Consider the following 57,671-nt stretch of genomic DNA (forward strand, 5'->3'; position numbering starts at 1 on the left):
CAGCTTCGTCTCTGCTTTCTCTAAAGTCGCATCACTTTCGCGGATTAATTTAGCGATTTCTGTTGCTGTTTTCAAGCTGCCTAGAAGTGAGCCAATTGCTGCAAGATCCATATTTTTCCTTTCGGTATCTTTAAATTAATATCTTGGTGGAGCGCGTATAGACCGCTCATGTGCAATTCATAAAGTCAAGTTGTGCCTCGAACCTCTCAGGCCATGGAATTGGTGTAAAAGTAAAATTCAATTTTCCATTTGTTTTGTTATATTTTTCTAAATAATTATAATAATCTTTCGGGCTACCAACCCAGGGAAGAAATATGCCAAAATTTTGCAATTGGCAAAATATAGCAGTAAAAGGCGATGTGACGATTCCCATTGTGAAATTTGGCTCAATTTTCGGATCTAATGAAAGAAAAAAATAATCTATGATTCTTGCGTCATAATTTTGGATTTGATTTCTGACTGTCTCCAGCGCAGGATCAAAGGCGAAATTATAACCAAACTTTGCGAAACAAACCAAGAAGGCAGACCTCAGATCTCCGACTTTTGCATGCCAAGGATTATAGCGTTTTCTCGTTGATATATTCCAAGCACTTCGGTCTTCCTTTGGCGTACTATTTGTTTGTTCGATTAATTCTTTCATATTGGAAGCATAATCAGGTCGGTTTGCATTTTTGACTGGGTAGAACCTGACAGCCCCATCTTTTACTGAAAGCTCATAGTTTACTGCTCCTAGATTCTCTTGGCCAAAATCAACTCTAACTCTAGTATTAAAACGACCTTCTTGAGAGAACAGCGAACTTAGCCCTTGTAAATGGTTTCGTGTTGTTGCTGCAATATCAACTGTGCGACCAGCCGTTGTGTTGCACACAACACAAGTAAGAGCAATACCTTTACCTCCTTGTGCCTCTGGTGGTATGTGTTCTAGCGTGAGATTCTTGTTTTCTAAGTCGTTGTCCGAAAATCCCTTTCCACAAATGGGGCAATAAAAGTCTTCAATCGTTTTTCCTGTGGCAGAAGAGAGTGCTTCAGTCCCACATTTGAAAAGGAATTTTTTAATGTTATTTTTATTACTACCCATAGGTTTCAGTGGTTTCTATGCACACAACTTTCAGGTAACCGGCGAACATCAGCGAGTTCGAGCGGAACGTAGTTGAGCGGTGTTGATCCGCTGGTTAAATTGAATATTTTATGTAGTTAATATTTTAAATGCCTTGTTTGATACAACTCGATAGCTTTGGAAAGCAAGGCGTGATTTTGTAATTTTCACTCCAGGTATTCTGTTACCAATTATATTTTTGATATCTTTAGGTTTAGTGCTGTTTCTTGGACCTATTACTACTTCTTTAAGTTTGATCTTTGCAGAAAAAGCTAGAAAATATAAGTTAGTTTTGGGATCTTTATCATCAAGGCTTGCCCAACCTCGGTATTCAGCCTCATAACTCCAATCCTTATATTTTTGACATAAGAGTTGAAGCATTGAGTCTTTATCCAGACTGGTTTTTCCTTTGAATGGATAAAATTTAACAAGTTTCCTTGCTGAAACATACTCAACCTCTTTGATTTCCTCTTCGGGAACCTCAAAACCCAGGCAAAGACCATAGTGTTTATCGCCGTAATGCCCCCATAAGACGGGGTTATGCCAATCGATTGTAAAGCAGAGAATGCCGTGTTTCTTTGCAATCTTTTTACGCATACTCAGGAAGCTAGCTCTAAGCTTTTTGTCTCCTAATTGCGCGCCTAGCAATTCAAAAGGATCGTTTAGCTCTTCAATAGTAGAAATCTTTATTCTTCTATTTTCTATATTGCTAATGGCATTTTCATGTGAGGTCAGTTGATATACAATCATGCTATCCTTTGGGATTTAACAAGTTATTATCTGGTTTCTCAGTATCTCAAAAAGTCAATAACTATAGGAGTTATATGAATTATTTAAAATAACTTCGCCCTCTTTTTGTCTCGTAAAGGAATGACTTGTGCACTCCAGCATAGTCCCTTACATATAGTTATTCCCACCTGTCGGATAGTGGTCTGAAGTAAGAAAAATCCATGATTCACAGATAAAAACTAATCACCAGACTTCTTATGGATGGCATATTTTCCTTTACAAACTGATGCATATAGCTGGCTTATAAGTTTTTCTACACTAGGGGTTGTCGTAATTGGGGCTGGAGTTCCATAAACCATCGTTTTGGCGTGCACACCTAAGGCATAGAGGGAGCCTATAGAGCAGAATGTCAAGAGCAGGGCAGAGAAATAAAATCCATTTAGGAATAAATTTCGAGCACTAAAATCAAGAATTCGATCTGGATAAATCCATGAAATTCCTATTATTAATGAGATTGCTGCAAGCAATGGCACCAGTACTAAAGGTACAGAGAGCATAGGTATCATTAGGCCCGCGATTTTTCCACTTGAAGCACTACGAGTTCTGTACTGCGTCCAAGACATTACGCTATAGAACGGATCTATATGTAAACGAATAAAGGTGTCAATCCTATTCATCAACATGTAATAGAGTGACAAAATTATTATATACAGACTAATCACGAAAACATATGCCGTCAGATAATATGGTGCACCAGCATAGGCTTTCTTTTGCTCAATTGCTTTTTGTGAGAAACTGCTCAAGTCCTCAGGAGATAGTAGGTTTTGACTCCAGAAGGCTGTGAGTACTTCGGGCAAAGTAAAAGCCAGCAGGGCACCAAATAATGAAAAAAATCCAATTATAATTTTAAATAAAATTCCGGACCAATGTCTACTTTCTTCGTTAACAGTATTGTGGATGGCAGCGAACACTACAGGATCTATCACCTCATCACTATGTTGTCCTTTAATGTGGGCTAAAGCAAGATCTCTCAAAATATAAGGACAGACATCAAACTGGATGAAATGGTTCAGCCCGTGCATCGGTATAAGTCTTGTTCCAGGTCTCGCTGAATTTTGAATACGTTTGGCAGTTGCAGAAAATGAAGCCACCTTATCTCCGAAAGAATGTACCACTAGAACGGGACATTTTGTTTGCTTGAGCTTTTTACCCAACAATGGTGATCCTCTCAAGATCTCCAATGCTGGCAAAATTGGTAATGTTCCAATCTCATGAGAAAGAAATTTCCGAGCTTCAGGAGTTGAAGTTTGAAATTTTCGCTTCAAACGGAACCGTGGTAGACCAGAGACCGCCTTAAGGAAAAAACGAGACATTTGAGGATTTGGGGGCTGGAAAAAAGGGCTAATTGCGAGGACTCCAGAAACGGGGACTTCTCCAGCTATATCTATTGCTAATGATGCCCCTAGAGAAAAACCAATTAAGAAAATATCGAATTCATTTCTATCTATTTCGTTTAGAGCAGCTAAAATTGGTGTTTTTATTTCATCTACCGTTATAACACCGGAACTGTTATTCATTGGGTGTCCCAGTAGAGTTGGACAATGTATTTCAAAGCCTGCTTCAGCAAATGCTTCAGCAAGCATATTTAAATCAGTTGGAGAAGTGGCGAAACCGTGTAGAAAAAAGGCCAAAAGTTTTTTATTACTTTGTTTTGTGTAAAATGTTGGCTGTATTGCACTGTAACTGAAATCTTGACTCACTATTTTGATATCGTCCATTTTCAAATTACCTACTATTACAATTTAGCTTAAGACAAGTAAGCAGGGACAGACCACGGTTTCCTTAAAAGTCCACATATTCCACTATATCCTAACTAGTGAATAAGGTCTAACGTTAAAAGATAATTCCAAAAAACCACCTCAAACAACTGCACATTTCTAAGCACTTTCTTGATTTATCCTTTCTTGCCGTTTTATGCCGGATAAGGATTTTTTTTATAAGGAGTCGGACATCTCTCTAATATCTACCAAGTTACTACGCCAGAAGCGTATATCTATAAACGACCTTCAAGCATTGAACGTGCGCATCTTCAGAAAAGAAATGACCTTACACCTACCCCCCCTCGCCTACTTTTGAAGTACGGCAGACCTTGCCGGTATCACATTTTTACTCAGTGCAAGAACATCCAACTACCTTTGCAGAATAGATTTTTTCTAAATCCCAATTGATTCCCCTTTCCGTAAGTTGTAGATATATCTGTTGGATGGTGCAGCAGGTATATTTTCAAACGTCCCACAGCTGATAACTGAGGAATGTACACCGCTGATTCACAACACGATATTTTACGATTCTCCAAAGGAATATTTTAGATAATGACACAAGCAACAAACAACCTTGCAGCTTACATCTGGTCCTTGGCTGACCTCTTACGTGGTGATTTTAGACAAAGTCAGTATGGGCGGGTGATATTACCCTTTACCCTGCTACGCCGTCTTGAAGGTGTCCTGGAGGAAACCAAGGATGCAGTGCTGGCTGAGCATGACAAAATCTCAAATATGAATCTGCCAGAAGAAGCTCAGGAAAAGCTGTTGCTGCGAGCTACCGGCGGGCTGTCATTTTTCAATATCTCAAAGATGAACCTTTCTACCCTTGGTGAGACCGATATCAAGGATAACCTGGAATCATATATTCAGGGCTTTTCTAGTGACGCCAGGCAGATCTTTGAATACTTCAATTTTAGTGAGTTTATTGGTCACCTCAGTGATGCTAACCTGCTCTATAAAATTGTCCAGAAGGTTCGGACAATGGATCTTTCGCCGAAGAAGGTGACAAACCATGAAATGGGACTGGTCTTTGAGGAACTGATCCGGCGCTTTGCAGAAAGTTCCAATGATACAGCAGGTGAGCACTTTACACCTCGCGATATCGTCCGCCTTACCACCTCCCTGGTGTTTATGGAAGATGATGATGCTCTCACTAAACCGGGTATCATTCGCACCATTTATGATCCTACAGCGGGTACAGGCGGTTTTCTTTCTTCCGGCATGGAATACGTACATGAACTGAACCCCCAAGCTGTCATGCGGGCCTATGGTCAGGAGCTGAACCCTGAGAGTTACGCCATCTGCAAGGCCGATATGCTGATTAAAGGGCAAGAAGTGAGCAATATCAAGTACGGCAACACCCTGTCAGCCGATCAGCTGTACGGTGACAGATTTGATTATATGCTCTCCAATCCTCCTTTTGGTGTGGACTGGAAAAAGATCGAAAAAGATATCAAGGATGAGCATACCCTCAAAGGTTATGAAGGCCGTTTTGGTCCTGGTCTGCCAAGGGTGTCTGATGGCTCGTTGTTATTTCTCCTGCACCTTCTCAGTAAGCTCCGAGATAAGATCGGTAGTGATGTACAGGGAGCAAGTGGTGGTCGTATCGGTATAATTCTGAATGGCTCACCCCTCTTTACCGGTGGTGCTGGTTCTGGCGAGTCTGAAATCCGACGATATATACTTGAAGCTGATCTGCTGGAAGCAATTGTGGCCTTGCCTACTGATATGTTTTACAACACCGGTATTTCCACCTATGTATGGATACTCTCCAATAAAAAGAGGGCAGAGCGAAAAGGTAAGGTTCAGTTGATAAACGGGGTAAACCTCTGTGGTAAGATGCGTAAATCCCTTGGCTCCAAGCGTAACGTAATGGATGAGGATGATATCGCCACCATCACCCGCGCTTTCGGTAACTTTGAGGTGATTGATGCCCAGGAGCTGGATAAACCTGCAGAGCAGAAAAGTAACCGTGGTCGTCAGTCCGAAAATGGAAAAACTGCAACACCCAAGACCTTTAGCAGCAAGATTTTCTACTCCCATGAATTTGGCTACAGGCGGATTACTATTGAGCGTCCTTTACGAATGTCATACCAGTTCAGTGACGAGCGGATTGAAGAACTGCGCTTTGCTCCTAAGCCCCTGGATATACCGATGCAGTGGATTTATGCAGAGTACGGTCAAGGGTGGTCCGAAGATAACTATGGTGATCTGAGTGAGCATGTAAGCGATATTCGACTGTATATCAAAAAGAACTTCAGCACGTTGAAAGAAAAGCAGGTGAAAGACCTTCTGGACCGCAAGACCTGGTTGTGTCAATTGCAGATCCTCAAAACAGCAAAACGTCTGCAACAGGCCATAGGGATTGCTCAGCATGACGATATGAACAGCTATGATGCTGTCATAAAAAAGAGTGGGGTAAAACTTGAGACCAAAGAAAAGAAGCAGATTACAGCGGCGGTAAGTTGGAAGAACCCGGAAGCAGAAAAAGTAATCCAAAAGGTCCATAAAAAAGGTTCAGCCGATCCTGTGTATGGGCTTTTTGAGGTAAACGGCAAGGTGTTGCAGTATCAGCCGGATGGTGACCTGCGTGACCATGAGAACGTTGCCCTGGATCCATCCCGACCTGTAAACGAGGTGAATGTGGCATATTTCGCAAAAGAGGTACTGCCCCATGTGCCAGAAGCATGGATCGATAGCAGTAAACGAGACGCCATAGACGATGAGATTGGTATCGTCGGCTATGAGATACCTTTTAACCGGCATTTTTATGTGTACCAACCGCCTCGGGACTTGGCGGAGATAGATGCGGATCTTGATAAGGTGAGTGGGGAGATTATGCAGCTTCTGCGGGAGGTGCATTCATGATGGTTGGGAAGTATCAGAGGTATGCTGAGTATAAGGAGTCTGGGGTTGAGTGGGTTGGTAACATTCCCGGCGTATGGGAGGTAAAACCTCTTTTAGGCACGGTGACCACAGAAAGTATCAAAAATGTCGATGGAAATGAAAACAACGTTTTGTCTTTAAGTTACGGTAATATTATTCGGAGGGATGTAGAAAAAAACTTTGGTCTTCTTCCAGAGTCTTTCAATACTTACCAAATGGTAGATCCTGGAAATTTAATACTTAGACTAACAGATTTACAAAATGACAAACGCAGTCTGAGGGTGGGACGGGCTATTGAAAAAGGGATTATAACATCTGCTTATTTAAAGCTTGTAGCAAAACCACATACTATCGATGACAGATTTCTTTACCGTCTCCTACATTCATATGACACCACTAAGGTCTTTTATGGAATGGGGGGTGGCCTCAGGCAATCGATGAAATTTGAGGAAATGAGAAGGTTACCTATTTTAGTACCTCCCATTGACGAACAGTCCCAAATCGCTAACTTCCTCGACCACGAAACAGCCAAGATCGACACCCTTATCGAAAAGCAGCAACAGCTCATTGCGCTGCTCAAAGAAAAACGCCAGGCAGTAATCAGCCATGCCGTTACCAAAGGGCTAAACCCCGATGCGCCGATGCGCGACTCAGGAGTTGAATGGTTGGGGGAGGTTCCTGAACATTGGGAAATGGCCAAAGTAAAATTTTACTGTTTAGTAAAAGGTCGGATAGGGTTTAGAGGGTACACAACCGATGATCTAGTTGAAGAAACCGAAGGCGCAGTGGTTATCGGAGCAACAGAAATGAATAGTACTGGGGAAATCCAACTTGACAATCCGCAGTATATATCTTGGAAAAAGTATTATGAGTCACCAGAGATCATGCTTGGTGATGGTATGGTTTTGGTTGTTCAGAGAGGAAGTACTGTTGGAAAAATAGCAGTGGTAAAGGCCGGGTTTGGAAAAGCAACCATTAACCCGAGCTTAATTGTGCTAAGGGACCTGAATATAGATTCTGACTATCTTAAATATAGCTTGATGGCAACGTTCACTCAATCAATAGTGAAAATGCAGACTTCGTCAACGGCTATCCCTATGATATCACAGGAGCAGGTTGGTAACTACACCTTGTTAGTGCCCGGAAATAAGGAACAAATAGAAATCGCAAGATACATCACGACTCAAAACGAAATTATAGATAAAGCAATGGCGACGGCACAGAAGTCAATTTCTCTTCTCCAAGAACGCCGTACATCCCTCATCTCAGCAGCAGTAACCGGCAAAATTGACGTCCGCAACTGGCAACCACCAACAGCCCACCAGAACATCCTGGATACCCCATGAAACCCACCGGCGATAAAGCAAACGAGTTGACCTTCCAGAACGACCTTATCCGGCAGCTCCTTGATAGTGGCTGGATACTCGGCAAACCTGAGAACTACAACCGTGACCTTGCCCTCTACCCAGAGGATCTGCTAGGTTTTGTCAAAGAGACCCAGGACAGCCAGTGGCAAAAGTATAAAAAGATCTATCCCCATGATTCCGAGCAAAAGCTGCTTGAACGTGTTGCCGACCAACTGAACAAAGCGGATCCTAATGCTGCTGATAAAGAAATGCGCACCTTTGGCACCCTTGGGGTCTTGCGGCATGAAGTGCGTGATCGTGGTGCGCGGTTTTCTCTGTGTCAGTTTAAGCCGGAACATGATCTAAACCCTGATACCCTCGCGCGGTATGCAAAGAACCGCTTGCGGATAGTCCCGGAACTGGTTTACAGCCCCTGGGCAACAGAAGAGCATCTGGCAGATACTGGCACCAAGGCAAAGGCCTGGAGAATAGACTTGGTACTGTTTGTTAATGGTATCCCAATTGTTACCATGGAGCTGAAGTCAGAATTCAAGCAGGTGGTTAATAATGCCATCAAGCAGTACAAAACAACCCGGCCACCGGTTGATCCGGTGACGAAAAAGCGTGAGCCATTACTGACATTTAAACGTGGAGCCCTGGTCCATTTTGCTGTGAGTCAGTACGAAGTATATATGACGACTCGCCTTGCAGGGCCAGACACCTTCTTTCTCCCCTTTAATAAAGGCACCAGAGATGGTGGGGCAGGAAATGATATTCCTGGAAATGTGGACCAGTATGCAACCGACTACCTGTGGAACGAGGTGCTGCAGCCCGATAATCTGCTGAACATCTTAGGCCGTTATGTACATCTACAGATAGAGGAAAAAGAAGATTGGGAAGGAAAGAAATACCGTCAAGAAACAATGATCTTTCCCCGTTATCATCAGTGGGATGTGGTTAATAAGTTGATCGATGCGACTCGCAGTGATGGGCCAGGAAATAAATATCTTATCCAACATAGTGCCGGTTCTGGAAAATCGAACTCCATCGCCTGGACTGCACACCAGTTGTCATCACTCCATAACGATACCGGCCATAAGCTCTTTGATTCCGTGATCATCGTTACAGACCGGAATGTACTGGATGCACAGTTGCAGGACACTATCTATCAATTTGAGCATGTGGACGGTGTGGTGGGCCGGATCAATAAAGAGGAAGGTGATGGTTCAAAGTCTGAAAAACTGGCCGAGGCGCTCACCAATTCACAGCCGATCATTATCGTTACCATCCAAACCTTTCCTCATGTACTGAAAGCCATTGAAGCTGATGTGAGCCTTAAACAGCGTCATTATGCAGTTATCGCAGATGAAGCGCATTCCTCCCAGTCTGGCTCAACGGCTCGACAGTTAAAAGAAGTGTTGATGCTTGATGCCAAGGCAAGTGGTGAAGAGGAATTGACCTCAGAAGATCTGTTGGATGCAGCTGTTGCTTCACGCCGGTCGTCAAAGAATCTTAGTTATTTTGCCTTTACTGCAACACCGAAAACCAAGACCCTGGAGCTGTTTGGTAAATTACCAAAACCGGATGAAGTCCCCTCCCGCACGAATAAGCCCGAGGCGTTTCATGTGTATTCCATGCGTCAGGCCATTGAGGAAGGGTTTATCCTGGACGTCCTGCAGAACTATACAAATTACAAGGTGGCGTATAACCTGGCCATGAAGATCCAGGCTTCAGACCGGGAGGTGGAGAGTAAGAAAGCAAAGGTGAAGCTGAACCAGTGGGTCCGGCTGCATGACTATAACATCGCCCAGAAGGTGCAGGTGATCATTGAGCACTTCAAGGATAATGTTATGGGGCTTTTGGGTGGACAGGCAAAAGCAATGGTGGTGACCAGTTCACGGAAAGAGGCCGTACGCTATAAGTTGGGATTTGAAAAGTACATTGCAGAAAAAGGATATAAGAATATTCACGCCATGGTGGCGTTCTCGGGTGAGGTTGAATTCAGTGATAATGACCCGCATGTTGAAGGGCTGCTCGGAGAGAAATTCACAGAGACCGGTAAAAACATGAATCCTGGGCTCAAAGGCCGGGATATGCGCAAGGCTTTTGACTCTGATGATTACCAGGTGATGATCGTAGCCAATAAGTTTCAGACCGGTTTTGACCAACCGAAGCTCTGTGCCATGTATGTTGATAAGAAACTCGGCGGTGTGGAATGTGTGCAAACCCTTTCAAGATTAAACCGGACCTTTCCCGGGAAGAAAGACAGCGGAACCTTTGTGTTGGACTTCTTTAATGAACCACAAGATATTCTTGATGCTTTTTACCCTTATTACAAGACGGCGGAGCTTGCTGATGTGTCGGATCCTGATTTAATTCATGATCTTTTCGACAAGCTACGCAGTGCCGGGATATTTCTGTGGCAAGAGGTGGAGCAGTTCTGTGTAGCATACCTGCAAAAGAGTAAGAGCAATGCCGCTATCGCCAATATCTGCAAGCCTGCGGTAGATAGGTGGAAGGTCCGTTACAAGGGGGCCATTGAAGCCTATAAGGAAGCGCTGGAGATGTTTAAGCGAACCAAGAAGACTGGTGATCCGGTGCTGATTGCCAATTCCGAAAACAGCTTCAAGGAATGTAAAAAAGAGAAAGATGCACTGGAAATCTTTAAAAAGGATCTTGGCTCCTTTGTCCGCTTCTATGAATTCATGTCACAGATTGTTGATTACGACAGTACTGACCTGGAAAAACTCAGCATGTATGCCCGTAACCTGCGGCCGATGTTGCAGATTGCTGTAGACGAAGAGGATATTGACCTGCAGGGCGTTGTTTTAAGCCATTACAGGTTGTCGAAAATCAAACAGCAATCTTTGAAACTTGAGGCAAACAGTGATGAACACAAACTTGAACCAGGTGATGGACTCGGGACAGCAAAAGCAAAGGACAGAAAAGAAGAGCTGATATCGCAGATCATCACCCGGCTTAATGAGCTTTTTATCACTGATGAACTGACAGACAAAGACCTCGTTAATTACGCGTATACCATCCGTGACAAGGTTTTGGAGAATGCGACTGTAATGCTACAGATTGCCAATAACTCACCAGAACAGGCCATGCTTGGCGATTTTCCGAAGGCTGTAGATGATGCAGTGATGGGCAGCCATGAAGCACACCAAAATCAAATGATGCAGCTTTTGTCTGATCCAAGGAGGGCTGCGGGGTTTGCAAGGGTAGTTTTTGATTTGTTACAGGGTGGCAATTAATACCTGAATCAAAAGATTAGGTTGACTCGTTTTTCATTGAAAAAGATCATTGAGAGTAGGTATTCATGCTTTAGAACACTTAATTACAACAGAAAAGGAATTCCATATGCAATACCCAAGCGCTACAGGACAGCCGTTAGAACAACCAGAGGTGGTATTAAATCTTTGGGCATACACTACTGAGTATGGGCATGTTATGAGAATTTCTGGAAAAACATACACCCTTCAGGGTAGTGATCAGGAAAAACTAAAGTTGCTACGCTGCTTATCTGCATCCGATTTTGTTTCGGTTCCTTGGCGTAAAGTTCCTGCTAATTTCAAGCAAATTAGCCCAGACGGACAAGAAATAAGAGGTGTTGCTTCGGCGTCTTTACTTTCAGACCCAATCAGCCATAGTCATATATTTGGTCCTTTGATAGAAGAACTTGCAGCGTCACTTCCTGAACAGATTTGCAGTTATGGCGGTGAATACAGGAAGTTCAAAATGGAACTACCCGCTGATCCTCTTGCAGTTACTACGATTGTGATAGAGCAGGAGGATGGGCAACTCGTTCCAATGGTGTCTGGAGGGAGTGTTCTGTGAAAGAATACATATAGTTATTGTTTTGCAATGCTAATTAATTTCCGGTGGGTTGTATCAAAAAATCCCCAAAAAGGCACCCACCTGTAATTCAAGCTTTGGCCTGAGGTATCAATCACAAATCCATAGGTAGTGATACCATCTGCTTTGGTTAAGTATCTTTCTGACTTTTAGGCCCTTATGATCACCTTCCAGATAAATACACAATGGCAAGTATTATAATAAAGACAATACCCCCAATTATCCCTTTTAGAGACTCATTTTCATTGTGTAATTTTTTGTAATTATAATTTGCCCAATCCTTTGTGAACTTGTCGAAGTCCGGCTCTCTTTTAATATAGGTTATAGATCCAGTGTTTGACCCTTTGTTATGTTCAGTATCTTGAGTCTTTACATCACGCATAGGGTAGTTGGCCATATCCTCATCCTGTTGTAAAGTTTTTCATGCTGTTTTTATCAGCGCATGGGAACCGAGAAATAAGCGCGATTAGAATTACGCTTTCTATGAAGTTAGAGGGGGCACGAGTTAAGGTTATTGCTCTTCGTCAACGGCTGTTAAAATCAATACCTGATCAATCTAAAAACCTGATAGAATAGACTGATACTCGAACATTTTGAAAGTACACAGGTAGACAAAGCATTGCAATGATTAATCCATGTAATTGATAGAGTGTTGCCAGTGCCAAGCAGTCAGGGGCTAAATTGTTCGCAAGCCCGATAACCAACTCTCAAAGCATCACTCTTGCTGGTGCCATTCCACCACTTCATCTCAAGGAGCACCATTTAAATTGCAACAATATCTTTCTAACAGAACATGAAATAGGCTATACTCTACCCTGAATTTTGAATTATACGATACTGGAGGCTTTTCTTAATTCTTACCATGCCTGAAAACATGAACATCAAGCGGATCATAATACTTTCAATATTTTTCAGTTCAATTGGTTGCTTTCCTTTATTTGATTATCACCGGGTAAATAGCGATTTTGCTGAACTCAAAAACTTTCTAAATGAGGTCAGATTTTCAGCAATCCAAGACGGCAAAAGCTATATTGTACGATTCGAGGACAGACAGACCGACTTATATACTTTTAACAATGAATTTATCCGATCTTTACCAATTTCAACTTTAAGCCAAGTCAATTACAACACCACACTTGGTGATAACATGATCGTTTTCAGGCCTGGCGGAACAAACGAACACAATACTCGGGTTCACGGTGGCGATATCCGTCTGAAATCCTGGTTTGGATTCTCAAAAAGCATTGCCGTAAACTGCACAGGTTTCGTAAGTGAAGGTGTTTATCCAGAAGATAACTAGCACTAATCTGAATATTTACGTCTAAATTCCAAGCACTCTTTCTTGTACTTTACGGGTAGGTAATCTACATTGAAGTTGCTGCTGTGTAATTTAATGAATTGAAGCATAGTTCCTTGTGACACGGAGGTTCTTAGTGCTTTGATTTCCTGAGAAGTAATGACATCATCCATACCACTCGTAATCTCCTGCACAACCCCATGCTTAAGACTGGAAAGGCTCCTCTTAGTGTCGTTTGGAGTAAGGGAATAACATCGACCTAGTTCTGGATGCTTTTTCAGGATATCATTTTCAAGGTTACTGCTCTTTATCTTTGCCTTAATATAACTGGTAGGCAATTCCCCATTTTCCTCCTCACTACTTAGACTAACAACTTTATTAGGTGGAGTAGCCCCATTATAAGGCGCTAAAGAAAAGGAGTCATCTGCTCTTTTGCTAAATTGATGAATCTCTTCCTGGTCCTTTTGAGTTAGAAAGTCAGGGTTTTTCTCAAGCCATGTATCAGAGACAACTTCCGCATAAAAGATTTGAAATCTAACGTCATCACCAAACGTTGTGCCATATGCTTTAAACAGCGCGGTCTTACCATTCTCCTTATTGCAGAGGATGGCTGTTGCGTACTTTTTACCGTTAAAAGTGCTGGAAGATGAGTGAAAGTTTACTCCCCATGATTTTTGTAAATAGTCAGGCTTGCCAAGGTATATCCTTCCTCTGTCAACCGTTTCTATACTGATATTCAGTCCAACACCGCTGCCCCTGTATTTAAACCACTCGCGTTCTTTTCCGGACCTAAAATTGCCGCTATCACTAACTATAACTCTGTTACCTGATTCTTGATTTGCGAGCTTTAGCCTATTGTCATTGATTATCAATTTAACTGACGGCATTTTCGTTGAGTAAAACGCTTGATCTGTAGCCCATCTTTCGGGCTCACCAAGGTTCATTCCTGCACACCCCCCAAGAAAAATTGAGCAAATCAGTAGTAATAGATTTCTCATAAGGCATCCTTTTTAAGGTTAGTATGATGTTTCTATAAATAACTACACAAATCGATAGGTTGTCACAAGAAATAACACATTAAGGTGATAGGAAAAACAGCACGGCTAGATCAAGGCTTGCACTGCCCACAAGTCCTATACCCGGCCTTCAAAGCATCACTCTTGCTTGAGAAGATGGCTGTGCAATTCTTACAATTGTAATGCCTGCAAGAAGGTGCATGGAACACATGCGACTTCACATTGCCATGGAGTCCACCTTGAACAGCTGCATACTTCTCAGGGGCGGTCTCTTGATATGACGAGTTACGTGCTCCTTTTCTCCAATCCCATGGAGGAACCGGGTCCTTGTCGCTCCACAATCCGATTTTTGCAGACTTGGCGTTTTCCTCATTATCCAACCACTCATCGCAGAAATCAGCCTTACAATACTTTCTGTACTGCCAGGCATAACCGTTTTTAATGAGGCTTTCATTTACATTGGTCCCATCGACGGTAACAACTCCAACGGTCCGGCCATATTTATCAGTATCGTAGGCGTTGACGGTTGCGCTCTTCTTGTATGTTAATTGGGCTGTATGCTTCTTGGCAGCATTACCGAATGGTTGCCCTTTCTCGGGTGTGTCTATCCCATAGAGGCGTATTCTGTGTTGTTTATTGGACAAATCGAGAATGGTGATGGTATCACCATCTGCTATGCTGACAACTTTTCCTGTTAGGGCATAAGATGTAGAGATGTTGTATATCGTTAGAAAAAAGCATAACCACAAATAGGGGTATTTTATCGAGAATATATTCATTAATTTCTCCAAATCTCGATATTACACCTCATATCTACCTAATATCAATGTTTTTCTGGTTAAACAGATGAAGCAGTGGTAATACAAACAATAACAATCAATAGGAGGCTCACATGGGATTCATGGATGATATTTTTGGTATTATTGGCAAGGCAGTTAATGTTGTAATGTATGCAGCCGGAACAATAACCGGAATTGCTGCAGCAGGAGTGGTCCACTTCGCGGAGGTCGCTATTGAAAAATATGAAGAGTATCGAGAGAAGAACAGTTCATTAAAGCTTGAGGTGGCTACCTTAGACCTAAATGGTGTTAGATCAAACGTTGAAAATACTCTCAGCTAACACCTATTATTTCACCTTGTACTCATTCATTGTAGGCTGACATCATTTCCTCCAGTAGTTCTTCCCGCTTCTCCCCAACTAACTCAGCAATGGATGAGAATCTTTTACCAATTTCAACATCCACTCTGAATATCGTCTTCTTTTGTTTCGCTTCACTCTAGTTGTTTACCTCCCTAATTTTACTGTTATTTATCTCTCCAGTTATGGTATGTTTTGAGCAGGAAAATTATGAAGGTGTTAATATTCACTGAGCTTTGATCAGCACTTGGAAAAGGAATCAATGTCCATCATCCCAATTAGCACCATATATAGACTCGTAACGCTCCGGTTGGGTTATGGTGCCGAAATAGCAGATGAATGTGCGAAATTAATTTGGAAGGATCAATCCAGGAGTATAAATTACTCTCAAATTAAAACAAAACCTGAACGCATACCAGGGATGTTATGGGATAAAATCGTCATCCACTCTGATAATGGAGAAAGGCTTGTTATATCCGGTATCAAGAAGAAATCGTCAGAATCCTCTCTACAGGTATTGACCCAACGAGTAGGCAGTTACCAAGTAGGTCTATTGAATCCAGCATATAAACAAATCAAGGGTTCCTACGACAGTTTTAAAAGTGCTTTCAGTTATCGTTACACGAGACATAGTAAGATTGAGAGATGGAAGGCAGAGAACAAAGAGCTAACCGGACAATTGAATAATGATTTCGCTCTTCAGTTTATGCCAGAGGAAAAGCAGAAGATCATAGGCAAGTTCCTCTCTCTCTTCTCCCAAAGTCACCAGATAAGGGATAAGCAGAATCAGAAATTCATCGCGAAAGAGCTTTCCAGTTTTCAAGAGTATTTCGATAAAGTTGAGAACAATCCCCTGACAGAGAGACAGCGTTTGGCCTGTATAGTAAACGAAGATAACAACCTCGTCATTGCGGGTGCAGGGAGTGGTAAAACTTCCGTGATAATAGCAAAAGCAGGTTATCTCATTCAATCAGGTCTTGCCCAACCTCATGAAATCTTAATTCTCGCATATGGTCGAAAAGCCAGCAAAGAAACAGATGAGAGAATCAAAGAAAAATTACCCAATGTGGAAGGAGTAACAACCAGCACATTCCATAAATTGGGACTAACTATTATAGGTGAAAGTACCGGAAAGAAACCACGAGTAAGTAAACTGCAAGAAGATACAGCAGAATTCTACAAGATCATTAATAATTTCCTTACTGATTTAACCAAGAGTGACAAAGCCTACAACCAGAGAGTCATTGATTACTTCGTCACACATTTAATCCCTTATGAAAGTGAGTTCGACCATCAACAACAGGGCGACTATTTCGCTGCCCTACAAGAAGGTGATATGCGCTCCCTGAAGTCCAGGATTGAGTGGGCAGAGAAACGCAGTGGTCGAAAATCGCTACAACAAGAGAAACTAAAAAGCTTTGAAGAGGTTGTCATTGCTGATTTTCTATTTGTCAATGGCATCAAATACATCTATGAACACCCTTACAAAATAGACACTGCAACTGCTGACAAGACACAGTATCAGCCAGATTTCTATTTACCGGAATACGATATCTACATTGAGCATTTCGGTATTGGCAGAGATGGATCAACACCACCTTTTGTGAGTCAGTTTGAATATACACAAGGGATTGAGTGGAAGCGTGGTTTACACAATAAACATGAGACAATATTGGTTGAAACGTATAGCTATGAAATGAAAGAAGGTACTCTTACTGATCTTTTACATTCAAAGTTAGAGAAGCGTGGAGTGAAATTCAGTCCATTATCATTTCAAGAACTTCTGGAATTGTTGATCAGTATCGGAGAAGAAAAGAAAGCTGACCAATTCACCGAGCTAATCGTGACCTTTTTAGACCTCTTCAAGCAGTCTGGATACTCTTTTGATACAATAAGGGTCAATGCCAATCAACATCCAGACAGACCTCGTTGTCATGCATTTATAGACGTTTTTGAACCTATATATGCCGAATACACCAATGAACTGAATCGGTCTGGTACTGTTGATTTTAGTGACATGATTAGGAAGGCTACAGACCTTGTCCAGAGTGGAAAATACAAACCTTCGTTTAAATACATTCTGGTAGATGAGTTCCAAGATATTTCGGCTATACGGGCTGATCTGGTGAAGTCGTTGGTGGACAAGGGAGATGATACCGTCCTCAGTTGTGTCGGGGATGATTGGCAGTCGATATACCGTTTTTCTGGTTCTGATATTAGTTACACTGGAAACTTTGAAGAGTATTTCGGGTACACCAAGAAAGTACCCCTGGATAAAACCTTCCGATACAATGATAAACTGAATGATTTTTCAACTACCTTTATCACTCAAAACCCTGCGCAGATCAAGAAGGACGTTACATCTCATACCAGTGTTCCAACCAATGCTGTGACACTCGTGGAATACTATGAAGATGTAGACAGGGCAATTCAACATTGTGTAGATGACATACAAACCAAGCACCCTGAAAAAGCAACGATATACATTTTAGGTAGGTATTCATTCTCTAAACCTGCATTCCTCCAAAACATGGCAAAGCATTATCCAGAGTATACATTCAAGTTTGATACTGTGCATGGAAGTAAGGGTAAAGAGGCTGATTTTGTAATTGTGGTGGATGTTAATGATGCCCGTTATGGTTTCCCCTCGAAGATTGCAAACGAACCCCTTCTTGATCTTGTTCTTCCGCAGTCAGAAACGCACGAGTACGCAGAGGAACGAAGGCTATTCTATGTTGCGATCACCAGAGCAAAGCATCATTCCTTCGTTCTATTCGATGTTGTTAAGCCTTCGGTGTTTATAGAAGAGATTCGTGACGAAAGGAATGGTAGCAAATATCATTTCAATCAGATCAGTACAGAGGGAGTAGCATCAGCACCACCGGATTTTGGAACATGCCCTTCGTGTGGTACTGGTAAAATGATGATGCGAGTAATGCCCGATGGTAGATTTTTCTTTGGTTGTGGACATTATCCATTCTGTAGCTATACCCCTCGAACCTGTAATGCTTGTAACAAATACCCATTGATCAAAGATGGAGGATACTATCGCTGTAAAAACCCTGAATGTGGGAATGTGGTTTCAGGGTGTAAGCAGTGTTCAGACGGTGTGATGGTGGAACGAAGAGGAAAGTTCGGGAAGTTCCTTGGTTGTTCGAATTACGGGAAGACGAAGTGTGGGTATACGGAGAAACCACTGTGAATATTAGCACCATTGACAAAGTATTAAGGGACAGCATTGGTGAAATCATCAAATGTGCTTGCGTTAAGTTTAAACAGAACTCTGAGTATAAAGAAGACCGTTTAACAGATAATGAATCTGATATATGTTTACGTGATCATATCAATGAGCTGCTGAGTGAAAAGTTTCAGAATGCTGGAATAGTATGGGGTAAAACTGCTAACCCACAGCAACCAGAAATATCTTTCCGTGATCTATTGAAAGATAACTCTGAAAGCTATTTACCAAATAATTTGGGTGGAATAGATTTAATAATTTCTCCCAATAAACCTCTCATCAAGGGGCTTGCAACTCAGGAGTTTGAGGATGCTAACTTATTCTATTCAGGTGGGAACCTTTACTTAAAAGGTGAACATAGGGACATTTTCAACAGCAGTGTTATTTGTGTTGAAGTCAAGGTGCTGCATTACAAGAAACACTTCGGCTATGAAAGGTATTGTAACGAATCAGAATATTTTCTTACCGGAAAGCACTGGGAACCCAAAGAAAAGAATTTGAGGAAATATGCTTTTGATCCACACAATCCATCACACAAATGTTCCGGTCAGCTACTTTCAGATGTAGCAAGAGGCGCATATCTTTTGGGAAAACAAAATGATATTGAAAGGCTCTATTTAGTAGGGGTGATTATTGGTGAAGGTGATGGTTCTGTAATTGATTTAGATGGGAATGAAGTACGTGATTCTTGTGCATGTATCTCTGAACGGATTTATGATTTGATTAACTGCTTGAAAGAGGTCGATGATGACCACCAGGGATTAGGCTATATGCATTATGGCAAACTAAAAGCATACACTCCGAGCCTGTCAATAGATTTAGACCAAAAGAAATTGGATATTGAAGTACATGTTCATCCTGTTGAAAGTTATGATAACAACACAGAAGAAGCGGTGTCCATGTACCCGTACCACATTGTTTTAAGTAAAGTCATTACTACTTGATACAGCTATTATAGAAACGATAACCAGCCCGTTTAGCATTCTGAGTAGAATCAAAAACAGCCGTACAATTCTTACAATTATAATGCTGACAACCAGAACTATGTAGAACATGACTTTTCACATTACCATAATATATACCTGCGCCACCTTGAACCGCAGCATTTTTTCCACCACTTCCGTTTCGTTTTTCTGCTCTCCATTCCCACGGTGATTGAGGGTTCTTGTCTCTCCATAAGCCCAACCTGGATTCTCGTGCCTGTTTTTCAAGGTCTAACCAATCGTCACAGAAGCTCCACTCACAGTATTTCCGGTAAACCCAACCATACCATTAGCAATGTGATCTGTTCGCTTAAATTAAGGCCATTAATGTACACAAAACCAACTGTTCTACCATACCGATCAGTGGTTTCCTTTTCTATCCTATTGCCCGTATATTCCGTTACGATAGGAGCAATGGTTTTGTGGAAGGCTTTCACAGGAAAATGAAACTCATCCAGAGAAGAGCATACAGATTCAGGAACTTTGAAAATTACAGGATGCGGGTTAAGGTCTTGTGCGGATATTGAAAAATAGAAAAGTTGCTCCATTAGGTTACGACAAAAATCAGACTACCCTCCTTCTTTGGGGTAGACCCATTTTATTTCAAATACGCCTACCATTTGCCTACCAGCAACCTAAAACAAAAAAAACCCGTCACGAATAATCGTAACGGGTTAATATGTAAAAGCCTGTAAAGGCTAAAGATAATCATGGTGGCGATGCAGGGAATTGAACCCCGGACACTACGGATATGAGCCGTATGCTCTAACCATCTGAGCTACATCGCCATTGAGATGAGGCGAAATTTTTACCGTATTGAGAAGGCGCTGTCAATACTTTTTCACCGCTCTCATTAAATAAAATGCTACAACGTAAAAAGGCTTCCCATATGGGAAGCCTTTTTCACAACATTAATCCTTTCCCCAGCAATCTACAAATAAGCCGGGGTAAGTACCTTCAGGAAAATTGAATTCTTGCAAAAACAAAAATTTAATCTGTAAGGTACTTAAAGGATCTGACGAATCTTACATCATTCCGCCCATTCCACCCATTCCACCCATGCCGCCCATTCCTGGAGGCATTCCACCACCAGCAGCACCAGCTTCCTCAGGCTTATCAGCAATGACACACTCGGTGGTCAGAAGCATACCGGCAACAGACGCAGCATTCTGCAGTGCAGTTCTGGTCACTTTTGCAGGATCGATAACACCAGCAGCAATAAGGTCTTCATACTCTTCACTTGCGGCATTGAAACCATTCGCGCCAGTAAGGCTTTTCACATGCTCGACAATGACAGAACCTTCGCGGCCTGCGTTATTTGCAATCTGACGAACAGGTTCTTCAAGAGCGCGGAGAAGGATATTTCTACCAACAGCCTGCTCACCTGGAAGATTAAGTGCAGCAAGAGCGGGAAGACAACGAATATAAGCAACACCACCACCAGGGACAACACCCTCTTCGACAGCGGCACGGGTTGCATTCAGTGCATCTTCAACGCGAGCTTTCTTCTCTTTCATTTCGATTTCGGTTGCAGCGCCAACATTGATTACCGCAACACCACCGATCAACTTGGCAAGACGCTCCTGGAGCTTCTCACGATCGTAATCAGAAGTGGTATCTTCAATCTGGGTACGAATCTGCTTTACACGTGCGCCAAGCTTATCTTTGTCACCGGCACCATCTACGATGGTTGTGTTGTCTTTATCGATCACAACACGTTTACAGGTTCCAAGATCGTTGACCGTAACATTCTCCAGTTTGATACCAAGGTCTTCAGTGATGACCTGGCCGCCAGTGAGAACAGCGATATCTTCCAGCATTGCCTTACGACGATCACCAAAACCTGGAGCTTTAACAGCTGCAACATTGAGAGTACCGCGAAGCTTGTTGACCACGAGGGTTGCAAGGGCTTCGCCGTCAACATCTTCAGCAATGATCAGCAGACCTTTACCCATCTTGGCAACAGACTCAAGAACAGGGAGAAGATCTTTCATGCTGGAAACTTTCTTTTCAACAAGAAGAATGTATGGATCTTCCATACTTACTTCCATACGATCTGGATCGGTTACAAAATATGGAGAGAGGTAACCCCGGTCAAACTGCATACCTTCAACTACATCGAGGGTGGTCTCCATTGACTTGGCTTCTTCAACGGTGATAACACCTTCTTTACCAACCTTGTCCATGGCTTCTGCAATGATGTTACCGATGGTCTCGTCACTGTTTGCAGAGATGGTTCCAACCTGAGCGATTTCTTTCTGCTCTTTGGTAGGAGTCGCAATTTTAGCAAGTTCCGCGATAACAACCTCAACACCTTTATCGATTCCGCGCTTGATTTCCATTGGATTACCACCGGCCGCTACAAGCTTTACACCTTCAGTGTAAATTGCCTGGGCAAGTACGGTTGCAGTGGTGGTACCATCACCGGCTACATCAGAGGTCTTAGAAGCAACTTCTTTAACCATCTGCGCGCCCATGTTCTCAAACTTATCGGAAATTTCAATCTCCTTTGCAACAGTAACACCATCTTTGGTGATCGTTGGAGCGCCAAAAGATTTTTCAATCAGTACGTTACGTCCTTTAGGACCTAAGGTTACTTTTACTGCATCAGCAAGGATGTTTACACCTGCAAGGATAGACTCACGGGCTTTAACGCCATACTTAATTTCTTTACCAGCCATTATTCTAATCTCCCTATTTAACGAGATAACTATTTTAAATTGTAACCGTTAATCAGTAACGTAGTAATCCTACTTCTCAATAATTCCAAGAATATCATCTTCACGCATGATCAGGTAATCTTCACCGTCTAACTTCACATCGGTGCCACCGTATTTGGAAAAAAGCACCTTGTCACCTGCGGCAACTTGTAAGGCAACTCTTTCACCTTTATCAGACAGTTTACCAGGACCAACCGCTACTACTTCGCCCTCAGCTGGCTTCTCTTTAGCGCTATCAGGAATGATAATACCGCCAGCAGTTTTCTCTTCTTCCTTAAGCCTTTTAACCAAAAGACGATCATTCAATGGACGAATTTTCATTACTTCCTCCTAACTACAATTAAATTTCAAAAAAAAAGGGCCCATCGATTTGTTTATGGATTCCCAACTTGCTCGTACCCAATCACTGGGTACCTCTCAAACTGGGCAAAAATATAGGGGCTGATTTTTAAAAATCAAGGGAGGAAAATAAAAAAAAAGAAGGAGGGGTAACGCGGACCTGTCAACACACAACAGGCCCGCTAATTATTTGTACTTACATGACTTTCACCCAACACGAACAACCCATTTAAAGGGGTCTTCCTGACGTCCCGCCTGAATTGCCTGCAACTCGGAAAAGAGCCGTGCGGACAGCTCTCCTGTCTTGCCACCATTTATAATATAGCTCTTTTGCTTATAGAAGAGTTCTCCTACCGGAGAAATTACCGCAGCAGTCCCTGAGCCAAATACTTCCTGCAACGTTCCGTTACTGTTTGCCGCTACAACCTCGTCAATAGTGATCTGGCGCTCCACAACCTCAACTCCCCAGCTCTTTGCAAGAGCAATGACGGAATTGCGGGTAAGACCACCCAGAATCGAGCCACCAAGAGGCGGGGTAATAAGTTCATCACCGATTTTAAAGAAGATGTTTGAGGTACCCACCTCTTCTATATATTTATGTTCGCAGGCATCCAGCCACAGCACCTGGGTGTAACCCGCTTTTTTAGCCATCTCTGACATATATAGAGAAGCTGCATAGTTACCAGCGGTCTTCACATGGCCAACACCACCCTTTACCGACCTAACATATTCATCGCTTACATAAATTTTAGTGGGATTGCATCCTTCCGCGTAATAAGCACCAACCGGTGACATAATTATGAAGAAGTAGTATTCATTTGCAGGACGCACACCCAGTACCGGTTCCACGGCAATCATGGTCGGTCTGATATAAAGGCTTGATCCTTCACCCTCAGGCACCCAGTCTTTCTCAAGATAAACCAGAGCTTTGAGGGCTTTGACAACCTTCTCCACCGGAATTCTGGGCATGCACATCCGAAGAGCCGAGTTGTTCATGCGCTCAAAGTTGTCTGAGGGACGGAAAAGAAATAACTGATTATCCTCCCCCCGATATGCCTTCAGGCCTTCAAATATCGCCTGGCCGTAGTGGAAAACCATAGCCGCAGGATCAAGGTTAAAGCTCTGATAGGGACAGATTTTTGAATCATGCCAGCCCTCTTCGCGAGACCATTTCATAAAGTACATATGGTCAGTGAAATGAACTCCAAACCCAAGTTTATCTGCTGAGGGTTTTTCCTTCAGTTTTCCTGCTTCCACTTTTTCCAGTGCAATTTCAAGGTTTTCCCACATTCGTCCATTCTCCTCAACAACGCGTATTTCTCTTTGCTTAATCAATTCAAAGCTATATAGTTTTTAACAGTTTTAAAAAAATCAAACTGCATTATAATCGTATGCGACACAGCAAAGTACCTCAGCTATAGGTTATTTTGCAACCCAAATTCATCCACAGCCTCAACCAAGCCTAAATTAACATGAGCAGATACGTATGACGAAACTACCTCATCAGCTCAACGAGCCCACAAAAGCACCAGAAGGCACCAAATATTTTCTGGTTGTTTTTATGATCTCCATCTTTTTTTTCGGGAAGATCCTTTGGCCTTTCTGGTCCATACTTGTGCTCGCTTTTTTACTGACGAATCTCTTCCGGCCGATATATATCTGGATCAGCCGAAAAACCCCGGATGTCCTTGCATCAGCATTGACCTGTATGCTCATCATTGCAATCGTCATCGTTCCCCTGGTTTTTTTCGTATTTTCACTGACAGACGAAGCACTGACCCTATACAGCTGGGGGCGTGACAGCCGGGTTGGCTTAAAACTCCAGACTTTTCTTCAGGAAAGTCCTCTGATTTTCAAGCTCCAGGAACAACTCCATCAGGTGGGTTTTACTTTTAACCCGTCCCAGGTGACAGAGACGTTTTCCTACCTTGTGAAAAAAGGCGGGCTTCTTCTGTACAACCAGGCAAGCGGCTGGGCGGCCAATATCCTGCAATTTCTGTTTCTCTTTTTTATCATGATCCTGGTCATTTTTTTCCTGCTGATGGATCAGCCGAAATTAATCGCCCACATGATCCGGCTCTCCCCCCTGCCTGAGAATGAAAACCATTTACTCATTGAAAAATTTCAGGAAATTGCCAATGCAATCCTTAAGGGAAATGGGATTTGCGGGCTCATCCAGGGAATATTAGGCGGGGTAGTGTTCTCAGTACTAGGCCTGAACTCCCCACTTCTCTGGGGCAGTATAATGGCAATTCTTGCCTTTTTACCGATCTTTGGGATTGGCCTTGTGATGATTCCAACTGCCGGTTTTCTTTTTCTCAGCGGACGGCTCAGCGCGGGTATTTTTCTCTTTATTTTTTATATTCTGCTCTCTTTTTCCGTCGAATATATCGTCAAACCGAAAATGGTGGGAGAGCAGGTCGAAATGCCGACACTCCTTGTCTTCCTCTCTATTATTGGTGGGCTGAGTGTTTATGGTGTACTCGGAATCATATACGGTCCACTCATTATAACCGCATTTTTAACCCTGTCTGACATCTATCTTGCCCGCTATGACAGGTAACAGACCAAAATGAATAAAGGCCCAAGCCACCAAAAGATATTAAGTAAAATCAATAGGTATGACATCCCAGCAGGTCACCATATCCTTGTTCCAGGTGACAACACGTGTTTTTGAGTCCTGAGAAACGACAATTCCCAGGATATTTCTTAAGCGGTGGCACAGATAGTAAAAAGATCTGTGCCTGGTTCCAACACTCTCAACGCGCTCTACCTGGCGTCTCACCCCCTCGGGGTCCGTGGCCAGTGCCACAGTGCCACCCATCTCCATTGTTCCCTGAATAATCCCTCCAAACCCTATCAGCTCAAGGTTTTCCGTCGTTACAACCGCGCCATCAACCCCTGTAAGTCTTGCCATAAACCTGGCAAACTTGAATATCCTCTCATCGAGCGTCGTCAACTCATCGACCTGCAGGGAGACATAATCCTTCCAGCCAGCAACATAATCTGGCCCGTACAAACTGCCGAAATGCTTTGCCATAACCTCCATTATCTGCAAAACCGTGTCCTGTAGCTTGTTTCTTTTTTTATCTTCGGCAAAGCGGTATTTCAAATCTATATAGGGGTTATCATTGGCGATACATTCTGCCATATCACCAGGAATACTGATAATCGTGCCACCATGACCCGAACGCCGAACGGTACTGATGACATGTTTGAAAAACTGCAGATAAAGATCTGAGATAAAAGAGACATCTATCTGAGCCCAATCATTACTCACATTGCGCGGATTTTCAGCGTGAAGGGCGAACAAGGTATCCCGTGCAGATTCAAACCGCTGCTTCATCCAGACAGACTGAAAAACGTTGACCGTTGGAGAGATAATATTTCCACCACTGAGCTGGGCAAGAATATCAAGCCCCCTGCAGACAATCAATCTGCCAGAGCCGACCACATTAATGCCGAGGGCTTTTGGCAAAGGGGTTGCCTGCTTGCTTCCTCCGTGAATGATATGCATCCAGCGGGATCCTGAGTGGATAAGTCCCCAGATCTGCAGCCCGTCCTGACGACTGTATTTAACACCGATCATTGAGTTATTATAATCAATGGATGGTCCAAGTTTGAGCAACTCATACTCATTGTAGGGTCTTGGGACATTGAAAAGGAGGGTAAAGAGCCCATTACTTTCTCCAAGGCCATCTTCATCGATATCTTCGGGCTCACAGAGCATCAGGCGAAAGCGAAGCCCCCTGGCTTCTTCCTGCATCTGACTCACCTGATAACAGGTCGAAACCAGGTCCTCCAGAACCTCTATGTCAGGCAGGCGCTGGTATTTTTTCCCCCCTCTATTGTCGAGTAAACGCCAGAGGGCCAACAGTTCAAAAACCAGATCTTTGGGATATTTATGTATCATAATTCGCGGATGGTCCGAGGTTTAGCTATTAAAAAAACACCTGTGCTCACATTATTGTATATCTTTACGTTACTCAAGCATGAAGAGGTATTTATTTCATTCAACTGCAAATATGTGCTACTATAGCGCTGAAGAAAAAATATATACGCCGTATACAACGCAGTTGTCCTTTACCATAGGAGATTCGTCAGATGAAGATAGTTGTCGGATACAAAGGTACCAACGTCGGTCAGGATATTCTCCAACTTGCACTCAAGCATGCGAAAGCTTTTGATGCCAAGGTGTTCCTTATCACTTCTCTTGCAGGAGGGGAAAAAACTACCCGTGAACAGGTGACTGAAGCCGAAGAAAACCTCAAGAAAGCAGGAGACTACCTCACCAACGAAGGTGTCTCCAATCAAACCCATCTGCTCATCCAAGGCAGGTCCCCTGGAGAAGACCTGGTAACTTTTGCGGCAGAGAACAACTGTGATTCAATCATCCTTGGAGTGAAAAGCCGCTCAAAGGTTGGTAAGATCCTTTTCGGCTCCACAGCCCAATTCGTTATCTTAAGAGCGCATTGCCCTGTTACTACAGTGAAATAAATACCCCGGCAATCCACCTTACCCTGCTGGTAGATTGCCGTTTTTCAAAAAACCTCTATCACATCCTCCATCCTCCGCGCTCCCCTTGAGATCATGAGTCTTCATTTTCATCTGCTCCCTTTCGGAGCTGATCTAATTTCCCGGGATTGTCCCCCGCATCCTATCGAAATTAGATCTTTTACTCCTGACAATCTTAAGGTATGTTTGTTTTTCGAGGTGGCACTTTACGTTAACTGAAAGATCCTGGAGAAGAATATGGAAAAGGTATTTTTGGTCAGTGGAAGTCGTACCGCCGTCGGAAGTTTCGGTGGATCGCTCAAATCCGTACCCGCAATTGAGCTTGGCTCAAAGGTTATTACCGAGGTGCTTAAAAAAAGCTGTCTTCGCCCTAAATTAAGTCACTTAATGGAGGTAGGACGTCCGGATGCCCTGCAAAACCACGGGCAGCTTGAAATAGAGAGGTCTGCTCACTCCTGGGATCAATCCGCTGCAGAAATCGTGATTGACGAAGTAATAATGGGCAACGTTTTGCAGACTGGTCAGGGACAAAACCCCGCCCGTCAGGCCATGATCAAAGCAGGTATCCCAAAGGAAACGGCGGCATTTACAATCAACAAGGTTTGTGGCTCCGGTCTTAAAGCTATCACCCTTGCAGCCACTGCGATCATGGCCGGACAGGCCGATGCGGTAATCGCCGGAGGAATGGAGAATATGTCCATGGTTCCTATGGCACTCCCCAAAGCACGCTGGGGCCACAGGATGGAGGTCAGCGGCAGCGGTGAAGTGACCGATTTACTCGTTTATGACGGACTCTACGAGATTTTTTATGGCTACCACATGGGTATTACTGCAGAAAACATTGCCAGTAAATACGGCATCAGCCGTCTGGAGCAGGATGAGCTGAGCGTTCTCAGTCACAATCGTGCCCTGCAAGCCATCCGAAACGGATGTTTCAAAGACGAGATTGTGCCAATACTCATGAAAAGCCGAAAGGGCGACCAGGTCTTTGATACAGACGAGCGGCCGATGGAGACAAATCTTGAGAAGATGGAGCGGCTCCGCCCTGTATTTAAAAAAGATGGCTCCGTAACTGCAGGTAACGCCTCAGGCATAAACGATGCCGCTGCCGCAGTACTTCTGGTCTCCGGCTCTAAGGCGAACGAACTCGGTTTGCAGCCTATTCTTGAAATAAAAGGGTTCAGTTCAGCCGGCCTTGATCCTGCCTATATGGGCCTTGGCCCTGTTCCTGCTATCCGTTCGGTTCTGAGCAGGACGGGTATCCAGCTCTCCGACCTCGATACTATCGAACTGAACGAGGCCTTTGCCTCCCAGGCGATCGCCTGCATGAGAGAGCTTAACATCCCCATTGATCTGCCAAACCAGGTGGGAAGTGGCATTTCTCTCGGCCATCCCATTGGCTGCACGGGAGCCCGACAGGTGGTCACAGGGATGCATCAGATGGTGCAAAATGACTTAAACATGGGATTGTTTTCCATGTGCATAGGTGGAGGAATGGGAATGGCTATGATCGCCGAACGAGTGGGCTGAGCCCGTATGTAAAAACGGCTGGTCAATCTTTAATTGACCAGCCAACACCCCTTATGCCCTCTTCATTCTAATTTCTCAAATCCGACAGAAACGGGTTTACCCGTAAAAACTCTTCAATTTCCTCTGCAGGTCGTGCCGGACTGTAGAGAAAACCTTGGAGATGAGGGCATCCAAGTTCAACCAGGAGCTGCCGCTGCTCCTCTGTCTCCACTCCCTCGGCAATTACTTCAAGGTTGAGACTGGTTGCAAGAGCTATAATCGTCGTGGTAATGGTCACATCGTCTTCGTTGTCTGGCAGGTCCCGAACAAAAGATCGGTCTATTTTCAACCTGTTGATCGGCAGTTTTTTCAAATAACTCAGAGACGAATAGCCCGTGCCGAAGTCATCAACTGCCAGCCTGATCCCCTGTTCTGCCAACCTGCGGAGAAAGACAATAGCAGCCTCGGGATCGCTCATAATATGCCCCTCCGTTATTTCCAGCTCAATCCACTCCGGCCTGCAATCATATTTCACCAGTGTCTCTTCAAGGTGGCTTATAAACTCTGGATGCTGCAGCTGGCGGGTGGACAGGTTCAGAGAGAGCGTTCCCGGCATAAGCCCGGCTTTATGCCAGAGCCCCAGCTGACGAATGGCTTTTTCCATAATAAGAAGATCCAACTGTACGATGAGGCCGGTATCCTCGGCAAGGGGAATGAATTTCTCTGGTGAAACAAACGTGTCTCCATCGAACCAGCGTACCAGAGCCTCCAGACCAATTATAGCATTGGTTCGCCCCTCCAGCTGAGGTTGAAAATAGACCTTGAAGACATCATCTTCTATCGCCTGACGCAGTTTGCTTTCAAGGGTCAGCCGTTCAATTGCCCGCTCCGTCATTTCCTTGCTGTAGAAACAATACCGGTTGCGACCATCCTTTTTCGCCTTATACATGGCAGCATCGGCGTTTTTGAGAAGATCGCCGGCTGTCACCCCACCTTCGGGAAAGGTCGCCACCCCAAAACTCGCACTCAAATAGACCTTTCTCGATTCAATCACCACCGGCTCCGCTATACACTCCCTGATTCGCTCAATGGTCGTTATAATGACTTTGCTGTCACCCACGGTATTGAGCAAAACAATAAATTCGTCCCCACCGAGACGGCAGATAGTGTCCGTTTTCCGCAGGGTCTCCTGGAACCTTCTGGAAACCTCTAACAAAACCTCATCCCCAAACTGGTGACCGTAGGAGTCATTTACTTCCTTAAAGTGATCTAAGTCGATAAAAACAATGGCAATGCTTTCATCTCCAATCCCGTGTACTTCAAACTGATCCAGGAGATCTTTCAACTTGTCTCGCAGGAACATGCGGTTAGGTAGACCCGTGAGATCATCATGTTTTGCCTGATAATTGAGCTCCCGCCGTACCAGCAGATCTTTTCGCCACAACAAAACAACCAACACCTGCAAAACAATTACCGAGGCAAGCACAACACCCGGCATAAACAGGTCAAAATCGTGGAAATAGATGGGACGCCGAACCTGGAGGTAGACCTTTTTCACTTCATCAACAGGCTGGAGATATTCCAGCTGGGTAAGATGTTTTTTGCCCGGCTCTATCTGCCGATCACCAACCAGTCGCTGTTCCTCGTCTACAATAATTGAACCCACGGTAAACTGCTCTTTAATAGGCAACAGGAGAGTCTTCAGGTCGATATTGACAATATAAAGACCATTCACCTTCTCCAGCCGTTCTTCCCTGGTTGCCGGTACGGTTATACCTGCATAGGTTGCCTTCAACAGATAGTAGGTCTGCAAATCCACAGCTTTAAAAAAGTTATATACGGTAACAATATTAGAGCTTTCAATGGCCTCAAGCACACCATCGCGAAAATACGGACTGTTGAGCAGGTCGTAACCATAGTACATGGACAAGCGATAACTTGATGGTTCAATACGGACAATTGGCGCATAGCGGGACTGGTCTTCCTCCCTGACGAAAGATTCCGATTCCGGCTCAAATCTCTTAATCGTAAAATCATACAAACCATAATCACGCATGGACTCTTCAAAGTTTACACGCTCATCATGAGAAACCAGTCTCGCAAAGCCTATGGCGGTAAGAAAAGGATAGTTTTTCAGCAGATCGCCGGAAAAATTTGCAAAAGAAGAGGGCGAGCGATCATGACTTGCCTGATAATAACTTACAAGACTTGTCAGGATACCTTTTGTCGTCGAAAACTTATCTGAAATATCTTTTCGGATGACATTATTAACCGTAAAATTGAATTGTTTTTTCTGCTCATAAAACTGGTATTGAAACTGTAGCAATACTGCCCCCAGTACAATACAAAGATTTACTATAATTATTGCACTCTTCGTTTTTCTGGAGAACAGTGAGTGCCTGGCCATATCAATCAACAACCAGCTTTTGAGATTTTTCCACAAACTCTTCTGGAAGGATGATACCTGTAGCCTTGATAAGCCTGGAATTCACCCAACTGGTCCAGCTTCGATTGGCAACTATGGCTATGTTTTTTATGGGAAATCCCTGCAGTACGCCAAGCGCAGCTTCTCCAGCCCATTTCCCCTGCTCTTCTGCCTGTATTATGAACCCCACCATAGAAAAAGGAATCATCCACTGATAGGTAGTCAGCACCAGTTTACTGCTATTATGCAAAATAAATTCTTTCATTTCATCATCCTTCCACCCCTCTATGGCTGAGTTATGTCCTAAGATGATATAATCTTTTGTCTTCTGAGCCCTGAGATAGTGCTCCTTCCATTCATCAACTGTTTTTACCAGTATTTTTTCTAATTCAAAATTGTTTTTCCGAGCATATTTGACAAAATAACCAACATCTTTTCTATCAGTCAGGGTGTCGTCGCCGATAAAAAGCCCTCGTTTACCTTTACTCACGAGAGCCGCCAACTCAAAGAGAGCTGCAACGGGAGTCACCTCAATCATTCCTGTAACGTTTTTATAGGGAAAGCCATACTCCTTCGCAGTCCAGTTTACGCCGCAGAAAATAAATGGGATAGAGCTCTTCTTGAAATACTTTTGGATAACATATTTCGCCGCATTATCGTCAGAGGTGATAACCACGTCTGGCTTGTATTGATCTATCAGTTCTTTTGCCTCCTGAGCCTTCTGCAGGATATAGGACTCCTCTCTGTTTCTTTTCGTATCCATATTAAACTGGATAAAAGTGCAATGACCATTCAGCACTTCCCGCAGGCTCGCCTCTATACCATCAGACCATTCATAGCCCTTATGGTAAGAAGAAATGTAAACACAGACAGGAAGGGGGGCAGAAAAAACAGTTGAGGCAAAAAAGATCATCATTGCTGCAGAAAGGAGTGGGTGTAATTTGAGAATCATATTGTCCCGAACCGTGTTAGAAACGAAAGAAAAATATTGCGTTTATTTTGCAGGCCACCTCAATTAACACTTTTTTCATATCATATACAAGTAGCGGTTTATAAAATAGAAAAAACAATTCCTGTAACAGCTAATCCACATGCTTTACCGGATTTTTCCTGTAGAGATCACTCGGTTTCCCGTCTCTATATATTGCTTCAAGGTACAGGATTTTTCGTGGCAGCTGGGAAGGAGCGCCCCGGCTCACAAGAAATGTGGCCCTGCCACCTTCATGAATCCCGCTGAATGTGTCAATTCCCAGCATTTCAGCTCCAACAACTGTTGCGGCATGAAACATCTGGCTCAATGAATAACCGGCCTTTTTATAGAGTTTCATCTCTTCAACCATTGATTCCCCGTGCAAAACCCCAAGACTTCCAGCATCGGTTCCAAGGGCGACCCTCACCCCGCACTCCCTGGCCAGGCGAAGCTGATCTAATTGATGTTCTACGTTTTTCTCTATTACCTTTGCATCGGCTGTAGTTCGGTTTGCGTCAAGATTGAGGCCAAAGGCCTTCATGGTAAAAACCGTCGGGACCCAATAAGTCCCTTTTTCTGCCATCATCCGGATATTCTCTTCCCCCATGAAAAAACCATGTTCAATGGAGTGACAGCCTGCAGCAACCGCCCTGCGCACGGGTTCTCTGCCATTTGCATGGACCATAACCTTCTGTCCTCTCTGCCCGGCAGCCTCAACCAGTTCTTCCAGTTCCTGCTGGCTAAACTGCGGTTCCGTCTGCTTTGCAAAAACATGAAGACTGTTGAGGCCTGAATTTACAACCTTTACAAGATCCCCTTCCTTCGCATCTTCCAGGTAGGTTTTGACAAGACTTTTATCTGCTGGCACAGCCCTGCCAATAAGACCTCCATAGCGTCCCTGCCGATGGTAGGCTCTGCCGGCGGACCTTAAAACCATTTCCGGGTGCATCCTCGGGCTGCGACTAAAAGCCTCCGCGCAACCACCCCGATCGCCACCGTCACGAGCAGCGAGGACTCCATGGGAAAAGAGATAGTGCAGATGTCGTGCAATCGCAGGTTCCAGTTCCTCACAATCTGCAACCAACTGCCTCTCCCGGGTTTGCCTGTCTGTGGTTGACGACATAAACAGATGGATGTGACTATCAACAAGCGGTGGGAAAACAGTGCAATGGGAAAGGTCAGTTACCCGTGCGAGATCCTGCTGCAAATTTTCCTCTGCAGGCCTAATCGAGCTAAAACGACCATTTTCGAGTTCCAGCAGGACATCATTTTGAACCGGGCCACCTGATCCATCTATGAGCCAACCTGCACGAACATATGTTTTTTCCATTTTGCACCCGCCTGTAATTAAGACATTCATTATTATCAACCAGCTATTTACATTTACACTAATGATCGGCTAATAATTAGTCAAAGTAATCAAAAGAGGATTCAGAACACTGTATTTACCACCTTCAACCATATTCGCCATGAACCGTTATTTCACACCACCTCTTCCCATTCGAAACAGCCATGTACAGACCACTCTCACAAGCCTGAGAGTTCGGAAATATCTGGCAAAGAAAAAGGCAACGGTTCTCAAGCAACACGAACAACAGATCATCCTGAACTGCAGTGATGGTGTGCGGCTCCTCGGCGCCTACAGCCAATATCCTGCCGGGGCAAAAGGGCTGGTCGTCCTCATTCATGGCTGGGAAGGGTCTGCTGATTCCAGCTATATGCTCTCGGCCGGCAGTACACTGTTCCAGGCGGGTTATAGTATTTTTCGTCTCAATCTCAGGGATCATGGAGAGAGTCATCACCTCAATCCTCAACCATTCAACTCAAGCCGTCTCATTGAAGTGGTTGATGCCGTAAAAGAGATCCGCAGACTTTTCCCCCATCGAAAATGTTTTCTTGCCGGATTTTCCCTTGGTGGCAATTTTGCCATAAGAGTAGCCCTAGAAGCCCCTAAAAGCGGCCTGCGACTCTCAAGAATCGTGGCCATAAGCCCCCTTGTCAACCCTCTGACGACCACAGAGAACATGGAGGACAACCACAAGATATACCACCATTATTTCGTCAAAAAATGGAAGAAATCCCTGAGAAAAAAAATGGAGTGTTTTCCTGAGATGGGAGACGGGTCAATCCTACTGCAATTGAAGACATTACGGCAGATGCACGACTACTTTGTTCCCCTATATACGAATAGCACAACCACGGCGGCCTACTTTGACACCTACCGCCTCAAGCCCGAGGAAATGCAGAACCTTGTGATCCCCACCCAAATCATAAGTGCCAAGGATGATCCGATTACCAGGGTTTCAGAATTGAAAATCTTCGCAGACATGGATATAGCCGCCCTGAAAATAGACAAGATTCCCTACGGCGGGCATTGCGGATTTATCGAAAATTTAAAGTTTGACAGCTGGCTGGACCGGCAACTGGTCAAACTTTTCAACGATGCGGGCAGATAGACAGCCCCGCTTCACCAAACGTTTATCAGCGCCTATTTACAACCTGAGTCCTTTCAACGAAAGACTGTACCCAATAGAAAAAAAGCTCGAGAAATCGTATAATCCACAGTAATTTTGGCATAATCAATAACAGCAGGTAAAGGTATAAAGCAATGCAAGACGAAACCAGACTCAATGGTTTAACATGGCCAGAACGTGATTCCAGCAAGGCAACGACAGTGAACCCGCCCATATACAAAGGCTCTACTGTAATTTTTGAACGTTATGCTGACATGCTACAGATCAGCCAGAAAAAGTACCAGGGGATAACCTACGGCACGGACCGTCTTCCCACCCAGCGTCAGTTTGAAGAGGCCCTGAGAGAACTCGAAGGTGGCCACATTACAAGGGCCTTTCAATCCGGAATTGCTGCGATTCAGACCACTCTCATGGCCTTTTGCAAAAGCGGCGATCATATTCTTCTCTGCGACAATGCCTACAGTCCCGGCCAGCATTTCTGCAAAACCATCCTGAAAAAATTTAATGTAGATTGCACACTCATACCACCCAACGTTGGCGCAGATATCGAGCAATACATCCAGGAGAACACCGTTCTGATCCTCCTGGAATCCCCGGGTTCCATAACTTTTGAGCTGCAGGATATCCGGGCAATAGTAGCTGTCGCCAAGCAGAAAAACATTGTCACGGTAATGGATAATACCTGGGCTACACCGCTGTTTTTAAAGCCTCTGGCTCTTGGGATTGATGTCTCCATTCATTCTGTCACCAAATATATCTCCGGTTACTCTGATGTGCTGGCGGGAGCGGTCACCGTTGGAGAAAAATACAGTGCCATTTTTGCTAAATTTTACAAAATAATGGAGATTTATACCCCGGCTGAAGAGTGTTATCTTTCTCTTCGAGGCCTGCATTCCCTGGGCCCCCGTCTCCGCCAGCATGAACAGTCCGCCCTCAACATTGCCCAGTGGCTTGCTTCTCATCGTCTTATTGACCAGGTTCTGCATCCAGCCCTGCCGACTCATCCTGAGCACCATCTCTGGAAACGTGACTTTACAGGCTCCTCCGGCCTCTTTAGTTTCACCTTTAAGGACGATTACAGTGAGGAGGAGATGGGCCGCTTCATAGACGCGCTGCAACTCTTTCATCTCGGTTTCAGTTGGGGAGGATACAAGAGCCTTGTGACAGCAGGAAAAATAAAGAGAACAACCCCCTGCAGATACGAGAACAAAACCATTGTCCGCCTCAATATCGGTCTTGAGGCCGTAGAAGATCTTCAGAAAGACCTTGATGCGGCTTTATCCCGTTTACCATAGTAGCAGCTACCTGACAGGCAGGAGCAATATTAAACCAAAAGAGATTCCTTTGAATAATTTACAACAGATACCAACGGTTACTCAACGTGAGGCGATTGCAAAGCCAACCTCAGCCATCCAGCCCCCGGCCGAAATTGCAGCTGGCGTCTGCTGAGGCCCCAAACCTCCCCCACGGTCCGGTGGGCATGAAAAAGCAGGATACGAGATACTCTTTTTTGTAGATGATTTTAATGAGACCCCAGCAGGTGCTGTACCCCGCGTTGCCACCTCTCTTTGCCTGCGTGATCATCTGGGAACCATTGGTGCCAGAACGGGATACCAGAGAAACAATTACAAGGTTACACCCGGACTGTACTGTGCTGGAAAAGCAGGGAAGAACTCTCCCGTACTCGTCACAGCAAACTACAAGCTCAGTTTTGATGCGTTAAGAAAAGAACTGAAGAACCTGGACTGCTGGATTCTGGTCGTGGACACGAGGGGGATCAACGTCTGGTGTGCCGGGGGGAAAGGCACCTTTTCTGCCGAAGAAATAGCCTATCAGGTGCAAAAAGCAGAGCTTGGAAAAATCGTCAGCCACCGGCAGCTCATCCTTCCTCAGCTCAGTGCCAATGGGGTGGCGCTCCACAAGTTAAAACACCTCTGCGGCTTCAGAGGACAATTTGGCCCCATACGGGCAGCAGACCTCCCCGAATATCTGCGCACCGGGACTGCCAGTGACACCTTGCGAAGTGTCAGCTTTTCCCTGAGAGAAAGGGCAGCTCTCATTCCCCTTGAAGTATGTCTGCAGATAAAACCCTTGTTGTTTTTCATCCTCTTTTCTTTATTTCTCTCGGGAATCTCCACCGAAGTGTACAGTCTTCATCAGGCATTACAGAGAACCACAACGGCTACAATGAGCACCTTGATGGCAATTTTCACCGGTGCGATCGTAACTCCTCTTTTTCTCCCCTGGATCCCCCCAAGGCAGTTTTGGGTCAAAGGCCTGATGACCGGAGCCGCAGGAGCTGCCCTGTGGAGCACCCTTGTTCCTTCTCCTCCAGTTGACACAGCAGCCCTTGCCCTGTGGAGCATGGGATGTTCTTCCTATCTTGCCATGAATTTTACCGGTTCCACCGTTTTCACTTCCTTATCGGGTGTCGAAAAGGAGATGAGAAAAGGCCTGATCTTTCAAGTCGGTGCAGCTACGCTTGCCATGGTGTTATGGCTTGCAAGCCCCTTTGTATAATTGAGAGAACCATCCATGAGAACATTCAGATATCTCGATAACGTCGCTATTCTCACTCTTGCCAGGGAAAAATGTATTGGCTGCGGTAACTGTGAAATGGTTTGCCCCCACAGGGTTTTTAAGGTAACGGGTGGCAAGGCTGACATCAAAGATCCCGATGGCTGCATGGAATGTGGGGCCTGCGCCAGGAACTGTCCAGTTGATGCAATTTATGTCAACCCCGATGATGGTTGCGGCTGTGCCATCTATATACTCAACAGCTGGCTTGGCAAAATAACCGGTAAGAGATCATCAGATTGCGGTTGTTAAAAACTCCTCACTCCGTCATATTGTTACATTTTTGCAATCATCAGATAATGTTATCACACAATTGTACGATGGAAACACATGTCCTTTCCCAAGCTCAAACCACCCCCTCCTGATTTTCAACTTTGGCCAAATAAAACATAATGTTCCTCATTATCACAACTCTATCCACAGCACCTCATCTCCCCGGTCTTTCATAATTCTTTTTAACATGAGTTTTTTTTCATTCTCAACATCTCTCTGAAATTGACAAATGGCACATCCCTTGCTATTAGGAATAATCTAACAACATTGGTACTATTATTAAACATGTGCCAAAACATGCAATAAACGCATCGGGGAGCTCTGGATAACGGCTCCCGTTGTGAGACAGAGTCAGTGGTCAAAAGAGGCCTCAAATTCAACGGAGGATGCAATGAAAAAAACCTTATTAACTGCAGTATTATCCTGTTCCACCTTGCTGGCAGTATCGGCCTTTGCAGCCGATACCATTAAAATCGGCTTTAATATTCCGATGACTGGAGATATTCCAAAAGTTGGTGAATCCTCTAAACTCTCTGCCGAGATGCTAAAAGCCGACATCAATGGAGCCGGAGGACTTGAGGTCGGTGGTAAAAAATACATGCTTGAGTTTCTTTACGAAGACAATGAGGCAAAAGCAGAGTCTGCAGTCACCACCGCACTCAAGCTGATTGAAAAAGACGAAGTCCTCGCCATGGTTGGTCCAAACTCCAGCAAGCAGGCAATTCCAGCAGGTCAGGTTGCCAATGACAACGAAACCGTAATGATTTCTCCCTGGTCGACCAACCCGGATGCCACTCTTGATCGCCCATGGGTTTTCCGCGCTGCTTTTCTTGACCCATTTCAGGGACCTGTCGCCGTCAACTTTGCTGTGAAAACCTTTGGCGCAAAAACCGCCGCCGTTCTCTACGATCTATCCAATGACTATTCAAAGGGTCTTGCTGAAATATTCCGCGATGAATTTGAAAAGAAAGTAGGCCCAGGCTCTGTCCTGGCTTTTGAAAGTCATGGAACCAAAGATCAGGATTTTTCAGCGCAGCTGACCAAGATCGCCAGTACTCATCCTGATTTCATCTTCGTACCCGACAACTACAATCAGGTTGCTCTTATTGTAAAGCAGGCACGTCAACTTGACTATAAAGGTCAGTTTATGGGCTCTGATGCCTGGGGTTCTTCTGAACTTATGACCCTCTGTGGTGATGACTGTAAAGGCCTTTACTTCTCCACCCACTATGCAGCTGCAGGTGCAACCGGTGCAACCAAAGAGTTCATTGATCGTTACAGCGAAAAATATGGCGAAACTCCGGACGATGTTGCAGCCCTTACCTGGGATGCAACCCGCATTGTCCTCCAGGCAATTCAGGATACTGGTGGCCTCACCGGAAAATTGAAAAAAGATCGCAAGGCCATTCGCAAAGCGATGTCTGAAATTCCAACTTTTGCAGGCATTACAGGTAACATGAAATTCGACGAACAGGGCGACCCCGTCAAATGTGCAGTCGTTGTTAAAATAAGCGATGAAGGCACCTTCCAGTTCACCGAATCTGTATGTCCTGAATAAAACAGAATCAAACACAGACCCAGTACAAACAGGCCGGAGCTGTCTCCGGTCTGTTGTGTTCAATTGCAACAATAAGCCTCTGGCATCAGTTTGTACAAGAGGCGTGCATTCATACCCCAGACAAGACGACGGACCAGAGGCGTTACATGCTAGAAATTATAATTCAAAATATTATTAATGCCTTGCAGTGGGGAAGCTTTTACGCCCTCATTGCTCTCGGCTACACCATGGTGTACGGAGTACTCACTCTTATCAACTTTGCCCATGGTGATGTTTTTATGGTGGGTGCATATATCTCCTTTTTCACCGCAACCCTGTTACTCTCGTTTCTGGGTGTACCCGGTTGGGTTGCTCTGGCTCTCACTATTCCCATCACCATGATGCTGACTGCCATGGTGGGCGTTTCCCTTGAGCGTATCGCCTACCGGCCGCTGCGGCGAAAAGGCGCACATAGGTTATATGTAGTTATCACCGCCCTGATGTGCGGCCTGATTCTTGAGCACGCAAATCTTGCAATCCTCGGTGCCAGTAGAAAAGCATTTCCAGAACTCATTACCACACACGTTTATAACATTGGTGGCATCACCTTCACCAATCTTAAACTGGCTGTGATCGTCACCGCAATCCTGGCGTTCTTCATTCTTCAATGGATCGTAACGAAAACAAAAGTTGGCATGGCCATGCGGGCGATATCCTACGATAAATTTGCAGTCCCCTTGATGGGCATTCCCATTGACAGCATCATCGTGGTCACCTTCGCTCTTGGTTCGGCCTTTGCGGGACTTGCGGGTATCCTCTTTGCCATGAGTTACCCGATCCTGGAACCTTACATGGGTGCCCTGATCGGCTGGAAGGCCTTTATAGCTGCGGTTGTGGGCGGTATTGGAGATATCCGGGGAGCCTTTCTTGGAGGTTTTATCCTCGGTGCAGTGGAGATACTCGTCGTTGCGGTTTTCCCATCAACATACCGCGATCTTATTGCATTTACCGTTCTTCTGATCATACTTTCCATCAAACCCACAGGTCTTTTTGGTATAGCCAAGACCACCAAGATATAAGGGAGAACGGGACTCATGAAATCACTGTTACAACGATATTCTGTTCAACTGATCCTGATCACTCTTGGTGGTCTCATCACTTACCTGGCCTACGAAGAGGCTATTGGCCTCTATACCCTCTCTGTACTTATGTTCATGGGTGTTAATATCATCCTGTCCACCAGTCTGAATCTGGTCAACGGAAACATGGGCGAGTTTTCCTGTGGCCATGCTGGATTTATGTGTGTTGGGGCCTACGTCTCCTCAATTCTTGGAGTACTGCTTTTTGCAAAAGATAAAGTCTTCGGGGCTCCTTTAATCAATCCCGATCTGGCCTTGTACTTCTTCCCCCTGATCATCCTTACAGGGGGCGCTGCGGCGGCTATCACCGGTCTTCTGGTTGCCCTGCCCTCGTACAAAACCCGCGGAGATTATCTGGCAATTATTACCATCGCTGCAAACTATATCATCATTTCTCTTATCGAAAATCTTGGAGTCATCGGCGGTTCCCGCGGTTTTATGGGGATGAAGACTGTGGTGAATACCATGAACGACACCTTCGATCTTCCCTGGATGGTGATATGGGTATTCATCTTTACAGTCGGATGCGTCTGGGCTCTCAGACGTTACAACTCGTCTACTTTTGGCAAAGGTGTCTCAGCAATCTGCCAGGATGAGGTTGCCGCTGAAATCATGAGCGTTAATACCAACAAGATCAAGACAATCACTTTTATGCTTTCATCCGGGCTTGCGGGTATTGCCGGCGGACTGTTCGCCTACATCATCGGCTACGTTAATCCGGGTAGCTTTAACATCCTCAAGTCAACAGAGGTGCTGGTCATGGTATACCTCGGAGGGATGGCCTCACTCTCAGGAGCCGTTCTATCTGCCATTCTCTTTACCATACTTCTTGAACTCCTCCGCCCACTGCAGATCATCAAATGGGTCGTCATCCCCCTTCTGCTCATCATATTGATGCAGTTCAGGCCCGAAGGCATCATGGGCAACCGTGAACTTTCTGATCTTTTTCCAAAGCTAAAGCGATTCTATCGGTTTAAGTAACTATGCAGGCAGATACTATGACAACAGCTCCCATCCTTGAGATTCGAAACCTGACCCAGCATTTTGGTGGATTGACCGCCATTTCAGATTTCAATATCAAACTTAAGAATAATCAAATGGCGGGCCTTATCGGTCCAAACGGTGCCGGTAAAACTACTATCTTCAACCTCGTAAGCGGCTTCTACCAACCCTCACAAGGCGAAATTTTTATCAACGGCAAACCGACCGCAGGTCTCAAACCTCATAAGGTTACTGCACTTGGTGTGGCCCGTACCTTCCAGAACATCCGCCTCTGGAACCAGATGACGGTTCTGGATAATATCAAAGTCGCACAGCACGGCAAACTTGGCTATGGCTTCTTTGACGCCCTGATGCGCACAAAAGTCTACAGGGAAACAGAAGATCGCATCAACCATGAGGCTTATGAGCTCCTTAAGGTTTTTGAACTTGATAAATTTGCAGATGACTTCCCGACCAATCTTCCCTACGGCCTGCAAAGAAAGCTTGAGATAGTCAGGGCTCTTTCTGAGAAACCAAGCCTGCTTCTGCTTGACGAACCGGCTGCGGGTTTAAATACGGTCGATATGCATGAACTCATTCGCCTGATTCGCTGGATTCATGATAGTTTTGATGTCACCATCTGGATCATTGAACACCATATGGATGTGATGATGGAACTGTGCGACGAACTCAAAGTAATTGATTTCGGCCATACTATTGCCGAAGGCCCCGCACTTGAGGTACAGAAAAACCCTGCAGTTATCACCGCCTACTTAGGAGACGAGAATATATAATGTTGCTTTCAGTCGAAAATCTCATCGTTAAATATGGAAATATTCAGGCCCTCCATGGTATCAGCTTTCATGTCAATGAGGGAGAAATTGTAACCCTGATCGGTGCCAATGGTGCAGGAAAAACCACCAGCCTTTACTCCGTGACCCGGCTTCCTCCACCAGAGGCTCCAAAGGTTGTTTCCGGAGATATCAAGATACATGGACAGTCGATTCTCGAGACCCCCGCTTCCGCCCTCGTATCAGATCTCAAGTGTGCTCTGGTCCCTGAAGGACGGCATATCTTCGGCAATCTCACGGTCATGGAGAATCTTATTCTCGCAACATACTCAAGAGACAAAAGCATAGATTTTAACCCTGAGATGGAAAGGGTTTTCACCCTATTCCCCCGCCTCAAAGAAAGAAAAAACCAACGCAGTGAATCCCTATCAGGTGGAGAACAGCAGATGCTGGCTGTAGGCCGCGCCCTTATGACAGGCTGCACCTTTCTCCTTCTCGACGAACCTTCCATGGGCCTTGCCCCGGTCTTGAAATATGAGGTGTTCAGGACCCTGAAAAGACTCAACGAAGAAGGGTTGACCATCCTCCTCATTGAGCAGAATGCCAACCTAGCTCTGCAGCTTGCCCATCGAGGCTACGTTCTCGATACAGGAAATATCGTGGCTGAAGGGACATCTTCTGAGCTTCTTGGCAATCCGGAGGTGAAAAAAGCTTACCTCGGGGGATAGAATGACTCCCCAACAGCGGTTGCCAATATTTTTAGGGAGATAACGACTCCCGCACATGAAAGGGCACCCTATTGGATGTTGGCTTATCTCTCTGCCAACATCCTCATTGTCTCATTTCTATGCACCGTTATGACACTTGAGGCAGCCTTTAAAGCCGGGGTGATTGGTTGGAGGGGCATCTGTCGGATCATCTGGGTTATGACATTCAAGACATTGACTGTCTTCTGTAACACCTGTGTGCGTCTCGGGAGAGTTCCTGATTGTCGGTCCGTGCATGCCGAGATAATGGCGATAGGCACAACCCGACGACGCTATAATGAGAGTCAGCAGGGTGATGGTCAGCACTTTTTTGATTGTCATGTCGCGGCCTCTATCCTTCCATCTTTCAAATACAGTCTGTTATTTGTCAGCTCAATAAGTTCCGGGTCATGGGTTGCCACAACCAAAGTGGAACCCTGAACATCACAAAGAGATAATATCAGTTCAATAAGGTTATATCCCGTAACCGAATCCAGACTCGACGTTGGTTCATCTGCCAGTATCAGGGCGGGCTTATGGGCAATGGCTCGAGCAAATGCGATTCGCTGGTTTTCACCGCCGGACATTTCCCCGGGCATCGCTTTTTCATAGCCGACAAGGTCGAAACAAGCCAACAATTCTTCGATTCGACCCTTCTGTTTCTTACCATAAATGCTATTGAGTTCCAAGGGGAGCATCAGGTTTTCCGCAACTGTAAGCCAGGGAAGAAGATTGGCCGTCTGAAAAACAAAACCAATGTCCCGGCGCTGAAAATACGCACGTTGTCTTGAACTCATTGAACAGATATCTTGTCCATTATACAAAATCCTGCCACCATCAGGTTGTTCGAGCGCCCCCAGGCAATTCAGCAGTGTCGTTTTCCCTGATCCCGATTTTCCTGCCAGAGTAAAACTCTGCCCCTTCGCCACGCTAAAAGAAATATCAGTGAGTGCGGTGATGTGGCCCCTGCCGGAGGTGTATTGTTTGCAGACAGAAAATATCTCTAGCATATTTTACACGCTCCTCAAAATATCTGCAGGACTCTTGCGAATTATATATATAGCGGGCCAAACGGCGGCTGCAAGGCCAAAGAAAACGGCAAGAAGAGGCGAAGGTAACAAAGAGGCAAGGGTCAGTCTGGGGTAAATAACACCTGATACGGAAAAATACTGGTTGTGTGAAGTGAGCGTTGTGAGATCAATACCACTCTCTGAAAACAGCGCTACGGCGGCAATACCTGCAATTTCACCAATCAAGGCTGCAAAGATGGTAAGAAAAGCTATTTGAGTAACAAGTAGCAGGGCCGTATCGACAGGGAGGATGCCCATGGCTTTCAGGATTCCATGCTCACGCATGTTTCTCAAGGTAAAGATAAGAAAAGCACATGAAATACCCACGGAAACAAGAACAAAAACCAGGATCATCACAATTGCCATACAGACAAAATTCAGGTCAATCAGCTGCTTAAGATCGGGCATAAACTCTGGCCAATCCTTAAATGTGGCGGACGGCATGAGCTCTCGGTATCTCTCCACTACCGTCTTCGTTGGTGTTCCATAGTGTAAAAACACCGCCACATTGATAGGGCTGTCAGGCTTTGGAAACACTTCAACGGGACAGAACGCCAGGCCTTGGTCAAGTTGAGAGATACCGGTGTGATAAATGCCAATGACTGTAAATGTCTTAAGAACCTCACCCGGTCGGCTTCCAAGTTTCACCTGCCCGCCGACCTCCACTTGAAGCCTGCTGGCGGTTTCCTGGTTGATAAAGATAGCCTCTTCACCGGCAAGCAGATAACGCCCTGCAACAGATTTTTTCCAGAGTACGGTACTCTGTTTCTCCTGCACGGGGTCGACACCCATCAATAAAACAGTTTCAAAAATATCATCTGTCCAGAGCAAAAATCTATGTTCGGTTCGACGCAGGACATGCTCCACCCCCTCCACCTGCAAAAGGCTGGTATCGCTTCCCGGTAAAATGTTGGTCCCGGAGATGTGGCCCGAAAAAAGTCCGATGGAATTACGAATCATCGCATCGTTGGTACCAATGGCAAGAGCAGCAAGAAAAACTAGAGCCCCAACCGCAAAAATAACCATAAACGACAGGACAACCGTCGTCCGCCAGGAACGCAACAGGTGCAACAGAGAAAGTTTTGCTATGAACCGTAATCGCATTGCCAGCCTATCGATTGTGCTATAGCTGGACGCCGATGCGTCCTGCTATAAAGTTGGTAGCCGGCTCGAGGAGATACAAATCGTGATCGTGGAACAGGTTACGCAACCCACTATCAAGAAACTGCAAGGCCTTGGTTTTCATCCTCATAGCAAGCTCAGGGAAATCAGCATAAAAATGCTCAGGTGAAGCGCTCGACTTCAGTGATGTTTCCAGTTGCTGCCATACTTCGGCCGATTCCTCATGAAAGATTACCGAGGCGACATAATTGTGACGCTGTTCCATCACATCCCGAAATAAATCAACCATGTCATCGAGGATCTGACATCCCATTCCGATATTATAAAGTGCATCTTGCACGGCCATTGCTGCCGGAATTACCGTCTCCTCAAAGACTGCAGGAATGGCCCATGTGCATTTAAAAAGGACACCGGTTTTAAAATGATGGATCTTGTTCAGAATTTCTTCAGGAAGCAGCCTTTCCTCCACCCCACCTTCTTCAGAAGCTTCCTGAGCCCCGCTTTGCAGAAGGGCATGCAGCGATGCTGTGCTCGCCTGTACCAGCTTTTCAATCGGTAGCTTACGGGTCAAACAGTAATCGAGCAAAATATGAACAAGGGCACGATCTGAAACCATGATATCCAGCACAGAACGAAAACGATACGCTCCGGCCGGCAAATCCGTCTCAAGAGTCTTTTTGTACTCATCGTCCAGGATGTTGTCACAACCGGTGACCATCCCTCGCAAACATTGATTAACGGCGGCATAGAGGATGCGTCGATCCTTACTGATACCAGCCCTGTAGTAGGAATACATAAACAGGGTTGAGAAAAAATTACGCTGCAGAGAAAACGTGATCCGATCCGGTTCGATAAGCTGGACAGAACTTCCCTCCATGATGGCCGCTGCATTTTGCCAGTAGCATTGAAGACCTTCCTCGAGTTCAGCCGCCAGCATCTCTAAAGGTTCGGGAAGAGGGCTGGCAGCAAAGGATACGGCTGAAGGCGATGTCTTTTTCATTTTGTTGTCTCGAATACAGAGATATATCCAAAATAGTGGGCCACGGTCCGAGGAGGCTGAAATCCCGCTTCCACCATCAATTCTGGCAAAACCCCTCTGATGTTTTCAGCAATCTGGGGCTGCATAAAAAACCAGCGCGAGACGTGAGAGACAAGCTTTCCCATGAAAGTCGTCGGAGTGTGCATATCGGCAATGACAAGCTTGCCTCCAGGCTTGAGGACTCTAAACGCCTCAGACAAACTCTGCTTTTTGAGATCCAATGGGACATGGTGATAGAAGAGACTTGAGACGATGCCATCAAATGTTTCGCTGGCAAATGACAAATCTTCTGCGGCCATTGCCTCAAAGAGACAATGGTTGCTACCACGTTTTTTTCTTGCAATTTCAATCATTTTCCCAGCAGCATCAATGCCTGTTACGCAGCCGCCCTGTTCGGGTTGCAGCCGCGCACTCACCATCTGACACAGTATTCCTGTGCCACAGCCTATGTCAAGAATTCTGTCTGCAGGCTGCGGATCGAGGGTGTTTAAAATAGTAAGGTCATACTCTGCCTGTTTGTTCAGCAGACATACCGGTTCAAGCAGGTCATATACTGAGGCTGCATAATCGAGGGTTCGCCCCCGTGTTGGAATCGAAGGTATGGTCATAATGTGTTTTAGCTCCCATGGTCCTGCTGCGTGTAAGCATGCCTGTTATTTTGGGCTGACTCATTTTGAATATGTATTTATAATCCGTTTGTAAATGGAAGCCCTTCCACCATCCGACATCATCTGCAAAACTGATTGCTTCTATTACCAACGCCGGGGAGGTATAATTTAAGCGGTGATCATGTTCAGATCAGTCTTTACCAAGAAACAGTCAAAGCCGCCTGCACACTCGTTTCACCTCTTTTATGTGCATCTTAGCTGGCGATATTTTCTCTTTATATACGTGGAGCCGTTGAGAAAAAAATGAATGATCCTGAGTTAGTAAAAAATAGAGTAGCACAGTATTATTGGGAAGATGATTTAAACTGTGCAACAACGACCTTAAAAATACTCTCTGAGAGATTCAATATTGAAGTGAGTGACCAGGTATTTTCTGCGGCTACAGGTATGCATGGTGCCGGTCTATACGGTGCACAATGTGGTCTGGTAGAAGGCACCTTAATGTTTTTAGGGATATTTTCACAACAGAATAACTACTCGAAAGATCAAACAGTTAGATGTTGCTATGAATTTGCCAATGCTTTTGAAAATGTCTTTGGCAGTTTACAATGCAGGGTTTTACGGCCAGAGGGATTTACAGAAACTAACCCTCCTCACCTTTGTGAGTCTCTTACCTGCCGGGCAGTAGATTTTGCTATCTTGTTTATACAAAACATTGAAAGAACTCACCAGCGGACAAAAAGTGTAGAGCGAACATAGTACCGAAAATATCATTGGTTCCATGTTACTTCGTGGACCTGTCTATTAGCCACTTGATCAAGACAAGGTCTTTTTGAACCGTCCAATAGCAATGCTAAGAAAGGTAAGCGACAAGCCTAACTGAGCCAGAATGGCTGGCCAGAGTGCAGCGATACCCACATCTTTCATGACAATGCCCCGGAGGATGTCCAGGTACCAGCGCATCGGGTTAAAGACCGTGGCGTAGCGTACGGGATCGGGCATATTGCTGATCGGAAACATAAAACCACTCAGCATAACAGAGGGCATAAGCACGAGAAAGCTGGTGAGTAAGGCCTGCTGCTGGGTAGTAGCACTGCCGCTGATGATCAGAGCGATTCCCATATTGCCCGCAAGATATATTCCGGTAAGCCCGTAGAGCAGGAACAGGCTGCCCTTGACATGGACACCAAAGAGGAAGAATGCGACAATAAGCATAACTGACATGCTTATATAACCGGTGATCATGTAAGGAATAGTTTTTCCAAGGATAAATTCAATCCCGCGGATTGGAGTTACCATGACCTGTTCGATAGTGCCGATCTCTTTTTCCCGGACAATTCCAATACTTGTCAGCAACAGACTGAAAATATAGAGCATGGTGGCGATAAGCGAGGGCACATAATAGAAATGGCTCTCCTGGTTGGCGTTATACCAGGCCCGTGTTTCTGTTAAGATCTGAACCGCTGGCGTGGTTATACCCTTTCGGCCCAGCCGCTCCATAAGCTTTGTATCGTTGTAATCATTTACAATATAGCCTGCATAACCAAGGACAATGGCGGTACTGTTGCTGTCCGTGCCGTCTGTAAGAAGCTGTATCGTGCCACTCTTGTCAGAATATATGTCTCTGCTAAAACCTCCGGGGATCTGCAGCACCGCACGCACCTCACTTTTATCGAGCAGGGGAGAAATTTCACTCTGGGCCGATAGAGAAAAGCTCACCTGGAAATATCTGCTGGCAGTGAATGCACTGATCAGCTCCCGAGAGGCGGGAGTCTTGTCCATATCAAGAACAGCCAGACGAATATCGGTGACATCGGTGGTAAGCGCAAAGGCCATAATCGTCATCTGAATGACCGGTACCCCAAAGATAACCACCCGCATCCGGGGATCACGCAACATTTGGAGGAACTCTTTGATGAGCATGCGAAAAAGTCGTTGCAGCATCTCCTACTCCAGTTTGAAAACAAATTTGCGATTGGCTGCAAGCATCATGATGAGTGCATATACAGCTAAAAACAATGCATCAAGCCAGAGAATTTCAAGCCCTATTCCTTTCAGATAGATACCCCTTAATATAGCAATGAAATATCGCGCCGGAACAATATAGGTAAGGAACTGCAACGGCATTGGCATATTCTCGATGGCAAAAACAAAACCACTCAAGAGCAGAGTGGGAAGAAAACCAGCAATAATTGCCAGCTGGTTCGCCAGGACCTGGGTTTTGAGTTTAATACTGAGAGTCATCCCGAAAAACAGTGCGCCGGTCAAAAATACAGAGGACATGGCAAAGAGCAGGCCGGCGTTACCGACAATGGGCACATCAAAAATCCACTGTCCCATTAAAACAGCGGCGGTTACATCAATCATGCCTATACAAAAATAGGGGATAACCTTACCAAAGATAAGCTCAGGGCCACGCAGTGGAGTGCTGATAAGCTGTTCCATGGTCCCCATCTCCCACTCCTTGGCAACGGTTGTACTGGTCAAAAGAGCTGCCACGACAATCATAACCAGGGCGATGATTCCGGGGATAAGGACATTCTGACTGCGCAGGCCGGGATTATACCAGGAGCGCTGCTCCAGGGTAATCGGCTGCTCCAGCTTTCCCCGCCCTTTACGCTGCATCTGTTCTGAGGTTATCTTACCGGCATAGATCGTACCGATGGTTGCTGCATAGTTCATGGCCAGCCGTGAGGTGTTGGCGTCACTGCCGTCTCCGATAATTTGGATTTTTACCGGTTTTGCAGCGCTTACTTTTTCTGCAAAATCACCAGGAACCACCAGGGCAACCATGGCAGCACCCCGGTCAAGCTCGTCTTGCAGCTCATTGTAATTATTTCTGTATCCCTTCACAGAGAAATATGGGGAACTGTGAAACATACTGAGAAGCTCGCGACTCTGAGGGGTGCGTGATTGGTCCCAGACCACCGTCGGTACCTGACGAAGGTCAAGGGTCAGGGCGTAGCCATAGAGAAGGATGAGGAACAGCGGAATGGCAAGAGCCAGAGTCAGGCTGCGCCAGTCGCGCAATAAATGCAGGGTTTCTTTTCGCGCCACAGCGGCCAGCCGTCTTATCTTCATAATCTACCCGCTTCACCACTCTTTTTTTCCTTAATGCTTCGATCTACTTCTTCGATGAGGGAAATAAATACATCCTCCATGTTCGGCAGAATTATTTCCATGCTCACATCCCGGATATCTTTTGCCAGAAGAAGCGAATGGATTGCCTGCATAGCGCTGTCTGAATCTGCGGTGACAATATGCAGGCCCGAGCCAAAAAGTGCGACATCGCGAACCTGGGGTAACTCTTTGAGCGGCTTGATCAGGCTTTGTGGGCTCGGACAGCGAAGGTCAATAATCTCATCGTTCATGAATGTTGTTTTCAACTCCATAGGAGAACCCGAGGCAATCATTGTACCGTTATAGATGAGTGCGATCCTATCACAATACTCAGCCTCCTCCATGTAATGGGTGGTGACAAATACGGTAATGCCCTGTTCGGCCATATTGGAGATAAGATCCCAGAAACGCCTGCGACTGAGTGGATCGACACCACTGGTCGGCTCATCGAGAAAAATGATCGGCGGCTCATGGAGGATGGCGCAGGCAAGGGCAAGACGCTGTTTCCAGCCACCACTGAGAATAGCTGTGATACTCTTTTCGTGGTCATCAAGCCCCGCCATCTTCAAAGCCCATTTTTTACGCTCTGCAAGACGCTCCCCCTTAAGCCCGTAGATCCCCCCATAAAAATCAATATTCTCTTCCACCGTAAGATCTTCGTAGAGGGAGAATTTCTGGCTCATATAGCCGATATTGAGCTTGATGCGCTCAGCCTCTCTATTGATATCGTGCCCACCAACTGTGCCGCTGCCTGCGCTTGGGCGAAGAAGGCCGCAAAGCATTCGAATAGTGGTACTTTTACCGGCACCATTTGGACCAAGAAAGCCGAAGATCTCACCTTTTTTCACCCGAAAACTGACGTCGTCGACAGCGATAAAAGTGCCAAAGCGCCTGGTGAGATGTTCCACCTCTACGGCAAAACCTTCATTTTTCGTTAAAGCAGCGGAAAATACTGTCTCCGCCTGCTTTTCATCAGTCTCTTTATTCTTTTTACCGAGTATGCTGACAAAGACATCCTCAAGGGAAGGCTGAATTTCCCTTATCTGTTCAACGGCAATATTTTCTTTTGCAAGGATGCGCCTGACTTCGACTTCTGCAACCTGTACCTCCTGGCATACGAGATGAACAGTATCTCCGAAAAGGTTGACACTTTTACTTATGGGCAGACCCGCAAGAAGGCCGACAAGCTGTCTGGCTTCACCACTTCTGATGGCAAGTATCAGGCCTTCCATCATCTTTTTTATTTCACCTGGTGCTCCCGTCGCAAGCAACCGCCCCTGATCGAGCAGCCCCACCCGGTCACATCGTTCCGCTTCATCAAGATAGGCAGTGGTCACCAGGACTGCGACTCCATCTTCTCGTAATCTGTTGAGAATACGCCAAAAATCCCGACGGCTCACCGGGTCGACACCATTTGTCGGTTCGTCAAGCAGCAGCACCTTCGGGGTATGGATAAGTGCACAAACGAGCTGCAACTTCTGTTTCATGCCCCCCGAAAGCTTTCCCGCAGGCCGATGAATAAAAGGGCGCATATTACTGAAATCAAGAAGTTCTTCGATCCGCTGTTGACGCCCCTTGCGACTCATACCGTACAGATCGGCATAAAAGCTGATATTTTCCCCGACGGTAAGATCTACATACAGCCCGAATCTCTGACTCATATAGGCAAGATGATCCTTGACCGCCGCAGCCTCGGTTGCGGTGCTGCAACCTGCAATGGTGGCAGAACCTGAATCCGGATCCATGATGGTTGCAAGCATTCGCAGGCTGGTGGATTTCCCTGCTCCATCCGGCCCCACAAGCCCGAAGATCTCCCCCGGATAGACTTCAAGACTCAACTGGTCCACCGCGACAAGCTGGGCAAATGATTTACGCAATGCGACTGCGGATATGGCCGGGACTTGTCCTTCTTTTTGATGATCAGCCAGCATTTTCCCTACACATCTTCAAAGGATTATAAAAATTTCTGTGCAGGAGATCCTTACACAATATTATCTGAGTCCAGGCCATGATAGATTTTTCTACTGGGTCACAAGGCTGATAGTGCCGTCTGCAGGCATCCCCGGCTTGAGTTCATTGCCCGGATTTTCAAGATCCACCTTGATGCGGTACATCAATTTGACCCGCTCCTCAAAGGTCTGTACCGTCTTGGGTGTAAATTCCGCCTGACTGCTGATATAACTGACCCGCCCTTTATAGCTTTTTTCAGGGAATGAATCTGTTGTAACACTGACTTCCTGATGAAGCTGGATCTTACCAAGGAGACTTTCCGGGATATATGCCCGCAACCACGGGTGAGTCAGCTTGCCGAGGATCATTACCGGTGATGCCGGGTTCAGATATTCTCCAGGTTCGGCTGAAATACTGAGCACCACCGCATCCATCGGAGAAAGCAGCTCGGTATATGTGAGCTGCTGATGGGCCTGTTGGCTGGCAGCCTTGGCGCTCTGAAGTTTTGCCCTGGCCTGATCAATGCTCTCTTGCCTCGGACCGGCCTTCACCAGAGCATATTCAGCTTTTGCCTGCTGCAGGGCAGCCTCGGCCCTGTTAATCTGCTCGATACGAGGCCCCGCTTTCAGCAGACTGAGTTGCTCACGTGCACCCCTGGTCCTGCCCCTGGCCTCTTTCACCTGGTTTTCCGCTGTGCTATAGCGCGTCCTAAAACTTTCAAAAATACTTTCACTGACCCCACCCTCTTTATGCAGATTGGCATAGCGCTCATAGTCGCTTTTTGCCTCTTTGAACTGGGCGACTGCAGATTCTTCTGCGGCAAGGGCCCTTTCAAGCTCGGCACTGGCGCTCTGTACCTCTTCGATCCTGCTGCCATTTTTCAATTCGGCCAGGCTATAGGTTGCCTGCTGAACCATGGCATCTGCCCGTTCGATATCCTCCTTGCGGCTTCCGGCAATGAGTTCGGCAAGAACCGCTTCGGCGAAGGCCAGATTTGCATCCGCCTGGGCCACAGCAATGGTCTGATCGGTTTTTTCCAACCGGGCTAAGACCTGGCTGGCTCTGACAGAGTCTCCTTCTTCGACCAGGCGCTCTTCAACCCTGCCTGCAATACGAAAACTCATCTGCGTTTCAGTAACCTCAATGTTACCTGAAAACTTCAGGGACTGACCAGCACCTACGTTCATGAAGTAGCGGTAGACAAAAATTCCCGCCAGAACAAGCAGCAGGATCGGAATTATGATTTGCAAACGTTTTTTCATCTCTGTTCTTCTCCGCTGATTATTAAATCTTCCCTGATACGCGCAATACCACCGAGTGAAAAGGTCCAGACAAAATCGGCCAGCCGCTCAATATTTTCTTCCGTTGGTCTGTTCTCTACACTTATTTTGTCGATGACTTTTGATGCAAAGCTATAATAGATGCACTGACCGATAATGGAAATCGCGCAGGACAGCAGAATCTGTTGGCCTGGATCGGTCTGCAGAATATCCTTAATGATTGAGACAAGAAGATCCTTGTGCGGCCGGATATATCTTTCAATAACTGGTTCAAAAGCAGGACTCGGATCGAGTAACTCCCGGGCGATGAGTCGCCCCTTTCCCGAAAAACCGCCCCAACCCTCAGCACTTTGCAGGCGTAAAAACATTGCCTGAATAAAGGTCCGCAACCTCTGCTCCGGGGTAGAGGTGAGATCCTGCCCGCTCTGCGCCGGGAAACGGCTAAAACCGGTCTGAAAAACATCCTCAAGTACCGCACCATAGAGACCCATCTTATCTCTATAATGATAATTAACAGCAGCGATATTTACGTTTGCCGCCTGGGCAATTGCCCGGATGGTCGTATCTTTAAACCCTTTATTACCAAAGATATCACCGGCTGCTTCAAGGATTCTCTCTTCCGTTTTTAGTTCCTGACCTGACATGGACACTCCATTAAACATTTGATTAAAACAGAAAAATAAAACATTTGTTTTAACACTTCAAGCCTCTTCCTCTCTTCGAACTGGTAAATATTAACATCGCAAACTTTATCTATGTTTTGTAAATTACCGTCCATTGACTGCACCAGTCGATCTTACATCTCATTTTAACCCCAATTTTCAATCAAAAATCTGGAGCATTTCGCTATGATAATAGATAAAGAGCAAACGGTAATCGGCTTTATAGGCATTGGCGTTATGGGTAAAAGCATGGCCTCCCATTTAATGGCAGCAGGCTATGAAACCCATATCTACACAAGAACAAAATCCTCGGCAGATGCCCTCCTTGAAAAAGGTGCCATCTGGGAGGAAACACCTGGAAAAGTCGCCGCAGCAGCCGATATCACCATTACCATTGTCGGATACCCCCATGACGTTAAAGAAGTATATTTGAGTGAAAATGGAATTCTGGCAAACTGCAGCCCCAGCAATATCGTCATCGATATGACAACCTCCAGCCCAAAACTTGCCGCCGAAATCTACAACACCGCAAAGGACAAGGGTATCTTCTCCCTAGATGCCCCCGTTTCAGGAGGGGATGTGGGTGCTAAAAATGGCACGCTATCTATCATGGTTGGTGGCGACCAGGACACCTTTGATACGGTCCTGCCACTTTTCCAGCTAATGGGTAAAAATATCGTGTATCAGGGCAAAGCCGGCAGCGGCCAGCATTGTAAAATGGCAAACCAGATAGCCATCGCCTGCAATATGATGGGGGTCTGTGAATCCATCCGCTACGCAGAAAAGGCCGGTCTTGATCCTGCAACCGTTCTCAAAAGCATTGAAGCCGGGGCTGCTGGAAGCTGGTCTCTTTCCAACCTTGCCCCCCGCATGATAAAACATGATTTTGATCCCGGTTTTTATATCAAGCACTTTATTAAAGATATGACCATTGCCCTTGAATCAAGCAAAGATATCGGTCTTGCAGCAGAAGGACTTGCCCTTGCCAAATCCCTCTACGATCAGGTTGCAAAAGATGGTGGTGAAAACCTCGGCACCCAGGCGCTTTACAAAAATTATAAATAACCTAAAAATTGCATTCTCTGTTTTGTGATTTTACATTTAATTGTAATTTCAACATGTTACTCTAGACTCTAACAATATTGAGGTTCATCGTTGCTCCTCTTGTGATTCCCTCTTATGCATTACCAGGCAATAGCAGACAATATTCGACCATGAGTTGCAAAATCGACATTTACGAATACCGCGATTATCTGCAGAAGAGATATGGGGAGATACTCTACCGGGTCCCCATAGATAGTGGAGGAACCTGCCCCCACCGCAACACCAGTGGCAGCGGGGGCTGTACATTTTGCCCGGCTGACGGTGCCCGCGCCGTTCAGCTGGGAAAAACAAAAGAGCTCAGAGATCAGATCAATACCGGCATCCGTTTTGCGACCAGAAGGTATAAAGCGACGGCATTCATGGCCTATCTGCAGACCTTTACCAGCACTTACGACTCCCTTTTGTCCATAGAAAATCAGGTGAATATCATCCGAGAAACCAAAGAGATAAAAGCCATCGCCTTTGGAACCCGGCCTGACTGTCTGCAGCACCATGTTATTGACTATTTAACTGAGCTCAACCGCATTATCGACGTCTGGGTGGAGCTTGGGGTGCAAACCAGCCACAACCCCACCCTTACTAGAATCAACAGAGGCCACGACTGGCAATGCAGTAAAGATGCAATCATAACCCTGAATAACCGGGGGATTTCTACGGTTGCCCATCTGATTCTGGGCCTGCCGGGCGAGACGATACAGACAATGCAAGAGACTATTTCCGCAGTCTGCGCCTTGCCCATTGACGCCATAAAACTGCACAACCTCCACCTGGTAAAAGACACCAGACTGGCCCATGAATATCAGAAAAGTCCATTTCCCCTTTTTGACGAACATGAGTATTGCAACCTGCTCCTTGAGCTCCTGCCCTCTATTCCCGAACACATCCCCATCGTTCGGCTCACGACAGACACAGCAGAAGAGATGCTCGTGGCCCCGCACTGGACCATGTCTAAAGGTCAGTTTCGTAAATACCTGGCAAAGCAGATGAGGGCCCAGGGAATTGCCCAGGGGATTGCCCTGCGGGATCACGCTGCCCCGGTGAAAGCGGCCTATCTCAGCGACGGCCCTGATGTTCTGGTCACAACAAAAGATGGTTCTGTCACCTTCTACAACGAGACCATCAAAGAACATTATCACACCCTTGCCGGAGCCAGATCCGAGGCGGAAAATAAATATATCATTCCGGCACAACTTGACCGGCGCCTCAAACATGGCCCGGTCCGCCTGCTCGATATCTGCTTTGGCTTGGGCTACAACAGTCTTCTTTCCTGCGAAAGGGCCATGAAGGTGGGAGAACCCCTTGAGATCGTGGCCCTTGAAATGGATAAAAACGTCGTGAAAAAAGCGGCATTAGGTCTCCAGGAGCAAACAACATTTTTTAACTGGCAGAAATGTCTGGATACCCTGTACCGGGACGGTGAGTGGCAGGAAAACGGCTGCAGAATAAGGCTTATCTGGGGAGACGCCCGCCATACTGCCAAAAAACTTAATGGCACCTTCAATCTCATCTGGCTGGACGCTTTTTCCACCCAAAGAAACAGCGAACTCTGGACGGTGGATTTTTTTAACATTCTTCGACCATTGTTGGCTGCAGACGGTGCTCTTTTCACCTACTGCGCCGCAATTCCAGTACGTTCAGGCCTGGTGGAGGCGGGGTTTCATATAGGAGAAACGGATCCTTTTGGCAGGGAAAGGGGTGGCACCATAGCATCCTGTTCGGTGGAACTCATCCAAAGAAAAATCCCAGAGCGTGACAGTTTTCTCATGAATACAAGTCGTGGCATTCCCTACAGAGATCCAAACGGTACCCAGACCAACAGGGAGATTCTTCGAGCCCGTGAATATGAGATTGTCAGACGAAAAACACCTCTCAGCGCCAGCTTGCCTTCATCAACGTCCGGCAAACAGGGGTGATCCATTACGGACGACCGGTCCTGGCTACACCTGAACCGGTAAACATAAAACCAGCAGCACCAGTGGGAACCTCATAGCGGGTGCGAAAAGTCCTCGTTGTATTCTCTCTTGAGGCTAAAGTACGATAGCCTGAGGAGTAAGCGCATGCTGCTTCCCGCTACAACCTGCGGCAAACAAAACTATAAGAATAAATACTATACGTAGTTGGCCAGGCTCGAAAAAAGAAGATACTCTGCATATCGTAGAACGTATATATTCGTACGATTCAACGACAAATTCATGGCACGAAAGATGACCTCGTATAGCGAACTTTTTTTCAGAGCCATCTGTACCGGCAGGATGCCTGGATATAAAATGACAATACTACGTTGCAACAAATACCATCAACCGATCATGACAGACTTTTTGAAAAGGCTTACCCTTCTTTTTCTGCTTCTGTTGCTCTGTGGGTTTTCCTGGACGAAGATAGACTGGGATTCCATCAACAACAGCATTAACCGGAAATACCCCGAAGTTGCCTCGATCACAACAGATGAGCTGAAAGATAAAATAGATCATCATGCACATCTTACGATCATCGATGTCAGAGATCCTGATGAATTTGCAGTGAGCCAGATCCCCATGGCCATCAATCAAACAAAGGCGAAAAAACTTGACCTGGCAAAGGATTCAACCATAGTCGTTTACTGTTCGGTTGGCCTGCGCTCGGCGGATTTTGCAGAAAAACTTGCTGCCCGTGGTTACACCCAGGTCTTCAACTTGAAAGGCTCCATCTTCGAATGGGCGAACAAAGGATACCCCCTCCACCGTGAAGGAACAACCGTCACGGTCGTCCACCCCTACAATAAAAAATGGGGCAAGCTGCTCAACAGCGATCTCCACGCCTACAAGGTGAAAGATTAAAGTCACCGTCTATTTGGTTGGCAGCAAAGATACGAAAGCCATCGCCCGGCTTTTACTGCCCGACTGTAGCAGGAAATGCCCCACCCGGATGAACACCAGAATGGTGTTTAGTTCGGGTCTTCATAAAAAATGTATGAGGTCGAATAATCACTGAACTCGAAATAGACTTTTTTCTCACCGGGATCAATTACCCCATTGAGATTGGCATCCAACACTCCGTAACCAAAGCGATAAGGCCGCTCGTTTTTTCCAGTTGTAGCGGTTGCAGTGGATAATTTATCAATTTTCATAAATCGTTTTACCAGGGTGTTTCCCGCATACACCTCTAAAATTCCATCTGTCCCCGTCCAGTTCTGGATGGAGCGCCCAATCTTGTTTTGGGTTTCCTGGGTACAGGATGACAGCAGTAAAATCGCAACAGCCAGCATAATACCGAATATTTTCTTCATTTCGTCCTCACTCCTTTTCATCTTTTTTACTCACATTCATTG

The 57,671-nt window shown here is 45.5% G+C and carries 49 protein-coding genes, 1 tRNA gene and 1 pseudogene (1 of these 51 only partly in view); 25 read left to right on the top strand and 26 right to left on the bottom strand.

Annotation, left to right across the window (positions count from 1 at the left end; genetic code table 11):
• The 4 genes from FCL48_RS17055 to FCL48_RS17070 form a co-directional block, all read right to left on the bottom strand.
• A protein-coding gene (locus tag FCL48_RS17055; protein WP_136873836.1) for a hypothetical protein crosses the window boundary here: on the bottom strand, window positions 1-111 show its 5' end (the start). Its footprint begins 354 nt before the window's first position; the window shows 111 of its 465 coding nt (coding positions 1-111); the start codon lies at window positions 109-111; the stop codon falls past the left edge of the window.
• A gap of 55 nt (window positions 112-166) precedes the next feature.
• A complete protein-coding gene (locus FCL48_RS17060; RefSeq protein WP_136873838.1) occupies window positions 167-1,078 on the bottom strand; it encodes an HNH endonuclease in 912 nt (303 codons plus the stop codon).
• A gap of 108 nt (window positions 1,079-1,186) precedes the next feature.
• Window positions 1,187-1,846, bottom strand: a complete 660-nt coding sequence (locus tag FCL48_RS17065) for a DUF2971 domain-containing protein (protein WP_136873840.1) — start codon at window positions 1,844-1,846, stop codon at window positions 1,187-1,189.
• 218 nt (window positions 1,847-2,064) lie between these two features.
• On the bottom strand, window positions 2,065-3,603 hold the full coding sequence (locus FCL48_RS17070) for a carboxylesterase (protein ID WP_136873842.1): 1,539 nt from the start codon (window positions 3,601-3,603) through the stop codon (window positions 2,065-2,067).
• A 594-nt stretch (window positions 3,604-4,197) separates the two neighbouring features.
• Here FCL48_RS17070 and FCL48_RS17075 point away from each other — a divergent pair.
• From FCL48_RS17075 to FCL48_RS17090, 4 genes are all read left to right on the top strand, one after another.
• Window positions 4,198-6,516, top strand: coding sequence for a class I SAM-dependent DNA methyltransferase (locus FCL48_RS17075; protein WP_136873845.1), 2,319 nt, complete (start codon window positions 4,198-4,200; stop codon window positions 6,514-6,516).
• On the top strand, window positions 6,513-7,880 hold the full coding sequence (locus tag FCL48_RS17080; protein ID WP_136873847.1) for a restriction endonuclease subunit S: 1,368 nt from the start codon (window positions 6,513-6,515) through the stop codon (window positions 7,878-7,880). Before FCL48_RS17075 ends, FCL48_RS17080 begins: the two co-directional genes overlap by 4 nt.
• Complete coding sequence (locus FCL48_RS17085; protein ID WP_136873849.1) at window positions 7,877-11,140, top strand: type I restriction endonuclease subunit R; 3,264 nt, start codon at window positions 7,877-7,879, stop codon at window positions 11,138-11,140. Before FCL48_RS17080 ends, FCL48_RS17085 begins: the two co-directional genes overlap by 4 nt.
• A 106-nt stretch (window positions 11,141-11,246) precedes the next feature.
• Window positions 11,247-11,723: a hypothetical protein gene (locus FCL48_RS17090; protein ID WP_136873851.1), complete on the top strand. Its 477-nt coding sequence runs from the start codon at window positions 11,247-11,249 to the stop codon at window positions 11,721-11,723.
• Between the two features lie 181 nt (window positions 11,724-11,904).
• On the opposite strand, the gene FCL48_RS17095 is transcribed toward FCL48_RS17090, so the two are convergent.
• Entirely contained in the window at window positions 11,905-12,138 is a 234-nt protein-coding gene (locus tag FCL48_RS17095; RefSeq protein ID WP_136873853.1) for a hypothetical protein, read from the bottom strand.
• A gap of 477 nt (window positions 12,139-12,615) precedes the next feature.
• Between FCL48_RS17095 and FCL48_RS17100 the strand changes: the two genes are divergently transcribed.
• On the top strand, window positions 12,616-13,041 hold the full coding sequence (locus FCL48_RS17100) for a hypothetical protein (RefSeq protein ID WP_136873855.1): 426 nt from the start codon (window positions 12,616-12,618) through the stop codon (window positions 13,039-13,041).
• A 2-nt stretch (window positions 13,042-13,043) separates the two neighbouring features.
• On the opposite strand, the gene FCL48_RS17105 is transcribed toward FCL48_RS17100, so the two are convergent.
• Window positions 13,044-14,036, bottom strand: a complete 993-nt coding sequence (locus FCL48_RS17105) for a hypothetical protein (RefSeq protein ID WP_136873857.1) — start codon at window positions 14,034-14,036, stop codon at window positions 13,044-13,046.
• A 110-nt stretch (window positions 14,037-14,146) separates the two neighbouring features.
• On the bottom strand, window positions 14,147-14,833 hold the full coding sequence (locus FCL48_RS17110) for a thermonuclease family protein (RefSeq protein ID WP_136873859.1): 687 nt from the start codon (window positions 14,831-14,833) through the stop codon (window positions 14,147-14,149).
• A gap of 113 nt (window positions 14,834-14,946) precedes the next feature.
• On the opposite strand from FCL48_RS17110, the gene FCL48_RS17115 reads away from it, so the two are divergent.
• From FCL48_RS17115 to FCL48_RS17130, 4 genes and pseudogenes are all read left to right on the top strand, one after another.
• Window positions 14,947-15,174, top strand: a complete 228-nt coding sequence (locus FCL48_RS17115; protein ID WP_136873861.1) for a hypothetical protein — start codon at window positions 14,947-14,949, stop codon at window positions 15,172-15,174.
• A gap of 280 nt (window positions 15,175-15,454) precedes the next feature.
• On the top strand, window positions 15,455-18,394 hold the full coding sequence (locus FCL48_RS17120; RefSeq protein WP_136873863.1) for a UvrD-helicase domain-containing protein: 2,940 nt from the start codon (window positions 15,455-15,457) through the stop codon (window positions 18,392-18,394).
• Entirely contained in the window at window positions 18,391-19,374 is a 984-nt protein-coding gene (locus tag FCL48_RS17125; protein ID WP_136873865.1) for a hypothetical protein, read from the top strand. Before FCL48_RS17120 ends, FCL48_RS17125 begins: the two co-directional genes overlap by 4 nt.
• Before the next feature lie 419 nt (window positions 19,375-19,793).
• A pseudogene (locus FCL48_RS17130) lies at window positions 19,794-19,940 on the top strand (transposase); the annotation flags it as partial.
• A 184-nt stretch (window positions 19,941-20,124) separates the two neighbouring features.
• Here FCL48_RS17130 and FCL48_RS17135 read toward each other — a convergent pair.
• From FCL48_RS17135 to FCL48_RS17150, 4 genes are all read right to left on the bottom strand, one after another.
• Window positions 20,125-20,201, bottom strand: a tRNA-Met gene (locus tag FCL48_RS17135).
• A 237-nt stretch (window positions 20,202-20,438) separates the two neighbouring features.
• Entirely contained in the window at window positions 20,439-22,094 is a 1,656-nt protein-coding gene (groL, locus tag FCL48_RS17140; protein ID WP_136873867.1) for a chaperonin GroEL, read from the bottom strand.
• Window positions 22,095-22,163: 69 nt separating this feature from the next.
• Window positions 22,164-22,454, bottom strand: coding sequence for a co-chaperone GroES (groES, locus tag FCL48_RS17145; RefSeq protein WP_136873869.1), 291 nt, complete (start codon window positions 22,452-22,454; stop codon window positions 22,164-22,166).
• Window positions 22,455-22,679: 225 nt separating this feature from the next.
• Window positions 22,680-23,762: a branched-chain amino acid aminotransferase gene (locus FCL48_RS17150; RefSeq protein ID WP_136873871.1), complete on the bottom strand. Its 1,083-nt coding sequence runs from the start codon at window positions 23,760-23,762 to the stop codon at window positions 22,680-22,682.
• Between the two features lie 196 nt (window positions 23,763-23,958).
• Between FCL48_RS17150 and FCL48_RS17155 the strand changes: the two genes are divergently transcribed.
• Window positions 23,959-25,035: an AI-2E family transporter gene (locus FCL48_RS17155; RefSeq protein ID WP_136873873.1), complete on the top strand. Its 1,077-nt coding sequence runs from the start codon at window positions 23,959-23,961 to the stop codon at window positions 25,033-25,035.
• Between the two features lie 39 nt (window positions 25,036-25,074).
• Here the strand turns inward: FCL48_RS17155 and FCL48_RS17160 are convergent, their stop codons facing one another.
• On the bottom strand, window positions 25,075-26,385 hold the full coding sequence (locus FCL48_RS17160; RefSeq protein ID WP_136873875.1) for a putative sensor domain DACNV-containing protein: 1,311 nt from the start codon (window positions 26,383-26,385) through the stop codon (window positions 25,075-25,077).
• Between the two features lie 191 nt (window positions 26,386-26,576).
• Between FCL48_RS17160 and FCL48_RS17165 the strand changes: the two genes are divergently transcribed.
• Complete coding sequence (locus FCL48_RS17165) at window positions 26,577-26,969, top strand: universal stress protein (RefSeq protein ID WP_136873877.1); 393 nt, start codon at window positions 26,577-26,579, stop codon at window positions 26,967-26,969.
• 255 nt (window positions 26,970-27,224) lie between these two features.
• Complete coding sequence (locus tag FCL48_RS17170; protein WP_136873879.1) at window positions 27,225-28,517, top strand: acetyl-CoA C-acetyltransferase; 1,293 nt, start codon at window positions 27,225-27,227, stop codon at window positions 28,515-28,517.
• Between the two features lie 67 nt (window positions 28,518-28,584).
• On the opposite strand, the gene FCL48_RS17175 is transcribed toward FCL48_RS17170, so the two are convergent.
• The 3 genes from FCL48_RS17175 to FCL48_RS17185 form a co-directional block, all read right to left on the bottom strand.
• Complete coding sequence (locus FCL48_RS17175; RefSeq protein WP_169309262.1) at window positions 28,585-30,822, bottom strand: EAL domain-containing protein; 2,238 nt, start codon at window positions 30,820-30,822, stop codon at window positions 28,585-28,587.
• A gap of 82 nt (window positions 30,823-30,904) precedes the next feature.
• The gene (locus FCL48_RS17180; protein WP_136873882.1) at window positions 30,905-31,873 is read right to left on the bottom strand and encodes an ABC transporter substrate-binding protein; all 969 of its coding nucleotides are present in this window, start codon (window positions 31,871-31,873) and stop codon (window positions 30,905-30,907) included.
• Between the two features lie 130 nt (window positions 31,874-32,003).
• Window positions 32,004-33,221 carry an amidohydrolase family protein gene (locus FCL48_RS17185; protein WP_169309263.1) on the bottom strand — a complete coding sequence of 406 codons (1,218 nt, stop codon included), beginning with the start codon at window positions 33,219-33,221 and terminating at the stop codon, window positions 32,004-32,006.
• Between the two features lie 139 nt (window positions 33,222-33,360).
• Here FCL48_RS17185 and FCL48_RS17190 point away from each other — a divergent pair, with 139 nt between their 5' ends.
• The 9 genes from FCL48_RS17190 to FCL48_RS17230 all read left to right on the top strand — a co-directional run bounded on the left by FCL48_RS17190 (window position 33,361) and on the right by FCL48_RS17230 (window position 42,391).
• Window positions 33,361-34,347 carry a YheT family hydrolase gene (locus tag FCL48_RS17190; RefSeq protein WP_136873884.1) on the top strand — a complete coding sequence of 329 codons (987 nt, stop codon included), beginning with the start codon at window positions 33,361-33,363 and terminating at the stop codon, window positions 34,345-34,347.
• A gap of 152 nt (window positions 34,348-34,499) precedes the next feature.
• Window positions 34,500-35,660: a cystathionine beta-lyase gene (metC, locus tag FCL48_RS17195; RefSeq protein ID WP_136873885.1), complete on the top strand. Its 1,161-nt coding sequence runs from the start codon at window positions 34,500-34,502 to the stop codon at window positions 35,658-35,660.
• Between the two features lie 67 nt (window positions 35,661-35,727).
• A complete protein-coding gene (hgcA, locus tag FCL48_RS17200) occupies window positions 35,728-36,885 on the top strand; it encodes a mercury methylation corrinoid protein HgcA (protein WP_371418682.1) in 1,158 nt (385 codons plus the stop codon).
• 15 nt (window positions 36,886-36,900) lie between these two features.
• On the top strand, window positions 36,901-37,194 hold the full coding sequence (gene hgcB, locus FCL48_RS17205) for a mercury methylation ferredoxin HgcB (protein ID WP_136873888.1): 294 nt from the start codon (window positions 36,901-36,903) through the stop codon (window positions 37,192-37,194).
• A 412-nt stretch (window positions 37,195-37,606) separates the two neighbouring features.
• Complete coding sequence (locus FCL48_RS17210) at window positions 37,607-38,773, top strand: ABC transporter substrate-binding protein (protein WP_136873890.1); 1,167 nt, start codon at window positions 37,607-37,609, stop codon at window positions 38,771-38,773.
• Between the two features lie 146 nt (window positions 38,774-38,919).
• The gene (locus tag FCL48_RS17215; RefSeq protein WP_136873892.1) at window positions 38,920-39,831 is read left to right on the top strand and encodes a branched-chain amino acid ABC transporter permease; all 912 of its coding nucleotides are present in this window, start codon (window positions 38,920-38,922) and stop codon (window positions 39,829-39,831) included.
• Between the two features lie 15 nt (window positions 39,832-39,846).
• Window positions 39,847-40,872, top strand: coding sequence for a branched-chain amino acid ABC transporter permease (locus FCL48_RS17220; protein ID WP_136873894.1), 1,026 nt, complete (start codon window positions 39,847-39,849; stop codon window positions 40,870-40,872).
• 17 nt (window positions 40,873-40,889) lie between these two features.
• Entirely contained in the window at window positions 40,890-41,666 is a 777-nt protein-coding gene (locus FCL48_RS17225; protein WP_136873896.1) for an ABC transporter ATP-binding protein, read from the top strand.
• Window positions 41,666-42,391 carry an ABC transporter ATP-binding protein gene (locus FCL48_RS17230; protein ID WP_136873898.1) on the top strand — a complete coding sequence of 242 codons (726 nt, stop codon included), beginning with the start codon at window positions 41,666-41,668 and terminating at the stop codon, window positions 42,389-42,391. The genes FCL48_RS17225 and FCL48_RS17230 overlap by 1 nt, the downstream gene beginning before the upstream one ends.
• A gap of 117 nt (window positions 42,392-42,508) precedes the next feature.
• Here FCL48_RS17230 and FCL48_RS17235 read toward each other — a convergent pair whose 3' ends face one another.
• From FCL48_RS17235 to FCL48_RS17255, 5 genes are read right to left on the bottom strand one after another with little or no spacing between them, the layout of a single operon-like run.
• Window positions 42,509-42,751: a cytochrome c3 family protein gene (locus tag FCL48_RS17235; RefSeq protein ID WP_136873900.1), complete on the bottom strand. Its 243-nt coding sequence runs from the start codon at window positions 42,749-42,751 to the stop codon at window positions 42,509-42,511.
• A complete protein-coding gene (locus tag FCL48_RS17240; protein ID WP_136873902.1) occupies window positions 42,748-43,419 on the bottom strand; it encodes an ABC transporter ATP-binding protein in 672 nt (223 codons plus the stop codon). Before FCL48_RS17240 ends, FCL48_RS17235 begins: the two co-directional genes overlap by 4 nt.
• A 3-nt stretch (window positions 43,420-43,422) precedes the next feature.
• Complete coding sequence (locus tag FCL48_RS17245; protein WP_136873904.1) at window positions 43,423-44,583, bottom strand: ABC transporter permease; 1,161 nt, start codon at window positions 44,581-44,583, stop codon at window positions 43,423-43,425.
• A 19-nt stretch (window positions 44,584-44,602) separates the two neighbouring features.
• The gene (locus FCL48_RS17250; protein ID WP_136873906.1) at window positions 44,603-45,601 is read right to left on the bottom strand and encodes a class 1 isoprenoid biosynthesis enzyme; all 999 of its coding nucleotides are present in this window, start codon (window positions 45,599-45,601) and stop codon (window positions 44,603-44,605) included.
• Window positions 45,598-46,248, bottom strand: coding sequence for a class I SAM-dependent methyltransferase (locus FCL48_RS17255; RefSeq protein ID WP_136873908.1), 651 nt, complete (start codon window positions 46,246-46,248; stop codon window positions 45,598-45,600). Before FCL48_RS17255 ends, FCL48_RS17250 begins: the two co-directional genes overlap by 4 nt.
• A gap of 303 nt (window positions 46,249-46,551) precedes the next feature.
• Between FCL48_RS17255 and FCL48_RS17260 the strand changes: the two genes are divergently transcribed.
• Window positions 46,552-47,007 (top strand): C-GCAxxG-C-C family protein, encoded by a 456-nt coding sequence (locus FCL48_RS17260; protein WP_136873910.1) that lies wholly within the window; start codon window positions 46,552-46,554, stop codon window positions 47,005-47,007.
• Between the two features lie 57 nt (window positions 47,008-47,064).
• Here the strand turns inward: FCL48_RS17260 and FCL48_RS17265 are convergent, their stop codons facing one another.
• From FCL48_RS17265 to FCL48_RS17285, 5 genes are all read right to left on the bottom strand, one after another.
• Window positions 47,065-48,192, bottom strand: a complete 1,128-nt coding sequence (locus FCL48_RS17265) for an ABC transporter permease (RefSeq protein ID WP_136873912.1) — start codon at window positions 48,190-48,192, stop codon at window positions 47,065-47,067.
• A gap of 3 nt (window positions 48,193-48,195) precedes the next feature.
• A complete protein-coding gene (locus tag FCL48_RS17270) occupies window positions 48,196-49,329 on the bottom strand; it encodes an ABC transporter permease (protein ID WP_136873914.1) in 1,134 nt (377 codons plus the stop codon).
• A complete protein-coding gene (locus FCL48_RS17275; protein ID WP_136873916.1) occupies window positions 49,326-51,299 on the bottom strand; it encodes an ATP-binding cassette domain-containing protein in 1,974 nt (657 codons plus the stop codon). Before FCL48_RS17275 ends, FCL48_RS17270 begins: the two co-directional genes overlap by 4 nt.
• Before the next feature lie 90 nt (window positions 51,300-51,389).
• Window positions 51,390-52,580: an efflux RND transporter periplasmic adaptor subunit gene (locus tag FCL48_RS17280; RefSeq protein WP_136873918.1), complete on the bottom strand. Its 1,191-nt coding sequence runs from the start codon at window positions 52,578-52,580 to the stop codon at window positions 51,390-51,392.
• Window positions 52,577-53,242, bottom strand: coding sequence for a CerR family C-terminal domain-containing protein (locus tag FCL48_RS17285; protein WP_169309264.1), 666 nt, complete (start codon window positions 53,240-53,242; stop codon window positions 52,577-52,579). The genes FCL48_RS17280 and FCL48_RS17285 overlap by 4 nt, the downstream gene beginning before the upstream one ends.
• 204 nt (window positions 53,243-53,446) lie before the next feature.
• Between FCL48_RS17285 and FCL48_RS17290 the strand changes: the two genes are divergently transcribed.
• The 3 genes from FCL48_RS17290 to FCL48_RS17300 all read left to right on the top strand — a co-directional run bounded on the left by FCL48_RS17290 (window position 53,447) and on the right by FCL48_RS17300 (window position 57,180).
• Complete coding sequence (locus FCL48_RS17290; protein WP_205747743.1) at window positions 53,447-54,325, top strand: NAD(P)-dependent oxidoreductase; 879 nt, start codon at window positions 53,447-53,449, stop codon at window positions 54,323-54,325.
• 149 nt (window positions 54,326-54,474) lie between these two features.
• Window positions 54,475-56,277, top strand: coding sequence for a TIGR01212 family radical SAM protein (locus tag FCL48_RS17295; protein ID WP_136873922.1), 1,803 nt, complete (start codon window positions 54,475-54,477; stop codon window positions 56,275-56,277).
• 279 nt (window positions 56,278-56,556) lie between these two features.
• Window positions 56,557-57,180, top strand: coding sequence for a rhodanese-like domain-containing protein (locus tag FCL48_RS17300; RefSeq protein ID WP_136873924.1), 624 nt, complete (start codon window positions 56,557-56,559; stop codon window positions 57,178-57,180).
• A gap of 107 nt (window positions 57,181-57,287) precedes the next feature.
• Here the strand turns inward: FCL48_RS17300 and FCL48_RS17305 are convergent, their stop codons facing one another.
• Entirely contained in the window at window positions 57,288-57,629 is a 342-nt protein-coding gene (locus tag FCL48_RS17305) for a hypothetical protein (RefSeq protein WP_136873926.1), read from the bottom strand.
• Window positions 57,630-57,671: the final 42 nt, after the last annotated feature.

Source organism: Desulforhopalus sp. IMCC35007 (genome assembly GCF_005116575.1).
Lineage (GTDB): Bacteria > Desulfobacterota > Desulfobulbia > Desulfobulbales > Desulfocapsaceae > Desulforhopalus_A.

Excerpts from the sequence above, each read along its gene's own strand:
- FCL48_RS17075 (WP_136873845.1), top strand. The coding sequence starts at position 4,198 with ATGACACAAGCAACAAACAACCTTGCAGCTTACATCTGGTCCTTGGCT.
- metC (WP_136873885.1), top strand. The coding sequence starts at position 34,500 with ATGCAAGACGAAACCAGACTCAATGGTTTAACATGGCCAGAACGTGAT.
- FCL48_RS17280 (WP_136873918.1), bottom strand. The coding sequence starts at position 52,580 with ATGAAAAAACGTTTGCAAATCATAATTCCGATCCTGCTGCTTGTTCTG.
- FCL48_RS17150 (WP_136873871.1), bottom strand. The coding sequence starts at position 23,762 with ATGTGGGAAAACCTTGAAATTGCACTGGAAAAAGTGGAAGCAGGAAAA.
- FCL48_RS17080 (WP_136873847.1), top strand. The coding sequence starts at position 6,513 with ATGATGGTTGGGAAGTATCAGAGGTATGCTGAGTATAAGGAGTCTGGG.
- FCL48_RS17220 (WP_136873894.1), top strand. The coding sequence starts at position 39,847 with ATGAAATCACTGTTACAACGATATTCTGTTCAACTGATCCTGATCACT.
- FCL48_RS17305 (WP_136873926.1), bottom strand. The coding sequence starts at position 57,629 with ATGAAGAAAATATTCGGTATTATGCTGGCTGTTGCGATTTTACTGCTG.
- FCL48_RS17155 (WP_136873873.1), top strand. The coding sequence starts at position 23,959 with ATGACGAAACTACCTCATCAGCTCAACGAGCCCACAAAAGCACCAGAA.
- FCL48_RS17165 (WP_136873877.1), top strand. The coding sequence starts at position 26,577 with ATGAAGATAGTTGTCGGATACAAAGGTACCAACGTCGGTCAGGATATT.
- FCL48_RS17105 (WP_136873857.1), bottom strand. The coding sequence starts at position 14,036 with ATGAGAAATCTATTACTACTGATTTGCTCAATTTTTCTTGGGGGGTGT.
- FCL48_RS17215 (WP_136873892.1), top strand. The coding sequence starts at position 38,920 with ATGCTAGAAATTATAATTCAAAATATTATTAATGCCTTGCAGTGGGGA.
- FCL48_RS17250 (WP_136873906.1), bottom strand. The coding sequence starts at position 45,601 with ATGAAAAAGACATCGCCTTCAGCCGTATCCTTTGCTGCCAGCCCTCTT.
- FCL48_RS17185 (WP_169309263.1), bottom strand. The coding sequence starts at position 33,221 with ATGGAAAAAACATATGTTCGTGCAGGTTGGCTCATAGATGGATCAGGT.
- FCL48_RS17170 (WP_136873879.1), top strand. The coding sequence starts at position 27,225 with ATGGAAAAGGTATTTTTGGTCAGTGGAAGTCGTACCGCCGTCGGAAGT.
- FCL48_RS17230 (WP_136873898.1), top strand. The coding sequence starts at position 41,666 with ATGTTGCTTTCAGTCGAAAATCTCATCGTTAAATATGGAAATATTCAG.
- FCL48_RS17090 (WP_136873851.1), top strand. The coding sequence starts at position 11,247 with ATGCAATACCCAAGCGCTACAGGACAGCCGTTAGAACAACCAGAGGTG.
- FCL48_RS17095 (WP_136873853.1), bottom strand. The coding sequence starts at position 12,138 with ATGGCCAACTACCCTATGCGTGATGTAAAGACTCAAGATACTGAACAT.
- FCL48_RS17110 (WP_136873859.1), bottom strand. The coding sequence starts at position 14,833 with ATGAATATATTCTCGATAAAATACCCCTATTTGTGGTTATGCTTTTTT.
- FCL48_RS17100 (WP_136873855.1), top strand. The coding sequence starts at position 12,616 with ATGAACATCAAGCGGATCATAATACTTTCAATATTTTTCAGTTCAATT.
- FCL48_RS17120 (WP_136873863.1), top strand. The coding sequence starts at position 15,455 with ATGTCCATCATCCCAATTAGCACCATATATAGACTCGTAACGCTCCGG.
- FCL48_RS17065 (WP_136873840.1), bottom strand. The coding sequence starts at position 1,846 with ATGATTGTATATCAACTGACCTCACATGAAAATGCCATTAGCAATATA.
- groL (WP_136873867.1), bottom strand. The coding sequence starts at position 22,094 with ATGGCTGGTAAAGAAATTAAGTATGGCGTTAAAGCCCGTGAGTCTATC.
- FCL48_RS17245 (WP_136873904.1), bottom strand. The coding sequence starts at position 44,583 with ATGCGATTACGGTTCATAGCAAAACTTTCTCTGTTGCACCTGTTGCGT.
- FCL48_RS17275 (WP_136873916.1), bottom strand. The coding sequence starts at position 51,299 with ATGCTGGCTGATCATCAAAAAGAAGGACAAGTCCCGGCCATATCCGCA.
- FCL48_RS17160 (WP_136873875.1), bottom strand. The coding sequence starts at position 26,385 with ATGATACATAAATATCCCAAAGATCTGGTTTTTGAACTGTTGGCCCTC.
- FCL48_RS17300 (WP_136873924.1), top strand. The coding sequence starts at position 56,557 with ATGGCACGAAAGATGACCTCGTATAGCGAACTTTTTTTCAGAGCCATC.
- FCL48_RS17290 (WP_205747743.1), top strand. The coding sequence starts at position 53,447 with ATGATAATAGATAAAGAGCAAACGGTAATCGGCTTTATAGGCATTGGC.
- FCL48_RS17240 (WP_136873902.1), bottom strand. The coding sequence starts at position 43,419 with ATGCTAGAGATATTTTCTGTCTGCAAACAATACACCTCCGGCAGGGGC.
- FCL48_RS17060 (WP_136873838.1), bottom strand. The coding sequence starts at position 1,078 with ATGGGTAGTAATAAAAATAACATTAAAAAATTCCTTTTCAAATGTGGG.
- FCL48_RS17190 (WP_136873884.1), top strand. The coding sequence starts at position 33,361 with ATGAACCGTTATTTCACACCACCTCTTCCCATTCGAAACAGCCATGTA.
- FCL48_RS17265 (WP_136873912.1), bottom strand. The coding sequence starts at position 48,192 with ATGCTGCAACGACTTTTTCGCATGCTCATCAAAGAGTTCCTCCAAATG.
- FCL48_RS17070 (WP_136873842.1), bottom strand. The coding sequence starts at position 3,603 with ATGGACGATATCAAAATAGTGAGTCAAGATTTCAGTTACAGTGCAATA.
- FCL48_RS17225 (WP_136873896.1), top strand. The coding sequence starts at position 40,890 with ATGACAACAGCTCCCATCCTTGAGATTCGAAACCTGACCCAGCATTTT.
- FCL48_RS17085 (WP_136873849.1), top strand. The coding sequence starts at position 7,877 with ATGAAACCCACCGGCGATAAAGCAAACGAGTTGACCTTCCAGAACGAC.
- FCL48_RS17295 (WP_136873922.1), top strand. The coding sequence starts at position 54,475 with ATGAGTTGCAAAATCGACATTTACGAATACCGCGATTATCTGCAGAAG.
- FCL48_RS17115 (WP_136873861.1), top strand. The coding sequence starts at position 14,947 with ATGGGATTCATGGATGATATTTTTGGTATTATTGGCAAGGCAGTTAAT.
- FCL48_RS17255 (WP_136873908.1), bottom strand. The coding sequence starts at position 46,248 with ATGACCATACCTTCGATTCCAACACGGGGGCGAACCCTCGATTATGCA.
- FCL48_RS17260 (WP_136873910.1), top strand. The coding sequence starts at position 46,552 with ATGAATGATCCTGAGTTAGTAAAAAATAGAGTAGCACAGTATTATTGG.
- FCL48_RS17285 (WP_169309264.1), bottom strand. The coding sequence starts at position 53,242 with ATGTCAGGTCAGGAACTAAAAACGGAAGAGAGAATCCTTGAAGCAGCC.
- FCL48_RS17180 (WP_136873882.1), bottom strand. The coding sequence starts at position 31,873 with ATGATTCTCAAATTACACCCACTCCTTTCTGCAGCAATGATGATCTTT.
- hgcB (WP_136873888.1), top strand. The coding sequence starts at position 36,901 with ATGAGAACATTCAGATATCTCGATAACGTCGCTATTCTCACTCTTGCC.
- FCL48_RS17270 (WP_136873914.1), bottom strand. The coding sequence starts at position 49,329 with ATGAAGATAAGACGGCTGGCCGCTGTGGCGCGAAAAGAAACCCTGCAT.
- FCL48_RS17210 (WP_136873890.1), top strand. The coding sequence starts at position 37,607 with ATGAAAAAAACCTTATTAACTGCAGTATTATCCTGTTCCACCTTGCTG.
- groES (WP_136873869.1), bottom strand. The coding sequence starts at position 22,454 with ATGAAAATTCGTCCATTGAATGATCGTCTTTTGGTTAAAAGGCTTAAG.
- FCL48_RS17235 (WP_136873900.1), bottom strand. The coding sequence starts at position 42,751 with ATGACAATCAAAAAAGTGCTGACCATCACCCTGCTGACTCTCATTATA.